Source organism: Type-A symbiont of Plautia stali (assembly GCF_059731155.1).
Genome location: NZ_AP035891.1, coordinates 1714574 through 1772244, shown reverse-complemented (window position 1 = coordinate 1772244; position 57671 = coordinate 1714574). Strand labels below are relative to the sequence as shown.

At 57.2% G+C, this 57671-nt stretch carries 39 protein-coding genes and 16 pseudogenes (2 of these 55 running past the window's edge); 29 read left to right on the top strand and 26 right to left on the bottom strand.

Going from position 1 to position 57671, the window contains the following annotated elements; genetic code table 11:
• Positions 1-642: the 3' portion of an IS110 family RNA-guided transposase gene (locus AC6I8M_RS09505; protein WP_498013404.1), read on the top strand. The gene continues 243 nt to the left of window position 1, outside the view; 642 of the gene's 885 nt are visible here — the last part of the coding sequence; its start codon lies off the left edge, out of view; its stop codon occupies positions 640-642.
• A 132-nt stretch (positions 643-774) separates the two neighbouring features.
• Here the strand turns inward: AC6I8M_RS09505 and AC6I8M_RS09500 are convergent.
• Positions 775-2433: pseudogene (locus AC6I8M_RS09500) on the bottom strand (methyl-accepting chemotaxis protein).
• 116 nt (positions 2434-2549) lie between these two features.
• Here AC6I8M_RS09500 and AC6I8M_RS09495 point away from each other — a divergent pair.
• Positions 2550-2999, top strand: coding sequence for a DUF4385 domain-containing protein (locus AC6I8M_RS09495; RefSeq protein WP_010615617.1), 450 nt, complete (start codon positions 2550-2552; stop codon positions 2997-2999).
• On the opposite strand, the pseudogene rimO reads toward AC6I8M_RS09495, so the two are convergent.
• Positions 2996-4321: pseudogene (rimO, locus tag AC6I8M_RS09490) on the bottom strand (30S ribosomal protein S12 methylthiotransferase RimO). The gene AC6I8M_RS09495 and the pseudogene rimO overlap by 4 nt on opposite strands.
• Positions 4322-4628: 307 nt before the next feature.
• On the opposite strand from rimO, the gene AC6I8M_RS09485 reads away from it, so the two are divergent.
• Positions 4629-5264 (top strand): carbonic anhydrase, encoded by a 636-nt coding sequence (locus AC6I8M_RS09485; RefSeq protein ID WP_058948804.1) that lies wholly within the window; start codon positions 4629-4631, stop codon positions 5262-5264.
• Positions 5265-5377: 113 nt separating this feature from the next.
• Entirely contained in the window at positions 5378-6511 is a 1134-nt protein-coding gene (locus AC6I8M_RS09480) for a PQQ-dependent sugar dehydrogenase (RefSeq protein ID WP_010615621.1), read from the top strand.
• Here AC6I8M_RS09480 and AC6I8M_RS09475 read toward each other — a convergent pair whose 3' ends face one another.
• Positions 6512-7168: an HAD family hydrolase gene (locus AC6I8M_RS09475; protein WP_010615622.1), complete on the bottom strand. Its 657-nt coding sequence runs from the start codon at positions 7166-7168 to the stop codon at positions 6512-6514.
• A gap of 285 nt (positions 7169-7453) precedes the next feature.
• On the opposite strand from AC6I8M_RS09475, the pseudogene AC6I8M_RS09470 reads away from it, so the two are divergent.
• A pseudogene (locus tag AC6I8M_RS09470) lies at positions 7454-8638 on the top strand (serine hydrolase).
• Between the two features lie 48 nt (positions 8639-8686).
• Here AC6I8M_RS09470 and ybjG read toward each other — a convergent pair.
• The 3 genes from ybjG to AC6I8M_RS09455 form a co-directional block, all read right to left on the bottom strand.
• A complete protein-coding gene (gene ybjG / locus AC6I8M_RS09465; RefSeq protein WP_498013771.1) occupies positions 8687-9292 on the bottom strand; it encodes an undecaprenyl-diphosphate phosphatase in 606 nt (201 codons plus the stop codon).
• 24 nt (positions 9293-9316) lie between these two features.
• A complete protein-coding gene (locus tag AC6I8M_RS09460) occupies positions 9317-9916 on the bottom strand; it encodes a phosphatase PAP2 family protein (protein WP_153005927.1) in 600 nt (199 codons plus the stop codon).
• A gap of 303 nt (positions 9917-10219) precedes the next feature.
• A complete protein-coding gene (locus AC6I8M_RS09455) occupies positions 10220-11908 on the bottom strand; it encodes an aspartate:alanine antiporter (protein ID WP_010618316.1) in 1689 nt (562 codons plus the stop codon).
• Between the two features lie 258 nt (positions 11909-12166).
• Between AC6I8M_RS09455 and AC6I8M_RS09450 the strand changes: the two genes are divergently transcribed.
• Positions 12167-12538, top strand: a complete 372-nt coding sequence (locus AC6I8M_RS09450) for an inner membrane protein YbjM (protein ID WP_010618315.1) — start codon at positions 12167-12169, stop codon at positions 12536-12538.
• Between the two features lie 33 nt (positions 12539-12571).
• Here AC6I8M_RS09450 and AC6I8M_RS09445 read toward each other — a convergent pair whose 3' ends face one another.
• Positions 12572-12835 carry a GrxA family glutaredoxin gene (locus tag AC6I8M_RS09445; protein ID WP_010618314.1) on the bottom strand — a complete coding sequence of 88 codons (264 nt, stop codon included), beginning with the start codon at positions 12833-12835 and terminating at the stop codon, positions 12572-12574.
• A 208-nt stretch (positions 12836-13043) separates the two neighbouring features.
• Here AC6I8M_RS09445 and AC6I8M_RS09440 point away from each other — a divergent pair, with 208 nt between their 5' ends.
• From AC6I8M_RS09440 to rlmC, 10 genes and pseudogenes are all read left to right on the top strand, one after another.
• Positions 13044-13295: a DUF1418 family protein gene (locus AC6I8M_RS09440; RefSeq protein WP_010618313.1), complete on the top strand. Its 252-nt coding sequence runs from the start codon at positions 13044-13046 to the stop codon at positions 13293-13295.
• Between the two features lie 12 nt (positions 13296-13307).
• Complete coding sequence (nfsA, locus tag AC6I8M_RS09435) at positions 13308-14030, top strand: oxygen-insensitive NADPH nitroreductase (protein WP_010618312.1); 723 nt, start codon at positions 13308-13310, stop codon at positions 14028-14030.
• Positions 14031-14047: 17 nt separating this feature from the next.
• Positions 14048-14950: a 30S ribosomal protein S6--L-glutamate ligase gene (gene rimK, locus AC6I8M_RS09430; RefSeq protein WP_498013770.1), complete on the top strand. Its 903-nt coding sequence runs from the start codon at positions 14048-14050 to the stop codon at positions 14948-14950.
• A gap of 87 nt (positions 14951-15037) precedes the next feature.
• Positions 15038-15517: a type III secretion system chaperone family protein gene (locus tag AC6I8M_RS09425; RefSeq protein ID WP_021508382.1), complete on the top strand. Its 480-nt coding sequence runs from the start codon at positions 15038-15040 to the stop codon at positions 15515-15517.
• A gap of 372 nt (positions 15518-15889) precedes the next feature.
• Positions 15890-16999, top strand: coding sequence for a spermidine/putrescine ABC transporter substrate-binding protein PotF (gene potF / locus AC6I8M_RS09420; protein ID WP_010618309.1), 1110 nt, complete (start codon positions 15890-15892; stop codon positions 16997-16999).
• A 120-nt stretch (positions 17000-17119) separates the two neighbouring features.
• Positions 17120-18253, top strand: a complete 1134-nt coding sequence (gene potG, locus AC6I8M_RS09415; RefSeq protein ID WP_010618308.1) for a putrescine ABC transporter ATP-binding subunit PotG — start codon at positions 17120-17122, stop codon at positions 18251-18253.
• 9 nt (positions 18254-18262) lie between these two features.
• Positions 18263-19219, top strand: coding sequence for a putrescine ABC transporter permease PotH (gene potH, locus AC6I8M_RS09410; RefSeq protein ID WP_010618307.1), 957 nt, complete (start codon positions 18263-18265; stop codon positions 19217-19219).
• Positions 19216-20061 (top strand): putrescine ABC transporter permease PotI, encoded by an 846-nt coding sequence (potI, locus tag AC6I8M_RS09405; protein ID WP_010618306.1) that lies wholly within the window; start codon positions 19216-19218, stop codon positions 20059-20061. Before potH ends, potI begins: the two co-directional genes overlap by 4 nt.
• Positions 20062-20126: 65 nt before the next feature.
• Entirely contained in the window at positions 20127-20591 is a 465-nt protein-coding gene (locus tag AC6I8M_RS09400) for a YbjO family protein (RefSeq protein WP_010618305.1), read from the top strand.
• A gap of 48 nt (positions 20592-20639) precedes the next feature.
• Positions 20640-21755: pseudogene (rlmC, locus tag AC6I8M_RS09395) on the top strand (23S rRNA (uracil(747)-C(5))-methyltransferase RlmC).
• Positions 21756-21818: 63 nt separating this feature from the next.
• Here the strand turns inward: rlmC and artJ (AC6I8M_RS09390) are convergent.
• The 6 genes and pseudogenes from artJ (AC6I8M_RS09390) to AC6I8M_RS09365 form a co-directional block, all read right to left on the bottom strand.
• The gene (artJ, locus tag AC6I8M_RS09390) at positions 21819-22550 is read right to left on the bottom strand and encodes an arginine ABC transporter substrate-binding protein (RefSeq protein WP_010618303.1); all 732 of its coding nucleotides are present in this window, start codon (positions 22548-22550) and stop codon (positions 21819-21821) included.
• 154 nt (positions 22551-22704) lie between these two features.
• Positions 22705-23360, bottom strand: a pseudogene (gene artM, locus AC6I8M_RS09385) (arginine ABC transporter permease ArtM).
• A gap of 3 nt (positions 23361-23363) precedes the next feature.
• Positions 23364-23743, bottom strand: a pseudogene (locus tag AC6I8M_RS09380) (ABC transporter permease subunit); the annotation flags it as partial.
• Between the two features lie 54 nt (positions 23744-23797).
• A complete protein-coding gene (gene artJ / locus AC6I8M_RS09375; protein ID WP_010618300.1) occupies positions 23798-24529 on the bottom strand; it encodes an arginine ABC transporter substrate-binding protein in 732 nt (243 codons plus the stop codon).
• Positions 24530-24544: 15 nt separating this feature from the next.
• Positions 24545-25265, bottom strand: a pseudogene (gene artP / locus AC6I8M_RS09370) (arginine ABC transporter ATP-binding protein ArtP).
• A 239-nt stretch (positions 25266-25504) separates the two neighbouring features.
• Positions 25505-26044 (bottom strand): lipoprotein, encoded by a 540-nt coding sequence (locus AC6I8M_RS09365; protein ID WP_010618299.1) that lies wholly within the window; start codon positions 26042-26044, stop codon positions 25505-25507.
• Positions 26045-26152: 108 nt separating this feature from the next.
• Between AC6I8M_RS09365 and AC6I8M_RS09360 the strand changes: the two genes are divergently transcribed.
• Positions 26153-26473: a heavy metal-binding domain-containing protein gene (locus AC6I8M_RS09360; protein WP_010618298.1), complete on the top strand. Its 321-nt coding sequence runs from the start codon at positions 26153-26155 to the stop codon at positions 26471-26473.
• Positions 26473-27299, top strand: a pseudogene (locus tag AC6I8M_RS09355) (N-acetylmuramoyl-L-alanine amidase). Before AC6I8M_RS09360 ends, AC6I8M_RS09355 begins: the two are co-directional and overlap by 1 nt.
• A gap of 15 nt (positions 27300-27314) precedes the next feature.
• Here AC6I8M_RS09355 and ltaE read toward each other — a convergent pair.
• Both ltaE and poxB read right to left on the bottom strand, forming a co-directional pair.
• Positions 27315-28316: pseudogene (gene ltaE, locus AC6I8M_RS09350) on the bottom strand (low-specificity L-threonine aldolase).
• 69 nt (positions 28317-28385) lie between these two features.
• A pseudogene (poxB, locus tag AC6I8M_RS09345) lies at positions 28386-30039 on the bottom strand (ubiquinone-dependent pyruvate dehydrogenase).
• Between poxB and AC6I8M_RS09340 the strand changes: the two are divergent.
• Positions 30001-30618, top strand: a pseudogene (locus AC6I8M_RS09340) (ATP-dependent nuclease); the annotation flags it as partial. The pseudogenes poxB and AC6I8M_RS09340 sit on opposite strands and share 39 nt — an antisense overlap.
• 89 nt (positions 30619-30707) lie before the next feature.
• Here AC6I8M_RS09340 and cspD read toward each other — a convergent pair.
• Positions 30708-30929: a cold shock-like protein CspD gene (cspD, locus tag AC6I8M_RS09335; protein ID WP_010618293.1), complete on the bottom strand. Its 222-nt coding sequence runs from the start codon at positions 30927-30929 to the stop codon at positions 30708-30710.
• A gap of 323 nt (positions 30930-31252) precedes the next feature.
• On the opposite strand from cspD, the gene clpS reads away from it, so the two are divergent.
• On the top strand, positions 31253-31573 hold the full coding sequence (gene clpS, locus AC6I8M_RS09330) for an ATP-dependent Clp protease adapter ClpS (RefSeq protein ID WP_010618292.1): 321 nt from the start codon (positions 31253-31255) through the stop codon (positions 31571-31573).
• A 55-nt stretch (positions 31574-31628) separates the two neighbouring features.
• The gene (clpA, locus tag AC6I8M_RS09325) at positions 31629-33908 is read left to right on the top strand and encodes an ATP-dependent Clp protease ATP-binding subunit ClpA (RefSeq protein WP_498013769.1); all 2280 of its coding nucleotides are present in this window, start codon (positions 31629-31631) and stop codon (positions 33906-33908) included.
• 93 nt (positions 33909-34001) lie between these two features.
• On the opposite strand, the gene infA is transcribed toward clpA, so the two are convergent.
• The 6 genes and pseudogenes from infA to trxB all read right to left on the bottom strand — a co-directional run bounded on the left by infA (position 34002) and on the right by trxB (position 39878).
• Positions 34002-34220 (bottom strand): translation initiation factor IF-1, encoded by a 219-nt coding sequence (infA, locus tag AC6I8M_RS09320; RefSeq protein ID WP_002211347.1) that lies wholly within the window; start codon positions 34218-34220, stop codon positions 34002-34004.
• Positions 34221-34566: 346 nt separating this feature from the next.
• Positions 34567-35259 carry a leucyl/phenylalanyl-tRNA--protein transferase gene (aat, locus tag AC6I8M_RS09315; protein WP_022547546.1) on the bottom strand — a complete coding sequence of 231 codons (693 nt, stop codon included), beginning with the start codon at positions 35257-35259 and terminating at the stop codon, positions 34567-34569.
• Positions 35260-35291: 32 nt separating this feature from the next.
• Positions 35292-36995: pseudogene (gene cydC, locus AC6I8M_RS09310) on the bottom strand (heme ABC transporter ATP-binding protein/permease CydC).
• Positions 36995-38635 (bottom strand): annotated as a pseudogene (gene cydD, locus AC6I8M_RS09305) (heme ABC transporter permease/ATP-binding protein CydD). The pseudogenes cydC and cydD overlap by 1 nt, the downstream one beginning before the upstream one ends.
• Positions 38636-38638: 3 nt before the next feature.
• On the bottom strand, positions 38639-38767 hold the full coding sequence (locus tag AC6I8M_RS09300) for a hypothetical protein (protein ID WP_010618289.1): 129 nt from the start codon (positions 38765-38767) through the stop codon (positions 38639-38641).
• A gap of 145 nt (positions 38768-38912) precedes the next feature.
• The gene (gene trxB, locus AC6I8M_RS09295) at positions 38913-39878 is read right to left on the bottom strand and encodes a thioredoxin-disulfide reductase (RefSeq protein WP_010618288.1); all 966 of its coding nucleotides are present in this window, start codon (positions 39876-39878) and stop codon (positions 38913-38915) included.
• Between the two features lie 519 nt (positions 39879-40397).
• Between trxB and lrp the strand changes: the two genes are divergently transcribed.
• The 6 genes from lrp to AC6I8M_RS09265 all read left to right on the top strand — a co-directional run bounded on the left by lrp (position 40398) and on the right by AC6I8M_RS09265 (position 49443).
• On the top strand, positions 40398-40892 hold the full coding sequence (gene lrp / locus AC6I8M_RS09290; protein ID WP_006118610.1) for a leucine-responsive transcriptional regulator Lrp: 495 nt from the start codon (positions 40398-40400) through the stop codon (positions 40890-40892).
• Positions 40893-41011: 119 nt separating this feature from the next.
• A complete protein-coding gene (locus tag AC6I8M_RS09285; RefSeq protein ID WP_010618287.1) occupies positions 41012-44443 on the top strand; it encodes a DNA translocase FtsK 4TM domain-containing protein in 3432 nt (1143 codons plus the stop codon).
• A 173-nt stretch (positions 44444-44616) separates the two neighbouring features.
• On the top strand, positions 44617-45228 hold the full coding sequence (lolA, locus tag AC6I8M_RS09280; protein WP_010618286.1) for an outer membrane lipoprotein periplasmic chaperone LolA: 612 nt from the start codon (positions 44617-44619) through the stop codon (positions 45226-45228).
• Between the two features lie 7 nt (positions 45229-45235).
• Positions 45236-46582, top strand: coding sequence for a replication-associated recombination protein A (locus AC6I8M_RS09275; protein ID WP_010618285.1), 1347 nt, complete (start codon positions 45236-45238; stop codon positions 46580-46582).
• A 103-nt stretch (positions 46583-46685) separates the two neighbouring features.
• Positions 46686-47978 (top strand): serine--tRNA ligase, encoded by a 1293-nt coding sequence (gene serS / locus AC6I8M_RS09270; protein WP_498013768.1) that lies wholly within the window; start codon positions 46686-46688, stop codon positions 47976-47978.
• Between the two features lie 313 nt (positions 47979-48291).
• On the top strand, positions 48292-49443 hold the full coding sequence (locus AC6I8M_RS09265; RefSeq protein WP_498013767.1) for an MFS transporter: 1152 nt from the start codon (positions 48292-48294) through the stop codon (positions 49441-49443).
• Positions 49444-49542: 99 nt separating this feature from the next.
• Here AC6I8M_RS09265 and pflA read toward each other — a convergent pair.
• From pflA to ycaO, 4 genes and pseudogenes are all read right to left on the bottom strand, one after another.
• Positions 49543-50282: pseudogene (gene pflA / locus AC6I8M_RS09260) on the bottom strand (pyruvate formate lyase 1-activating protein).
• A 173-nt stretch (positions 50283-50455) separates the two neighbouring features.
• Positions 50456-52705, bottom strand: a pseudogene (pflB, locus tag AC6I8M_RS09255) (formate C-acetyltransferase).
• Between the two features lie 38 nt (positions 52706-52743).
• A pseudogene (gene focA / locus AC6I8M_RS09250) lies at positions 52744-53591 on the bottom strand (formate transporter FocA).
• Positions 53592-53905: 314 nt separating this feature from the next.
• A complete protein-coding gene (ycaO, locus tag AC6I8M_RS09245) occupies positions 53906-55702 on the bottom strand; it encodes a 30S ribosomal protein S12 methylthiotransferase accessory factor YcaO (RefSeq protein WP_058948800.1) in 1797 nt (598 codons plus the stop codon).
• A 316-nt stretch (positions 55703-56018) separates the two neighbouring features.
• Between ycaO and serC the strand changes: the two genes are divergently transcribed.
• Together serC and aroA are read left to right on the top strand one after the other, a co-directional pair.
• Entirely contained in the window at positions 56019-57104 is a 1086-nt protein-coding gene (gene serC / locus AC6I8M_RS09240; protein ID WP_010618279.1) for a 3-phosphoserine/phosphohydroxythreonine transaminase, read from the top strand.
• An 85-nt stretch (positions 57105-57189) separates the two neighbouring features.
• Positions 57190-57671, top strand: partial view of a 3-phosphoshikimate 1-carboxyvinyltransferase gene (aroA, locus tag AC6I8M_RS09235; protein WP_010618278.1) — the 5' end (the start) only. Its footprint extends 805 nt past the window's final position; 482 of the gene's 1287 nt are visible here — the first part of the coding sequence; its start codon is at positions 57190-57192; its stop codon lies off the right edge, out of view.

The following is a 57671-nucleotide window of genomic DNA, read 5'->3' as shown; positions in this document are numbered from 1 at the left end:
AGGCGCTTCGGGCAGGCCGAGCTGAGCCGGAATAAGACGGATAAAGACGATGCGCGCATGATAGCGCGCTACTGTAAACTGCACGGCCCATCGCTGTGGCAGCCGGCGCCGCTGAATGAACGCAGGCTGAAAGCGCTGGTGAAGCGCCTGACGAATCTTCAGGAAATGCGGCAGATGGAAGAGAACCGGCTGGAGGTATCGGATGCGGTGGTGCAGCCCTCAATCCGCGTGGTCATTGCGGCGCTGGATGCGCAGATAGACGAAACGAAGCGGGCAATAAACGACCATATTGACAATGACCCGGGCCTTAAAAAGAACAGGGAACTGCTGGAGTCCATCCCGGGCGTGCTGGGCAGCACGATGCTGGCGTATATGGGGGACATGTCGAGGTTCAGCAGCAGCAAGGCTCTTGTGGCGTGGGTGGGGCTGAATCCGATGCGGCAGGAGTCCGGTGAGTGGAAGGGCAAAAGCAGGATATCGAAGATGGGCAACAGCGCGATGCGCAAGGCCCTGTACATGCCAGCGATAGTGGCGATGAAGTGGAATCCGGCGGTAAGTTTGCTGAAGAAGCTGCTGCAGCTGGCTTATGGTGTGCTGAAGTCGGGTCGTCCGTTCGATGCCGAAATATGTCTTGCCAGGTAACCGGCAAGACGGTATCTACAGTGCATCTGCGGTTTTTACAGGGTGTGCATTAATACGCATCAGGCAATTGACGGGGCGAACACCGTAGGGTGCGCATTCATGCGCACCGGTATCCTTTTACGCCTCAGCCCATCAAAACGTTTCCCAGTTATCGTTACCGTGGCTCACCGCCGCGGGCAGGGCGCGGGTCGGTGCGGGCAGCACCGGTTTCACCACCCGCTCTGTCATCGCTGCGGGCGGGCGCCGGTGTTGAAACGCGCCACCGCCGATGACAGCCGGCTGGCCTGCTGCTCCAGCGACGCCGAGGCGCTGGCCGATTCCTGCACCAGCGTGGCGTTCTGCTGCGTCACGCGATCCATCTCATTCACCGCCTGGCCAATCTGGTCGATACCGCGGCTCTGCTCATCGGAGGCCGAGGCAATCTCGCCCATGATATCGGTGACGCGCGTCACAGCGCTGACAATCTCCTGCATGGTATCGCCAGCGCTGCTGACCTGCTGCGAACCGAGGTCTACGCGCTGCACGGAGTTTTCAATCAGCAATTTGATCTCTTTCGCCGCCTGCGCGCTGCGCTGGGCCAGGTTGCGTACTTCGCCCGCCACCACCGCAAAGCCGCGCCCCTGCTCCCCGGCACGCGCCGCTTCTACCGCTGCGTTAAGTGCCAGAATGTTGGTCTGGAAAGCGATACCGTCGATGACGCTGGTAATGTCGGCGATTTTCTTCGAGCTGTCGGCAATGTCGCGCATGGTTTTCACCACGCCTTCTACCATGTTACCGCCTTTATCGGCGGTGTCCGACGCGGTTTTCGCCAGCTGCGTGGCCTGACGCGCGTTGTCAGCGTTCTGCTTCACGGTCGCGGTAAGCATGTTCCATGCTGGCCGCGGTCTCCTCCAGCGAAGCGGCCTGCTGTTCGGTACGCGCCGAGAGATCGTTATTACCGTTGGCGATGGCGCTGCCAAAAATGGCATCCGCACTGTCACGCACGTTATTAATGGTGCCAAGCAGCGCCTGCTGCATATGATTCAGGCTGGCGGCAATGGCCGCCATTTCACTGCGGCCTGCCACCTGCAGACTGGCTGATAAATCGCCTTCCGCAAAGCGCTGGATCTGCTGCTGCACCGACTGCATCGGTGCCAGCAGCACGCGGCGCACCAGCGTCCATACCGCCGCCACCATCAGCACCACCACCAGCGCGATGACGGCAATCATGATCAGCACCTGCTGATAGTTGCTGTCATTTTGCAGGCTGCGCTGATTGATCAGCTGCATGTTTTCATCACGCCACTGCTGATAAGCCTGTTCCAGTTCATCCTGCGCCTGCTGCGCATCGAGGTTGCCGTAGGCCGCATAGTTATTGGCTTTCAGAAACACGGCGGACTGCTGCAGCAGCGCGGCAAACGCTTTGAATTTATTGTCGATCAGATCGGCGGTCGACGCACTCTGGCCGTCGATGCGCGGATAGCTTCTATACTGATTGAAGTGCTGCTGCGCCGCTTCCAGCGAGGCACCGGCTGCCAGCAGCAGCTTGTTGATCGCCGCCAGCGACTGCTCGTCGGTCTGATTTTTCAGAATACGGATCGCCACGCGGTTGATGGTGACGCGGGTTTTCACCAGCGTTTGCCAGCCGTCGCCCAGCTCGCGCTGCTGATGAGACAACTGATTGCTGGCGGTGAAATTATATTGTCTCGCGCGCAGCGAGGAGAAAAAGAGCGAGCCGGATATGGCCTGCATGGCTGTGAATACCACCAGAATAACCACAATGGCGGTCACAATTTTCATCTTATTGAACATGTGAGCATCTCTTAGCAAATGAGCCGGTAGTTATGTTATCGGTGGAAAAAAGCATCACTAAAGTGCGGCAGCGAAATAATTCACCGCAGTAATGGTTACGGACAAGAGGCCAGGGGATGAAGCCCTTCAATTACCAGCAAGATTTTAAACAGCTCGACTTCCGTCAGCATCCGGAGCTGTATCAGGTCGGGCGCGGCGAGCAGGGTGTGCTGATGGTGGAACCTTATAAAAGCGAAATTCTGCCGCACTGGCGCTTTCGCACCGTCGAGCTGGCGCAGCAGTCATCAGAAAAAATCATGCAGCTGTTCGAGGCGTATCGCGCGCAGGACGATTTTGTCGGTATGGATATGGCGCGAAAATTTATTCAGATGGGGTACACGCGCGCGCGCCGCTACAGCAATCATCAGGGCGGACGGAAATACGGTGCCGACGGCAAAGAGCTGCCGCGTACGATAGAGAAAGAAAAGGCCGCTGCGGCGGCCGTGTTCAAAGCGTGCTGGGATCGACTGCGTGCCGATAACGATTATCTGGCGCGCAAAAAAGCGCACCAGCAAAAGTACGGTTAAACGCGCGTGCCCCACAGGTCGTATTCATCGGCGTGCTCGACTTTGACACGCACCACCTCGCCGACCTTCACTTGGCGATCGCCATTCAGGTACACCGCAACGTCGATTTCCGGGGCGTCGGCCATGCTGCGGCCGACCGCGCCTTCTTCATCCACTTCATCGATGATCACCAGAATCTCGCGACCGATTTTCTCCTGCAGACGCTCTGCGGAGATCTGCTGCTGCAGTTGCATGAAGCGGTCAAAACGCGCCTGCTTGACGTCGTCCGGTACCTGATCCGGCAGCTAGTTAGCCGTGGCGCCTTCAACCGGGCTGTACTGGAAGCAGCCAACGAGATCGAGGCGCGCTTCACGCAGGAAGTCGAGCAGCATCTGGAAATCTTCTTCGGTTTCGCCCGGGAAACCCACGATGAAGGTGGAACGCAGCGTCAATTCCGGACAGATTTCACGCCAGCGTTTGATGCGCTCCAGCGTGCGCTCAACCGTGCCCGGGCGCTTCATCAGCTTCAGGATGCGCGGGCTGGCGTGCTGCAGTGGAATGTCGAAGTAAGGCAGGATTTTGCCTTCGGCCATCAGCGGGATCACGTCATCCACGTGCGGATACGGATAAACGTAGTGCAGACGCACCCAGACGCCGAGTTTCGCCAACTGCTCACACAGGCTGACCATGCTGGTTTTCACCGGCGAACCGTTCCAGAAACCGGTACGGTGTTTAACATCGACGCCATACGCGGAGGTGTCCAGTGAGATCACCAGCAGCTCTTTTACGCCCGCTTCCACCAGACGTTTAGCTTCATCGAGTACTGCGTCAATCGGACGGCTGTCCAGATCGCCACGCATTGACGGGATGATGCAGAAAGTGCAGCGGTGGTTACAGCCTTCGGAAATTTTCAGGTAAGCGTAGTGGCGCGGCGTCAGTTTCACGCCCTGTTCCGGCACCAGGCTGAGGAACGGGTTGTGCTCGGGTTTTGGCACGTAGGTGTGCACGTGCGACAGCACCTGCTCGTAGCTGTGCGGTCCGGTGATCTCCAGCACTTTCGGATGCACTTCGCGGATCTGATCCACTTTGGCGCCGAGGCAGCCGGTGACGATCACTTTGCCGTTCTCGTTCAGCGCTTCACCAATCGCTTCCAGTGATTCCTGTACGGCACTGTCAATAAATCCACAGGTGTTAATGATGACGATCTCCGCATCATCGTAGCGTGGCACCACGTCGTAGCCTTCTGTCCGCAGCTCCGTCAGGATGCGTTCAGAGTCGACGAGGTTTTTTGGGCAGCCGAGGGAGACGAAGCCTACACGCGGCGGATTTTTGACATGGCTCATAAGGATAAAAATTCATCATAATGAAGGTGGACAGGAGCGCGATTGTACAGAGGTTGACGGGGAAAATGTATAGGCTGCGTGAGAATCTGATTGGCGGCAAAAATTGATGTTAACGCTATGCTTGCTGAGGGTAACCCACGCTCATTAGTCTCAGGGTGGCGGACATCCGGGGTGTGCAAGCGGGTCGATTTTGCTTAAATATTGGGTTGGTAATTGTAAGTTATTATTGACATTACAGAATTTTAAAGCGCGCCAGCGGTGAGTTTCTCTCTGCCGGGGCTGAAGTGGATAATGTGAGAGCAGACAAATGCAAGAGATCGTCAAAGGTTTTCTGAATTTTCAACAGAATGTGTTTCCTGAAAGGAAGGATCTTTTCAAGAGTCTGGCGTCCAACCAGAATCCTAAAGCTTTATTCATCTCCTGTTCGGATAGCCGTCTGGTGCCAGAGCTGGTGACACAGTCGGAGCCGGGCCAGCTGTTCGTGATCCGTCACGCCGGTAATATCGTACCGCCGTTTGGTCCGGAGCCGGGTGGCGTGTCAGCAACCATCGAGTATGCGGTGGTCGCGCTGGGCGTAACCGAGATTATTATTTGTGGTCACTCCAACTGCGGTGCGATGAACGCGATTGCGTCCAACGCCGATCTCGAGAGCATGCCGGCGGTTGATCACTGGCTGCACTACGCCAATGCGGCGAAAGCGGTGGTGGAAGAGCGCAACTACGAATCGGTTGAGAAACGCCTCAACGAAATGGTGAAAGAGAACGTGATTGCCCAGCTCAACAATATCAAAACGCATCCTTCCGTTTCGGTCGCGCTGCGCAAAGGCAAGCTGCGCCTGCACGGCTGGGTTTATGATATTGAAAGCGGCGGCATTATTGCGCTAACCAAAGGCGGTAAATCCTTCATTTCACTGTCGGAAAACCCGGAAACCTGCTTCGAATAACCCTGCCTGCTATCCGCCCGGCCACTGCGCCGGGCTTAATGTTTTGTAAATCCTGCACATCCTTTCTAACTGTCTGACTGCCCTTAATGGCAGACTGTGAAAAGGATAATCCCATGCGTTTATGGCGTGTTGCGCTGCTGGCTGGCGCGCTCAGCGGTTCCTTCACCGCGCTGGCGGCCGATGTCCAAGTGCAGGTGTTACAGGACAAGCTCGATCATCCGTGGTCAGTGGCGTTTCTGCCCGACCAGCGAACCCTGCTGATTACCGAACGTTCCGGACAGCTGCGCAGCTGGCAGCCGGGCCGGGGGCTATCGCAGCCGATAAGCGGCGTACCCAACGTGTGGGCCAACCGTCAGGGCGGTCTGCTGGATGTGGTGCTGGCGCCGGACTTCGCGCAAAGCCGTCGGGTGTGGCTCAGTTATACCACCGCCGATGACACCGGCCGCGCGGGCGGCGTGGTGGGTTACGGCACGCTCAGCGCAGATCACCGTCAGCTGCAGGATTTTAAGGTGGTGCTGGAGCAAACGCCGAAGCTGTCCGGCGGTGCCAACATCGGCACGCGGCTGGCGTTTGATCGCCAAGGCTATCTGTACATCGCGTTCGGCGATAACTTTGCCAGCCGCAGCGCGCAACAGCTGGACAAACTGTCGGGCAAAATTGTCCGCCTGACGCAGGACGGCAAGGTACCGGCTGATAACCCGTTTAGCCATCGTCAGGGCGCACGCGCGGAGATCTGGTCTTACGGCGTGCGCAACCCGCAGGGGCTAGCGCTTAATCCGTGGACGCAGCAGATGTGGGAGAGTGAACACGGCCCGCGCGGCGGCGATGAGGTGAATCTGGCGGCGAAAGGCAAAAATTACGGCTGGCCGCTGGCGACGTACGGCATTGATTACAGCGGGCAGAAAGTGCCGGAAGCGCAGGGCAGCGCCGTTGCCGGCACCGAGCAGCCGCTGTTTTACTGGCAGCAATCGCCGGCCATCAGCGGCATGGCGTTTTACAATAGCGCTCGCTTTCCCCAGTGGAAAAACTCGCTGTTTATCGGTGCGCTGAAAGATAAAAGTCTGATCCGTCTGCGCGTTAACGGCGAGAAGGTCGAAGAGGCGCAGCGGCTGCTGGGCGACCGTGTCGAACGCATCCGCGATGTCCGTCAGGGGCCGGATGGTTATCTGTATGTGCTGATCGATGAGGCCAATGGCAAGCTGCTGAAAGTCGGGCTGGCGGACGCCGCCAGCGCCGCGCGCGGTTAATTAGCGCACCCAGTTACACACCTGCCAGCCGCGCTGCTGCGCTTCCTGCTGCAGCAGCGCGTCCGGGTTGATCACCCATGCATGATCGGCATGCGACAGCAGCGGCAGATCGTTCATCGAATCGCTGTACGCCCAGGTGCGCTCAAAACGCCGATCCTGCTGCAGCGCTCGCCAGTCGCTGAGTCGTGAAACTTTGCCTTCACGGTAAGTGGCGGTGCCGTAAATCTCACCGCTGTAGCGTTCATCGACCACTTCAATGTTAATCGCCAGCGCGCCGTGTACGCCCAGCCGTTCCGCAATCGGCACGGCGAGGTGATCGCCGCTGGCGGTAATAATCATCACCGTATCGCCACGCTGCTGATGCCACTGGATGCGTTCGCGCGCGGCGGGAAAGACGCGCGGCAGGATATCGCGATGAATAAAGCGCCGCACCCAGCCTGCGACGGTGAGGGTCGCCATGCCGGTGAGCGGCGAGAGCGTGGTGCGCATGTACTCTTCAATCGACAGGCTGCCGGCGTGGTATTGCGCCATCAGCGCCTGCTCCTGACGAATGATCTCTTCCGGTGCAAACCCCTGCGAAACCAGCCAGCGCAGCCAGAGGCTGGTGCTGTCTTCACAAATCAGGGTTTCATCCAGATCGAAAACGGCTAAGTCCATCATGATTCTTTTCGGGCTGACTGGCATCAGGTTAGCGGAATTTTGTGACTGGCTTAACTGTTCTGCGAAAATTCGGAATTTCTCGCAATTTTTCCTCTGCCCTGACGCCCGCGCACTGGCAGCGCAGCGGCCTTAATGCTAGGGTTACTCTAACAAACTCTAAAAAACTTTACGGTTTGGCGGTTTTTTTCACCGGCGTGAACCGTTAGCGTTTGGTAAGACATGTCTTACCTGCACAAATCCGTGATTTTAAAAGGACAATTGGGTCACGCTCATGAGAAAAACATCCCAGACTTTAGTCTGGCGGCCACTTCATTATTGTTGCTTTTCGTCCCTGTCACCACTCAGGCCGAGCAGGCACCGGCGGCACCGCAGATTGAGGCAAAAGCCTGGATTCTGATGGACTATAGCAGCGGCAAAGTACTGGCAGAGTCCAATGCCGACCAGCGTCTTGATCCCGCCAGTCTGACCAAAATGATGACCAGCTACGTGGTCGGCCAGGCGCTAAAATCCGGCAAAATCACCAGTAACGACATGGTGACCATCGGCCAAGATGCGTGGGCCACCGGCAATCCGAAACTGCGCGGGTCGTCGCTGATGTTCCTCAAGCCGGGCGATCGCATCCCGGTCTCGGAACTGAATAAGGGCGTGGTGATCCAGTCGGGGAATGATGCCTGTATAGCGCTGGCGGACTATGTCGCCGGCAGTCAGGATGCCTTTATTGGCCTGATGAACAATTACGCCAAAAGCCTTTGGCCTGCAAAACACCCACTTCATGACGGTGCACGGTCTGGACGCCGAAGGCCAGTACAGCACCGCACGCGACATGGCGATCATCGGCCAGCGCCTGATTGGTGATGTGTCGGAAGAGTATGCGCTGAACAGCGAAAAAGAATTTACCTTCAATAATATCAAACAGATGAACCGCAACCGCCTGCTGTGGAGCAGCAACCTCAAGGTTGACGGTATTAAAACCGGTCATACCTCGGGGGCGGGCAACAATCTGGTTGCTTCAGCGGTGGACGGCGATATGCGCCTGATTTCGGTGGTACTGGGTCGCAGACCGATGCAATTCGCTTCCGCGAGAGTGAGAAGCTGCTGACGTGGGGCTTCCGTTTCTATGAAACCGTTACGCCGATTAAAGCGGATAAACCGTTTGCCCAGCAGCGCGTATGGTTTGGCGAAAACAGCCAGGTCAACCTCGGCGTGGCGAAGGATGCGGCGATCACTATCCCGAAAGGGCAGATGAAAAATCTCAAGGCCAGCTTTACCCTCAACGCACCGCAGCTGGAAGCGCCGCTGAAAAAGAATCAGGTGGTGGGCACTATCGATTTCCAGCTGGATGGCAAAACCATTGAGCAGCGTCCGCTGGTGGCGATGGAGGATGTACCGGAAGCCGGCTTTATTGGCCGCATCTGGGATTTCATTATGATGAAATTCAACGGCTGGTTCGGTAAGTGGTTCAGTTAATCTCAGGGCGGCGGGTCAGCCCGTGGCTAACCCGCCTGCCGGCTGAGTTTATCCGCGAACCCAGCTTTTTTTAATCGGCATCGCGAACAGGGCGCGGTAGAGTTGATGCGTCAGCGCCAGCATGCGCTGACCGTACAGCTGCCACGCCAGATGCGAAGCCAGACAGCCAAGCAACCCCACCAGAAAACCGCCCAGCATATCCAGCGGCCAGTGCACGCCGAGATACACGCGTGACCATGCAATAGCGCTGCCAATCGCCAGTAAAACCACCCCGGACCACAGACGGTGCCAGAAAATAAACGCTAGCGCGAAGGTAAAAATCGTGGTGCCGTGATCGCTGGGATAGGAGTCATCAGCAGTGTGTGACAGGAACTGCTGACCAAAGCCAATGGCGAATGGGCGCGGGTGTGGTAGCAGCTGGCCCACGCACCAGGAGATGCTCAGCGCATAAATCAGCGCCATGCCGGTTTTCAGCACCAGCGCGCGCTGCGACTGTAGCTGATCGCGCGGTCCCCACAGCCACAGGGCGACAATCAGCAACGGTACAATAGCAATCACATCTTTGGCGATAAAGGTCGCTAGGCTGAGCAGCCACGCGGGTGAATCCGGCGTGGCGTTAATCCATAAAAAGAGGGTGTGGTTAAGAGCTTCCATCACGTTTCCTCGTCCTCGTCTTGTTTACCCAAAAATCAGCAGCTGGCTGAGCCACACCCACCAGCCCGCCCACAAATTGTGGGAGAAAAAGTGCGCACCACGCATCACCTGGCCATAGCCCATCAACAGGCCACAGGCGATACCCACTGCCAGCGCCAGCAGCGCGCGGCGTGGACGCTCCGGCCACCACAAAAAAAACAGCGCCATCAGCGCAAAGCCGCTGGAAGCATGGCCGCCCGGAAAGCACTGGCCCGGGCCACTGTTGGCCGGCACCGCCGCCAGCAGCGGAAAGTTCGTGGCGTTGCCGCCGAACAGCGCCAGATCCCACGGACAGGAGTGCGCGTTGTGCGCCTTCAGCATGCCCACCACCAGCGGCCCCATGCCAAACAGCAGGGCCACCAGCACGCGCCGGGCGTCGCGCTGCTGCAGGCCGCGCAGTAACAGCAGTACCGCGCCAGCGATAATCACATCCTTCATCAGCCGATGGTTAATCAGATCCAGCCAGCGATTGTGCTGCCACGGAAAACGCCGGGTGAGCGGATCAAACCAGCGCTGGCTGATGGCGATGTCGAGGCTTTCGTGGCGCGACCACCACAGAAACGCCAGCGCCAGAATTGCCAGCAAAATAAGGTTGATAGCGTAGAAGCGCGCGGACAGAGAATAAATAGCCGCGCTCCGAATCTCACTGGGGGTTGTTGGAGTGTTTAACTTTGATGAAAGTTGCATGAATATTTGCAAATAGCGAAACCAGAGTCACAGGGTGGCAAATCACGCTTAGGGAAACCTTAAGGGGGCGCGTGGCAGGCATAAAAAAACCCGCTAGCAGAAGGCTAACGGGCTCCTCAATTTGGGGATTTCAAAGAAAAGCAGTGGCACTTATTCAGACTGCATCGCGTCCGATTAGTTCTGACGCGCGTAAAAATATTTTTAAACAGGCAAAAGCGGCCAGATGATGACGATTAGCGTCCCCGCCAGCGTCAGCAAGACGTTGGCAATGGCGTAGGTGCCGGCATAGCCGAGCGCCGGAATGCTGCTGCGGGCGGTATCGCTGATGATCTCCATGGCCGGTGCGCAGGTGCGCGCGCCCATGATGGCACCAAACAGCAGCGCGCGGTTCATGCGCAGCACATAAGCGCCGAACAGATAGCGAATCACCACCGGTAACAGACTCACCAGCAGGTCGCTCAGCAGCATCAGCGCGCCCGCACTGCCGAGACCGTGCTGCAGCCCGCTGTCGGCGCTCAGGCCGACCCCGGCCATAAACACCATCAGGCCAAACTCTTTCACCATGGTCAGTGCGCCCTGCGGGATGTAGCCGAACGTCGGGTGGTTGGCGCGCAGAAAGCCGAGCATGATGCCGGCAAACAGCAGCCCGGCGGCGTTGCCCAGGCCAAAGCTGAAGTTGCTGAACTGGAAGGTGATCATGCCGATCATCAGGCCGATGATAAAGAAGGCGCAGAACGCCAGCAGATCGGTCATCTGGCTGTGAATAGCAATGAAGCCAATGCGATCGGCTAGGCTTTTCACCCGGCGCGCTTCGCCGCTCACCTGCAGCACATCACCTTTGTTGAGCATAATGCTGTCGTCGATGGGCATCTCAATCTGGCTGCGAATCACCCGGTTAAGGAAGCAGCCGTGATCGGTCAGTTTTAAATGGCTCAGGCGTTTATTTACCGCGTTGTGGTTTTTCACCACGATCTCTTCGGTGACGATGCGCATGTCGAGCAGATCGCGATCGAACACCTCTTTACCATTACGGAAACTGGCGTCGAGACGCGCATGGGCATCCGGATAGCCCACCAGGGAAATTTCATCGCCGAGCTGCAGTACTGCATCACCGTCCGGGCTGGCGAGAATGCCGTTACGCCGCAGGCGCTCAATGTAGCAGCCGGTCTGACGGTGAATCCCCAGCTCGCGCAGGTTTTTGCCGCCGCTCCACTCAACCAGCTCCGGACCGACACGGTAGGCGCGAATCACAGGCAGGAACACTTTGCGCTGGCTGTCCGCATCCAGGCCGCGCTCGCGCGCGATTTGCTGGGCGCAGGTCGGCAAATCCTGATGCTGCAGGCGCGGCAGGTAGCGTGCGCCGAAAATCAGGCTGACCAGCCTTATCAGATAGGTGAGGGCGTAACCCAGGCTAAGGTTATCCTGCATGCGCCCCAGCAGCTGCGTGTCGCTGATGCTTTGCCGCAGCGTATCACCTGCGCCCACCAGCACCGGCGTTGAGGTCATCGAGCCGGCCAGCATGCCGGCGGTGAGGCCGATATCCCAGCCAAACAGTTTGCCGAGCGTCAGCGCAATCAGCAGGGCGCTGACCACCATGACGATCGCCAGAAAGAAATAGTTCTTACCGTCGCGGAAAAAGATGGAGAAAAAGTTGGGACCGGCTTCCACCCCGACACAAAAAATAAACAGCATAAAGCCTAGACTTAAGGCGTCAGTATTAATCGCGAAGTGTTGCTGACCTAAAATCAGCGAAACCACCAGCACACCAATAGAATTACCGAGTTGTACGGAGCCAAGGAGTAATTTACCCAGACACAGGCGGAGGGCTAATACGACAAATAATAACAGAACGTCATTTCCGCTTAACAATTCTGCGACGTTGATGTTCACGGTTTAACTTCTTATTTACCTGTAACGGGTTGATGGGAGGGGTTTTTCGCTATCTTGTGACGGCAGCGCACGGCCCGGTCACCGAATGTTCTTAATCTGTGATCCACATAAAGCGGCGCCATTCTAATCATAATTAACACCCTCAGCTATCAGCAGTTTTCATTCCTTCTGCCTTCAGCTGTTTCTTTTTATTTCCACGTAAGCGCATCAGGGCAGTTAAAAGTTTCAATATTGTTAACGTCAAAGTTGAGGAGAGGTATGTTGCAGCGCAATAATCGCTGGCCAGCATCGGTTCTGGGCGTGATGCTTTATACGCTGGTGTTTATTTTTGCACATCATTTTTGCTCCGCCGCCGCGACGCAGGCGGTGCGTGGGCAGCCGGAACTGCTGCTGTTTCTGCTGCCGGGCATCGTGATGGCACTGCTGCAGCCGGACAGTCCGCTGATCGGCACCCTGTGGATCGCGCTGGGCGGGACGCTGCTGGGCATGACGTGGGTGTGGCTGGTGATGCCGATGACGCACAGCTTGCTGCTGGTGACGGCGTGGAGCTTGAGTGCACTATTCTGGGCGGGGTGCGGTGCGCTGCTGGTGCGCCTGCTGCGCATTATGCTGGCGATGCGGACCAGCTGAGTGAAGCGAAGACGGGCCCGCAGGCCCGTCAGGTCAGGCTTCGATGCCGAGGTTTTCTTTGGTCCACGCAGCAAATTCGGTGTAACCACCGATGTGCTGGTCGTCGAGGAAGATCTGCGGCACGGTAGAAACCGGTTTGCCGGCACGCGCTTCTAGGTCGGCTTTGGTGATGCCGGTCGCCTGGATATCGACGTACTGATAATTAAAATCGTCGCGCTCGCTGGTTAACTTCGTGGCTAACTCTTTTGCTCGTACGCAGTAAGGGCAGCTGGAACGGCCAAAAATCACTGCAATCATTGCTTCTCTCCTTCAGCTGCTGTTTTGTGACTTGTCTCACATCACAGCGTGAATAATGCGTCACATTATGCCCGCCCATCATGCTTAAGAAAAGCAGAAATTGCCTGTTACTCTAATGCGTGCTGTCTATACCCGGTCACAATGCCGTACTACAGTATTCGGGTATCATCTGCAGCAGAAACAGATGAACACTGAGGAGCCCTGAACCATGCGTAATCTGGCTACGTTGCCCAAACTCGTGCTACTGCTGGAAGCGCTGGGCGTGCTAGCAGTGATTGGCGCGCTGCTGCTGGTCAACGACTGGCTGGCGGCACCGGCATTCATGGCGAAAAAACCGCTGGCAACGCTGCTGTTCTTCCTCGGCATCGCGCTGATGCTGCCGGCAGCGTGGCTGATGATGTGGCGCACCGCAAAGGCGATGGCACCGCAGTTGTTCAATCACACCCACAAAAAGAAGTAACCGGAGAGGATTATGACGCCGACTATTGATTTGCTTTGCAGCCACCGTTCCATTCGCGCCTTTACTGAGCAGGGGATTGATGACGCCCAGCGCAGCGCGATTATCGCTGCGGCGCAGGCGGCCTCGACCTCCAGTTTTTTACAGTGTTCCTCCATTGTACGTATCACCGACCGCGCCCTGCGCGAGCAGCTGGTGCAGCTCACCGGCGGCCAGCCGTGGGTCAGCGCCGCAGCGGAGTTTTGGGTGTTCTGCGCCGACTTCAACCGCCAACAGCAAATCTGCCCTGAGGCCCAACTGGGCCGTGCCGAACAGCTGCTGCTGGGCTGTGTCGATACCGCGCTGATGGCGCAGAACGCCATGGTCGCCGCAGAATCACTCGGTTTAGGCGGCGTGTTTATTGGCGGCATTCGCAACAGCATCGCTCAGGTGACGGAGCTGCTGGGGCTGCCGAAGTTTGTGCTGCCGCTGTTTGGTTTCTGCATCGGCCATCCCGACGCGTCACCGGACGTCAAGCCGCGCATGCCGCAGGCGATGCTGGTGCACGAAAACCGCTACCAGCCGCTAGATAAAGCAGTGCTGGCGCAATATGACCAGCAAATCACCGCTTACTATCAGCAGCGCGACAGCAATCAGCGCTCGGAAACCTGGAGTGAACTGATTCAGCGTTTAATCATTAAAGAAACGCGACCGTTCATGCTGGAGTACCTGCATCAGCAGGGCTGGGCAACGCGCTAAGCACAGGGACCGCTGCAATGAAGATGGCCATTCTCACCCGTGACGGCGTGCTCTACTCCTGTAAACGCCTGCGTGAAGCCGCGGAAGCGCGTGGCCATCAGGTGCAGATGATCGATCCGCTCTCCTGCTACATGAACATCAACTCCGACTCGCCGGCGGTGCACTATCGCGGTGAGGCGCTCGGCCATTTCGACGCGGTGATCCCGCGCATCGGCACCGCCACCACCTTTTACGGTACGGCGGTGCTGCGTCAGTTCGAGATGCTCGGCAGCTACCCGCTCAACGAGTCAGTGGCCATTACCCGCGCACGCGACAAGCTGCGCTCGCTGCAGCTGCTGGCGCGCGAGGGCATCGATATGCCGGTCACCGGCTTTGCCTCGTCGCCGGATGACACGCAGGATGTGATCGCCATGGTCGGCGGCGCGCCGCTGGTGGTGAAACTGGTGGAGGGGACGCAGGGGATCGGCGTGGTGATGGCGGAAACCCGCCAGGCGGCAGAGAGCGTGATCGATGCGTTTCGCGGTCTCAATGCGCATATTCTGGTGCAGGAGTTCATCAAAGAGGCGCGCGGGCGCGACATCCGCTGCCTGGTAATTGGCGACGAGGTGGTGGCGGCGATTGAGCGGGAAGCGAAAGAGGGCGATTTCCGCTCTAATCTGCACCGTGGCGGCAGCGCCCGCGCCGTCACCATTACCGATCAGGAGCGCGAGATCGCGGTCAAAGCTGCCACGACGCTGGGATTAGCCGTGGCGGGCGTGGATATTCTGCGCGCCAACCGGGGTCCGCTGGTGATGGAGGTCAATGCCTCACCGGGGCTGGAGGGCATCGAAGGCAGCACCGGTTTAGACATTGCCGCCATGATGATCCGCTGGATTGAGCAGCACGCCTGTCCCGGTTATCGTCCGAAAACCGGGGGCTGAACCGCGTTTTTGCGCGGTTTTCATGGCATCTGCGACTATTTTTCCGTAAGCTAAGGCGCTTATTTATTCACCCCACAGGACACAACGATAGATTCACTGGTCGTTCCTGACATCGACATGCTGCGTCGCTGGCTGGATCAACAAAATATCACCTGGTTCGAATGCGACGCCTGCCAGGCTTTGCATCTGCCGCATATGCAGAATTTTGACGGGGTGTTTGACGCGAAAATCGACTTGGTGGATAACGTTATCCTCTTCTCGGCGCTGGCAGAAGTAAAGCCCACCGCGCTGATCCCGCTGGTAGGAGAACTGTCGCAAATCAATGCGAGTTCGCTCACGGTGAAAGCCTTTATCGATATACAGGATGACAACCTGCCGAAACTGATCGTCTGCCAGTCAATCAGCGTGAGCGCCGGCATCACCTTTGGTCAGTTCACCCACTTTATGAAGCAGAGCGAAGAGGGGATTTCGATGGTGATCATGGAAGCGTTCGCCAATCATCTGCTGATGATGGGCGAAGACGAGGAGCGTCCGCCGAGCGTCAGCAGCCATAGCATGCTGCACTGATTTTTCCCCTCCTGCTAACTGCCGCTTTTTGCGGCAGTTTTCATTTCGGGCCCACCACTTTTTATTCTGCATTTTGCCCTTTATTGCCAGATATTAGTCGTGCTTTATGCCGCTAGTGCCAGAGTGCATAGCAGAAACATGCATAACTTATCGCAAAAAGGCGTTTTTTAAGCTGGGATCTGGCATGCAGGAATCAGGGGGGCTATTCTTGCGGGGCTGTCTGATACGTGCAACTACGGCGCAGCTATAGGTTTTTGCTATTAAACTCCCGCTGAATATTGATTCATTGTGTGGCTGTAATTTAAAAGACAACGCAACGACCGGATCGCGTGTATGCAGCGTTGTGATGACCCGCTCAGGAGGAAGAAAAACATGATCAACCAGTCAAAAAAATGGTTGCCAGGTGTGGTTGCAGGTGTGCTGATGGCTGCAGCCGTGGGCGCTCAGGCAGAGGATAAAACGCTGCACGTTTATAACTGGTCCGATTATATTTCGGCCGACACCGTGCCCAATTTCGAAAAGCAGACCGGCATCAAAGTGGTCTACGACGTGTTTGACTCCAACGAAGTGCTGGAAGGCAAACTGATGGCCGGCAGCACGGGCTATGACGTGGTGGTACCGTCGTCGAGCTTCCTCGCGCGTCAGCTGCAGTCTGGTGTGTTCCAGGAGCTGGATAAGAGCAAGCTGCCTAACTATAAAAAACTCGATCCCGATCTGATGGCGAAAGTGGCCCAGCACGATCCGGGTAACAAATACGCTATTCCTTACCTGTGGGGCACCACCGGTATTGGCTATAACATCGATAAAGTCAAAGCGGCACTGGGCGCCGATGCGCCGGTGAACAGCTGGGATTTGGTGCTGAAGCCAGAAAACCTGGAAAAACTGAAGAGCTGCGGTGTTTCGTTCCTCGATGCGCCAGAAGAGATTTTTGCCACCGTGCTGAACTACCTCGGCAAAGATCCGAACAGCTCTGACGCGAAAGATTACACCGGCGCGGCAACCGATCTGCTGCTGAAGCTGCGGCCGAATATCCGCTACTTCCACTCTTCGCAGTACATCAATGACCTCGCCAACGGCAACATATGTGTCGCCATCGGCTGGTCTGGCGATATTCTGCAGTCGAAAGATCGCGCGGTGAAAGCGAACAACGGTGTACACCTCGGTTACAGCGTACCGAAAGAGGGCGCGCTGGCGTTCTTCGACATGATGGCGATTCCAAAAGACGCGAAAAACCTTGATGCGGCTTATCAGTGGCTGAACTACATCATGGATCCGAAAGTGATTGCCGACGTCTCCAACAAAATGAATTACGCCAACGGTAACAAAGCGTCGCTGCCGCTGATCAATGCGGATGTGCGCAACAATCCGGGTATCTTCCCGACGCCGGAAGCGATGGCCAAACTGTTTGTGCTCAAGGTCCAGGATCCGAAACTGGATCGTGCGCGTACCCGTGCATGGACTAAAGTAAAAAGTGGTAAGTAAGTTCGTTCTGAACGGATTCCCTTATCGGTAAACGACAACAGAGGCGCGGTGCTGGCCTCTGTTGTGTCATTTAGCGGCTGGCTGTGCCGCGCTATCCCGCTTAGCGCCGGAGACATGTGAGTGAACGACGCGATTCCCCGCCCCCAAAATAAAACGGCTAAGGCGTTAACGCCGCTGCTGGAAATCCGCAACCTGACGAAATCGTTTGACGGCCAGCACGCCGTGGATGATGTCAGCCTGACCATTTACAAAGGCGAAATTTTCGCATTGCTGGGGGCTTCCGGCTGTGGCAAGTCCACGCTGCTGCGGATGCTGGCCGGCTTTGAAATTCCCAGCAGTGGCCAGATTGTGCTGGATGGTCAGGATCTGTCCCTCGTGCCGCCGTATCAGCGGCCTATCAATATGATGTTCCAGTCGTACGCGCTGTTTCCGCACATGACGGTGGAACAGAACATCGCTTTTGGCCTGAAGCAGGACAAACTGCCCAAAGGCGAAATCAGCAGCCGCGTGGCAGAGATGCTGGCGCTGGTGCATATGGAAGAGTACGCCAAACGTAAGCCGCACCAGCTTTCTGGCGGCCAGCGTCAGCGCGTGGCGCTGGCGCGAAGCCTGGCGAAACGTCCCAAGCTGCTGCTGCTCGACGAACCGATGGGCGCGCTGGATAAAAAACTGCGCGACCGCATGCAGCACGAAGTGGTGGATATTCTGGAGCGCGTTGGCGCTACCTGCGTCATGGTTACCCACGATCAGGAAGAAGCCATGACCATGGCGGGCCGCATCGCCATCATGAACCGCGGTAAATTTGTGCAGATCGGCGAGCCGGAAGAGATTTACGAGCACCCGACCAGCCGCTACAGCGCCGAGTTTATCGGCTCGGTGAATGTGTTTGATGGCCTGCTGCGCGAACGCCGTGAAGAGGGCGTGGTGATTGACAGTCCGGGACTGATGCATCCGCTCAAGGTGCAGACCGATGTCTCAATTGTGGACAACGTGCCGGTGCACGTGGCGCTGCGGCCGGAAAAAGTAATGCTGTGCGACGAGGTGCCGGCCGACGGCTGCAACTTTGCCGTGGGCGAAGTGGTGCACATCGCCTATCTCGGCGATCTGTCGATTTACCACGTACGGCTGCGCAGCGGCCAGATGATCAGCGCCCAGCTGCAGAATGCGCATCGCTACCGTAAAGGCGCGCCCACCTGGGGCGATGAAGTGCGCCTGTGCTGGGATGCCGACAGCTGTGTGGTCCTGACGGTTTAAGGAGGCGCTATGAGCCAGATTTCTCAACGCAGCGAGCCGGAGGTGGCGGGCACACCGCTGCAGCGCTGGGGCACGCGCATGAAAATGCAGCACGGTCGCAAGCTGGTGATCGCGCTGCCTTATCTGTGGCTAATCCTGCTGTTTATGCTGCCGTTCCTCATTGTGCTGAAGATCAGTTTCGCCGATATTGCGCGCGCCATTCCGCCGTACACCGATTTGGTGACCTGGGCGGACGACCAGCTCAACCTGGTGCTCAATCTGGGCAACTACCTCACGCTGACGGACGACCCGCTGTACGCAGAAGCTTATCTCACCTCGCTGAAGGTGGCGGCGATCTCAACGGTGATCTGTCTGCTAATCGGTTATCCGCTGGCGTGGGCGGTGGCGCACAGCAAGCCCTCCATGCGCACCATCCTGCTGCTGCTAGTGATCCTGCCGTCGTGGACCTCGTTCCTGGTGCGCGTCTATGCGTGGATGGGTCTGCTGAACAACAACGGGATCCTCAACCGCTTCCTGATGTGGCTTGGCGTGATCGATCATCCCCTGATCATCCTGTACACCAACACGGCGGTGTATATCGGTATCGTTTACTGCTGCCTGCCGTTTATGGTATTGCCGATCTACACCGCGCTAACGCGCATTGATTATTCGCTGGTGGAAGCGTCGCTCGACCTCGGCGCGCGCCCGCTGAAAACCTTCTTCAGCGTCATCGTGCCGCTGACCAAAGGCGGCATCATTGCTGGCTCAATGCTGGTATTTATCCCGGCAGTGGGCGAGTACGTGATCCCGGAACTGCTGGGCGGACCGGACAGCATCATGATTGGGCGCATTTTGTGGCAGGAGTTCTTCAACAACCGCGACTGGCCGGTGGCCTCGGCGCTGGCGGTAATCATCCTGCTGATTCTGATTCTGCCTATCGTCTGGTTCCACAAACATCAAAACCGTGAAATGGGGGAGAAGGGATGAATCAGCTACCGGTAATCCGCTCTCCGTGGCGCACCGCGATTCTGGCGCTGTGCTTCCTGTTCCTGTACGCGCCGATGCTGCTGCTGGTTGTTTACTCCTTCAACAGCTCGCAGCTGGTGACGGTAAGGGAGAGCTTCTCGTTCCACTGGTATCGCGTGCTGTTCCAGGATGATGCGATGCTGGATGCGGTTGGCCTGAGCCTGAACATCGCGGCGCTGTCGGCCACCATGGCGGTAGTGCTCGGCACCATGGCGGCGGTGATTATCGTGCGCTTCGGGCGTTTTCGCGGCCACAGCGGCTTTGCTTTCATGCTCACCGCGCCGCTGGTCATGCCCGACGTGATCACCGGTCTGTCGCTGCTGCTGCTGTTCGTGGCGATGGGCAACACCTTTGGCTGGCCGGGCGATCGCGGCATGCTGACCATCTGGCTGGCGCACGTCACGTTCTGTACCGCCTACGTGGCGGTGGTGATCAACTCGCGGCTGCGCGAGCTGGATCGCTCAATTGAAGAAGCGGCGATGGACCTCGGCGCTACGCCGCTGAAGGTGTTCTTCGTGATTACCGTGCTGATGATTGCCCCGGCGATCATTACCGGCTGGCTGCTGGCGTTTACTCTGTCGCTGGACGACCTGGTGATCGCCAGCTTCGTCACCGGGCCGGGCGCTACCACGCTGCCGATGGCTATCTTTGCCACGGTGCGCCGCGGCGTCAATCCGGAGATCAACGCGCTGGCCTCGCTGATTCTTTTTGTGGTCGGGCTGGTCGGCTTTATCGCCTGGCGCTTTATGGCGCACGAAGAAAAACAGCGATTGCGCGATATTCAGAAAGCAAAACGTGGCTGAGTGACGCAACATTTGCCAATATAAGCAAGGCTGACAGAGTCAGCCTTGCTTATGGAGCGCGCGCAATGTCGGAAACGTTGAAAAACTTGGTGTTAACCTCCACGCCCGTGCCGGTGACCATTGCCGGCAGCGCCATTATCGCCACGCGCTGTATCAGCGTGCTGATGCTGGCCAATGAGCTGGGCTATGACGAAATCGCCAATTTCGTGCACCGCAGCGCGCAGGCGTGGGACTCCACGCTGATCTTTATCGCCAGCCAGCTGATTTTCCTGTTTGAACTGCGCTGTGCCTTTACCCTGATGCGCGGCAGTAATGCCGGGCGCTGGGGCTACGTTGCCACGCAGATCGTGGTGCTGCTGTACATGCTGATGGCGTCGGTGGGCTGGATCTATCCGGAGATTTTCAGCATTCCCGGCAAGAATAACGCGCAGATTATTCACCACACGCTGCTACAGAAACTGCCGGATGTGCTGGTGCTGGTGCTGCTGTTTGTGCCGGCCAGCAGTCGCGCATTTTTCCGCAGCCGGTGATACAATCGGCCCCCGTTTTTGCTCCCGATTCTCAATACAGGCCTTCCCATGCATTGCGCGCTTTATCAGGCCGGTCGCTGTCGCTCGTGTCAGTGGCTGGAAAAACCCTATCCGCAACAGCTGAGCGACAAGCCGACACAGCTGACGCAGCTGCTGAACGGCATGCCGGTCGCCTTGGCGCAGCAGGGGTTTCGCAATAAAGCCAAGATGGTGGTGAGCGGCAGCGTGGAAAAACCGCTGTTCGGCATGGTGGCGCGTGACGGCGAGCCGGTGGATCTCTGCGCCTGTCCGCTCTATCCCGCCAGCTTCGCGGCAGTATTCGATGCGCTGAAACCCTTTATCGCCCGTGCCGGTCTGACGCCGTAAAACGTGGCGCGCAAACGCGGCGAGCTGAAGTTTTTGCTGCTGACGGAGAGCACCTAGGGCGGCATGATGCTGCGTTTTGTTCTGCGCTCGCACAGCAAACTGGCGCAGCTGCGCGCCGCGCTGCCGTGGCTGCAACAGCAGCTGCCGCAGTTGCAGGTGATCTCCGCCAATATTCAGCCGGTGCACATGGCGATACTGGAGGGCGAGGAGGAGATTGCGCTGACGTCTGAGCAGACGCTGCCGGAACGCTTCAACGACGTGCCGCTGTATATCCGTCCGCAAAGTTTCTTCCAGACTAACCCGCAGGTGGCGGCTGCGCTGTACGCAACGGCACGCGACTGGGTGGCGGAGCTGCCGGTGCACAGCATGTGGGATCTGTTCTGTGGCGTTGGCGGCTTTGGCCTGCACTGCGCCACGCCGCAGATGCAGCTGACCGGCATTGAAATCAGTGCGGAAGCCATCGCCTGTGCGCAGCAGTCGGCGCAGCCGCTGGGGTTAGAGAAGGTGAGTTTTGCCGCGCTGGATTCCACGCAGTTTGCCACCAGGCATACGAGCGTGCCGCAGCTGGTGCTGGTCAATCCGCCACATCGCGGTATTGGCGCAGAACTGTGCGCCTGGCTGAGCCGCATGGCGCCGGACTACATTCTGTATTCCAGCTGCTATCCCGCCAGCATGGCGCAGGACATTGCCCGCTTGGCCGACTATGACATCAGCCGCGTTCAGCTGTTCGATATGTTCCCGCACACCGCACATTTCGAGGTGCTGACGTTACTGCGTCGTAAGGGTGGAATCGCGTAGCGCCCGGCTGCGCTGAGGACGTGCAGAACCTGGCAGGCCCGGCGCCACGCAACTCCATAATGCTTATTCCGGGAACCACTTCTGATTGATCTGCTGCCAGCTACCGTTGGCTTTCAGCGCCGCCAGCGCGCTATTCAGCTGTTGCAGCAGTGCGCTGTTGCCCTTGCGCACCGCAATGCCGAGCCCGGTGCCGAAGTAGTCGCTGTCGGTAATGTGCTCGCCGACCGCGCTCAAATCCGCATTGGCCTTCAGCCACTGATTAACAACTGCGCTGTCACCGAATACGCCGTTAAGCCGGCCATTTTTCAGGTCAAGGATCGCGTTCTGATAGCTGTCGTAGGCCACCGCAATCACTTCCGGATGCTTCTCCAGCAGGTATTTCTGATGGGTGGTGCCGTTTTCCACGCCAATGCGTTTACCTTTCAGCTGGCTAAAGTCGCTATATTCACCTTTGTGGGCGATGACGATCGCCGAATTGGCGTAGTAGGGCTGGGTGAAATCGACCTGCTTACTGCGCTCGGCGGTGATATCCATGCCGGAAATTACCGCGTCATAGCGACGGAACTTCAGCGAAGGAATCGGGCTATCAAAGGCATTGTTGGTGAAGGTGCACTCTGCCTGCATCTGCTGACACAGCGCTTTGGCGAGGTCGATATCAAAACCGACAATCTGGTTATTCTGATCGAGTGATTCGAACGGGGGATAGGTGGCTGACGCAGCAAAGCGAATTTTCTCTGCCGCATAAGCATTCATTGCCAGCGTTGCCATCACTGCCGCAACAATCCATTTTTTCATTATAAGGCTCCTGTAAACCATGCCAGAGACGAAACGATTTACACGATGCCGGTTAATGCATTTATATGCAACAAATATGATTAAAAATTTATTTCGATGCGATCAAATACAGCGAAGAAGGGCGCGGCGCTTTCCTTCGCGCCGCGTCAGACGATCAGTTGCGGCGCTCAAACGCTAGCGCGGGCTTCTCTACCAGGCGCATCAGCAGCGTCAGCAGGCCGTTAACCACCAGATAAATCAGACCGGCGGCAGCATACACGGTGACGTCGTAGGTCCGGCCATACAGCAGCTGACCGTGGCCCATTACTTCCATCAGCGTAATGGTATAGGCCAGCGAAGTACTCTTGAAGACCAGCACCACTTCGTTGGAGTAAGAGGAGAGGGCGCGCTTAAACGCGTACGGCAGCAGAATACGCAGCGTATCGCGGCGGCGATGCCCAGCGCGGCGCAGGACTGCCACTGCCCGGCCGGAATGGCGCGCACCGCGCCATAGAACAGCTGTGTGGTGTAGGCTGCGCTATTGAGCGACAGCGCCAGCATGGCACACAGCCACGGCTGCGATAGTAAATGCCAGAGCCACGGCACGTTCTGAATGCTGGGAAACTGGCCGGGACCGTAATAGATCAGGAAAATCTGCACCAGCAGCGGCGTGCCGGTAAACAGGGTGATATAGCCTTTGACCAGCTAGTTGAGCAGCGGCATCTTCAGCGCCAGCACAATCGTGCACAGTAGCGCCAGCAGCAGCGCGGCGGCCGTCAGCGTCAGGCTGGTATGCAGGCCTTTCAGTAGCTCAGGTAAATACGCCAGCATGCGTCAGGCCCCCCGCTCGAAACGCGTGGTACGTGATTCAATACGGCGCAGCACCGTCTGACTGAATAGCAATAGATCGCGGCAGCCACCAGATACCAGGTAAACGGCTCCTGGTTGCGCGTAGCAATGCTTTTGGTCTGCAGCATGAGATCGTTGACGCTAGTCAGCGACACCAGCGCCGTATCCTTGAGCAGCACCAGCCACTGATTGCCGAGGCCGGGCAGCGCATGGCGCCACATCTGCGGCATAATCAGGCGGAAAAAAATCGCTGACTTTTTCATGCCCAGCGCCTGACCTGATTCCAATTGGCCGGACGGCACCGCTTTCAGCGCACCGCGCAGCGTCTGAGAGGCGTAAGCCGAATAGAGCATTGCCAACGCAAGGCCGACGGTCATGCCGGCGGCGCTTGCGAGTGGAATCATTTCATTCATCAGAAATTACTGCTGAAACCATTTGTTGTAGATGGTTTTGTAAGTGCCGTCGGCTTTGATCTTCTCCAGCGCGCCGTTGAACTTCTGCTGCAGTTCGGTGTTGCCCTGACGCACGGCGATGCCGAGGCCGGTGCCGAAGTAGGCTTTGTCGGTCACTTTCTCACCCAGCGCGGCGAGGTTGGCGTTCTGCTTCAGCCACTCGTTAACCACGGCGGTATCCCCGAACACCGCATCAATACGGCCATTCTTCAGGTCGAGCACCGCATTCTGGTAGCTGTCGTAAGGCACGATGGTGATGTCGCTGTGCTTGTCAGATAGGTATTTCTGGTGCGTGGTGCCGTTCTGCACGCCCACACGCTTGCCTTTCAGCGCCGCAACGTCCGCCAGCTTGCCTTTCTGCGCGATGAAGGTCGCAGAGTTGTCGTAGTAAGGTTTGGTGAACAGGACGTGCTTTTCACGCTCTGGCGTGATATCCATGCCGGCCATCACCGCGTCAAAACGGCGGAATTTCAGGCTGGGGATCAGGCTGTCGAAGGCTTGGTTGGTAAAGGTGCAGGTCGCATCGATCTCTTTGCACAGCGCATTGGCCAGATCGACGTCAAAGCCCTGGATTTTGTTGTCGGAGTCGACAAATTCAAACGGCGGATAAGACGCCTCGGTAGCGAAACGCAGGGTCTGCGCGGCAGAAGCGCTCAGGCTCAGGCTGGCAAGCAGTGCAGCAAGTACAACTTTTTTCATTAGAAGCATCCTGACTTAGTGCGAAAGATAATGAGCAAACGCGTCGGTTTGCGGCTGTGTAAAGTGGCTGGCATCGCCCTGTTCAATGATGCGACCGTTCTCCATGTACACCACCTGGCTGGCGGTTTTCCGCGCCACCTCGACTTCGTGGGTCACAATCACCTGCGTGATGTGCGTCTGCGCCAGCTCACGAATGATGCTGACGATCTGCGCCGTGATTTCCGGGTCGAGCGCGGCGGTCGGTTCATCAAACAGCAACACCTGCGGCTCCATCATCAGTGCGCGCGCAATCGCCACGCGCTGCTGCTGGCCACCGGAAAGGTGCAGGGGAAAGCGATCGGCGTACGGCGTCAGGCGTTCCAGCAGTTTATCGGCGCGCGCGTGCCGCATCTTTGCTGAGCCCGAGCACACGACAGGGTGCTTCGATCAGGTTCTGCATCACGCTGAGGTGCGGCCACAGGTTGTACTGCTGGAACACCATGCCGACATTCTGGCGCAGTTCGCGAATCGCGTTGTCGGACGGCGTCTGGCTGAAATCGAAATGGTTGCCGGCAATCTGCAGACTACCGGAACGCGGCAGCTCCAGCAGGTTGAGCACGCGCAGGAGTGAACTTTTACCCGCGCCACTCGGGCCGAGCAACACCAGCGTTTCGCCCTGCGGGCAGGCTAGGTTGATATCGAACAGCGCCTGATGGGCACCGTAAAAACAGTTGATGGCGTTTAGTTGAATACTCATGCGCAAAAAATGAATAGCAATTAGTTTCGCAAATCTTAACGTCACCAGAATAGTTATGCAATTGAGGTGGGTTAAAATTTATTAAAGAGCAATTAAACAGCAAAAGCGTAGCACAAAATCGGGCAGGGCAGCGGGGAAAGGGGCTGACGGGTATGCGTCAGCTGTTGCGCGGAAGCTTAGCGGCGCCGCAATGGTGCGGCGCGCTAATGGTTGCGGCTGAGTGCGGAAAAAATGCGCGACTATTTTTTCTCTTCCAGCAGCTGGCTGAGCGAGCCGCCACCGGCGTGCGGCCAGTCGCCGACGTAGCGCACATCATCCACCACCCAGCAGGTGCCTTCGTGGATCATCAGCACTTCATCGCGCCAGCTTTTATCGCCGCGGCTGAGCGTCATGCGCAGCGGGATGTTACGCGCGTCGCGGTTAGGAATGCTGGAGGCGCTGGCCACGTCAGCGGCGGTGGGTCCCTGTGCCAGGCTGGAGAACAGATCGCCCCGGCGCCACGCTGCCGGTGGGTTGCTCTGGCTGCTGGCATGCAGCAGTTTCTGATACAGGTTGTCGCTCAGGTACGGGCGATATTTTGCCAGCGTGGTGCTGTCCGGCAATCCCTGGGTTGGCTGGCTGACACGTAAATCGTAGAACTGCTGCGCCACGCTGTCCGGACCGCAGTCAACGCAGGGTGCGGTACGCGGCCCGTTGTCCTTGATCACCGGCTCAACGGTGGTACAGGCACTCAGCAGCAATGCAGCGGGAACAAGCAGCGCAAAGGCTTTGTTTCTCATCTCGATTTCCTTATTGTTCACTGGCAAAGCGCCATTTTTAGCATAGAGTATAGCCGTGCTTTTACGCCGTACGAGCTATCGCCTCATGAATCACCACAGGTGAGAACGATGAAATTTTCGACTACGCCAACCTTGGAAGGGCACAGCATCACTGAATATTGCGGCGCTGTGACCGGCGAAGCGATTCTCGGTGCCAACATTTTCCGCGACTTCTTTGCCGGCATCCGCGATATCGTCGGCGGCCGCTCCGGTGCCTATGAGAAAGAGCTGCGCAAAGCGCGGCAGATCGCCTTCGAAGAGCTGGAAGAACAGGCGAAAGCGCTGGGCGCCAATGCGGTGGTTGGCATTGATATTGACTACGAAACCGTGGGCAAAGACAGCAGCATGCTGATGGTGAGCGTTACCGGTACTGCGGTGATCGTGCGCTAATGCGCGCGGTGTTACTGCTGGCGATGGTGCTGCTGCTCAGCGCCTGCCAGTCGACCCTGGAAGCGCGCAACGGCTATTGGGTGGACAGCGCGCATCCGGCGCAGGGGGCCAGACCGCGCATCAAAGTGGTGGTAATCCACTACACGGCGGAGGACTTTCCCTCGTCGCTGGCGACCCTGACGGACCGCAACGTCAGCGCGCACTATCTGATTCTGCAGCAGCCGCCGCAGAAAAACGGCGCCGGGGTGATCTGGCAGCTGGTGGCCGAAAACCAGCTGGCGTGGCATGCCGGACCAGAGCTTCTGGCGCGGCGCAACGCGCATTAATGACACCTCAATTGGCATCGAAATCGTCAATGACGGCTATCGCCGCACGCTGACCGGCCAGCGGTGGCAGCCGTTCACCGCCGCGCAAATCACTGCCCTGACCGCGCTGGTGCGCGATATCAGCCAGCGTTACGGCATCAGCCCGGAAAATATTGTGGGGCATAGTGATATCGCGCCGCAGCGCAAGTAGGATCCCGGTCCGCTGTTTCCGTGGCAACAGCTGGCCCGGCAGGGCCTGGGGGGCGTGACCGGATGCCGCCACGGTGCAGCGCTATCTGGCTAACCAGCCGCCGGATGCCCCGGTGGAGTGCGCAGCGCTGCTGACTGCGCTGCAGCGCTATGGTTATGACGTTGCCGCTGCGCAAACGCCGCAGATGCAGCGCAAACTGATTGCGGCGTTTCAGATGCATTTCCGCCCGCGCGATTACCGTGGCGAAGCCGATGCCGAGACGCTGGCCATCGCCCGTGCGCTGCTGGCGAAATACGGCGCGGCACAGTAGCCGCGCGTTGCGGCGTTACGGCTGCAGAAAGGCCTGCCAGCGCGCCACCAGCTGCTGTAATTGCTGGCGGCTGACGTCCAGATGGGTCACGATGCGGGTCTGCGGACCTACGCTGAGCAGCACGTCGCCCGCCTGCATCCAGCGCTGTAGCGGTGCTACCTGCTCCGCCGGCACTTTCACGAACAGCATGTTAGTGTGCTGGCTCACCACCTCGACACCAATAGCGTTGAGCTGCGCGCCGAGCCACGCGGCGTTGTCATGATCCTCCTGCAGACGCGCCACGTTGTGCTGCAGCGCGTAGAGACCGGCTGCCGCCAGAATACCGGCCTGGCGCATGCCGCCGCTGGTCATTTTGCGCCAGCGCCGCGCCTGCTCAATATAAGCTTCATCACCACACAGCAGGGAGCCGACCGGCGTGCCCAGTCCTTTCGACAGGCAGATGGTCAGGCTATCGCAGTAGCGGGCGATATCGATCAGCTGCACACCCTGCGCCACCACGGCGTTAAAGATGCGCGCGCCGTCAATGTGCAGCGCCAGCTGGTGCTCGCGGGTAAATTGCCACGCCTGTTCGAGGTAGCTCAGCGGCAGCACTTTGCCGTGATGGGTATTTTCCAGGCTCAGCAGGCGGGTGCGGGCAAAATGGATGTCGTCCGGCTTGATGGCAGCCGCCACGTCGTGCAGCTGTAGCGTGCCGTCGGCAGCCGCGAGGATCGGCTGCGGCTGGATGATGCCGAGCACAGCGGCACCGCCGGCCTCATACTTGTAGTTGTGCGCCTACTGACCGACGATGTACTCATCGCCGCGCTGGCAGTGACACAGCAGCGCCACCAGGTTGGCTTGGGTGCCGGTAGGGAAGAACAGCGCAGCCGCTTTACCGCTCAGGCGCGCCGCTTCAGCCTCCAGTGCATTGACGGTGGGATCATCGCGATAGACATCATCGCCGGTTTCGGCCGCCATCATCGCATCCAGCATCGCGGCACTCGGGCGGGTCACGGTATCACTGCGTAAATCGATCACGTTGCTCTCCTGACATAAAAAAGCGGGCTAAGCGCCCGCATGATGATTAATCCGGCAAGTCTCTCCGTTTTACCGCAGCCAGTTGGTTTTCGCCAGCTCGACGATTTCATCACCGCGGCCATTCAGGATCGCGCGCAGCATATACAGGCTGAAACCTTTAGCCTGCTCGGCTTTGATTTGCGGTGGCATCGACAGCTCTTCCTTGGCGGTGATCACGTCCACCAGCACCGGACCGTCGTGGGCAAACGCCTGTTGCAGCGCGCCATCCAGCTCCGAGGCTTTCTCCACGCGGATCCCTTTGATGCCGCAGGCGGTGGCGATGGCGGCGAAGTCCGGGTTCTCCAGATCGGTGCCGTCGGTGAGATAGCCGCCGGCTTTCATCTCCATCGCCACAAAACCCAGCACACTGTTATTAAAGATCACCAGCTTCACCGGCAGCTTGAGCTGCGCCAGCGAGATGAAATCGCCCATCAGCATGCTGAAGCCGCCATCGCCGCACAGCGCGACCACCTGACGCTGTTTATCGATGGCCTGTGCGCCCAGCGCCTGCGGCATGGCGTTGGCCATCGAACCGTGGTTAAACGAGCCGAGTAGACGGCGCTTGCCGTTCATTTTCAGATAGCGCGCCGCCCACACCGTTGGCGTGCCGACATCACAGGTAAAGATAGCGTCATCGGCCGCGTAGTGGCTGATCTGCTGGGCCAGATACTGCGGGTCAATCGCCTGCTTATCGTTGGCCGTCGCCAGATCGTCCAGCCCTTTGCGCGCATCCGCGTAGTGTTCCAGTGCGCGATCGAGGTGATGACGGTCGCTGTGACTGGTGAGCTGCGGCTGCAGCGCCTGCAGCGTGGCTTTGATGTCACCCACCAGCGCCATATCGACGTGACTGTGCGCGCCGAGGCTGGCCGGATTGATATCAATCTGAATAATGCGCGCGTCTGCCGGGTAGAACGGGCGATAAGGGAACTGGGTGCCGAGCAGCACCAGCGTGTCGGCGTTCATCATGGCGTGATAGCCGGATGAGAAGCCGATCAGCCCGGTCATGCCGACATCGTACGGGTTATCGTACTCCAGGTGCTCTTTGCCGCGCATGGCGTGCACCACCGGTGCTTTCAGCGTTTCGGCCAGCTTTACCACTTCCGCATGGGCACCGGCGCAGCCGCTGCCGCACATCAGGGTGATATTTTTCGCTTCATTGAGCGTTTCTGCGAGGCGCGTCAGTTCACTGAACGACGGCACCACCTGCGGCAGCTGCGGCGTATACCATTCGCTGCGCGCGTTCTCCGGCGCCGCTTGCAGAGCCACGTCACCCGGCAGCACAATCACCGACACGCCGCGATTGAGGATGGCTTTCGCGGAATAACTCCTGCGGATGGGTTTCCTGAAAATAGCCGCTGCCGATTTCACTCGAAGGAATGTGCGCGGCAATCGCCAGCACCGGAACATGGTTACGGTGGCAGTCAAACAGGCCGTTGATCCGATGCAGGTTACCTGGACCGCAGGAGCCGGCGCACACCGCCAGCTCACCGCTGATTTGTGCTTCCGCCCCGGCGGCAAAAGCGGCCACTTCTTCATGGCGCGTTGGCATCCATTCAATGATGCCCATGCGGTTGAGGCTGTCGTTCAGCCCGTTGAGGGAGTCACCGGTCACGCCCCAAATGCGTTTTACTCCGGCGCTCTCTAGCGACTGGTGCGCGAGCCCGATCGCGTGGCTGCGTGGCATATCGGGCCGGAAGGATTAAGTGCCGAAGAGGCGCGCCGTATCGGCTTTCACATCCGCGTCAACCGTCCGTCGGCCCTGTTTGCCCGCTGCTGGTTGCTGGTAGAGGGTGAAACCGAAGTGTGGATCATCAATGAGCTGGCGCGGCTGCGCGGTTACCATTTTGCCGCGGAGGGCGTGAAGGTGATTGAGTTTGCGCAGTCCGGGCTTAAGCCGCTTGCCTGGCACGTGCTGACTGACGGCGATGAGGCTGGGAAAAAATATGCCGCCACCGCGCGCAGCCAGCTACAGCCGCATGAGCAGGAGAGCGACCATCTCACGCAGTTCCCGGCACCCGACATCGAACACTTCCTTTATAAGCATGGCTTTAGTGATGTCTATCATCAGATGGCGCACCTGCCGTTAAACGTGCCGATGAACGCACGGCGTATTATTACCAAAGCCATTCATCACAGCTCGAAGCCGGAACTGGCGATTGCGGTGGCGATGGCAGCGGCCGAACGCGGGCCACAGGCGATTCCGCCGTTGCTCGATCAGCTGTTTGGCCGCGTCATGTGGCTGGCGCGCGGTCGGGCAGATTAAAACTGACGAGGACGCCAAAGAAAAATGCCAGCGTCTGCGGCTGGCATTTTTTTTCGGGAGTGGTCAGAATGAGAGCAGACGCGCGCCCGTCAGGAGAGTGACGATGCTTCACAGGGCACAATCAGACTGGCATGGTTGCCTTTCGGCCCTTCATGGACATCGAACTGAACGTGCTGGCCCGCTTTCAGCGTTCTGTATCCCTCCATCTGAATCGTGGAGTAGTGTGCGAAGATATCGTTGTCGCCGCCAATCGGACAGATAAAGCCGAAGCCTTTGGTGTTGTTGAACCATTTAACAGTACCCGTCTCCATGCTTTTACTTCCCTCGCAAGACATTTTGATAAGTAGGTGAGGTCATTCAAGCTGTGAGTCGAGTTTGTTTAAAACTCAATCAGCTTGTGTAAGTAGAATGTAGATAAACGGACCTTATCGTCAAGCAAACGGCCTTGGCGCACGGGGATAAATTCATCAAAATTTGAGGCAGTTAACGCTATTGCAAATTTTGTGATACAGGTCGCGCATGCGCTTTCAGGACCGATTTTTGCCACAGGAAAAGCGGCTTGACAGGCGTGTTAAACTTGAGGTGAGAGCACAGAAATGTGCGCTACCGTAACGCAGAATTTCAACGGAACATTATGGCAAACACAAACGATTGGCTTAACTTTGAACGTCTGGCCGAAGACAAAGTACGCGAAGGGTTAAAGCCGCCTTCAATGTATAAAGTCATTTTGAATAATGACGATTATACACCTATGGAATTTGTTATTGACGTTCTGCAAAAGTTCTTTTCTTATGATGTTGAACGTGCAACGCAACTGATGCTGAAAGTTCACTACCATGGAAAGGCAATCTGTGGTGTATTCACTGCAGAAGTGGCGGAGACCAAAGTCGCCCAGGTGAACAATTACGCGCGGGAAAATCAACATCCGTTGCTGTGTACGCTGGAAAAAGCCTGAAGCTGTTTCCATATAGGATTCAGTCCGTCAGAGCGATAATTGGGGGAGGTGCCAAATGCTCAATCAAGAACTGGAACTCAGTTTAAACATGGCTTTCGCCAGAGCGCGCGAGCACCGTCACGAGTTTATGACCGTCGAACATCTGTTGCTGGCGCTGCTCATCAACCCGTCGGCCAGAGAGGCACTGGAAGCCTGTACGGTGGATATTGCGGCTCTGCGTCAGGAACTCGAAGCCTTCATCGAACAAACCACGCCGGTACCGCCTGCCAGCGAAGAGAAGCGCGACACTCAGCCGACGCTCAGCTTCCAGCGAGTGCTGCAGCGTGCGGTCTTCCATGTCCAGTCATCCGGTCGCAGCGAAGTATCCGGTGCGAACGTGCTGGTCGCCATTTTCAGCGAGCAGGAGTCGCAAGCGGCTTACCTGCTGCGCAAACACGAAGTGAGCCGCCTTGATGTGGTGAACTTCATCTCCCATGGTACGCGTAAAGACGAACCGGGCCAGCCGCAGAACAGCGCGGAAAATCCGGTTAACGAAGAGCAAGCAGGCGGGGAGGAACGTATGGAAAACTTCACCACCAATCTTAATCAGCTTGCTCGCGTCGGCGGAATTGACCCGCTGATCGGCCGCGATAAAGAGCTGGAACGGGCCATTCAGGTGCTGTGCCGTCGTCGCAAGAATAACCCGCTGCTGGTGGGCGAATCGGGCGTCGGTAAAACCGCGATTGCGGAAGGGCTCGCCTGGCGCATTGTGCAGGGCGACGTGCCGGAAGTGATGAAAGAGTGCACCATCTACTCGCTGGATATCGGTTCGCTGCTGGCCGGTACCAAATACCGCGGTGATTTTGAAAAACGTTTTAAAGCGCTGCTGAAACAGCTGGAACAGGATAACAACAGCATTCTGTTCATCGACGAGATCCACACCATTATCGGTGCCGGTGCGGCATCGGGCGGCCAGGTGGATGCGGCGAATCTGATCAAGCCGCTGCTTTCCAGCGGTAAAATCCGCGTGATGGGTTCCACGACCTATCAGGAGTTCAGCAATATCTTTGAGAAGGATCGTGCGTTGGCGCGCCGTTTCCAGAAAATTGATATCACTGAGCCATCGGTTGAAGAGACGGTGCAGATTCTCAACGGGCTGAAGCCGAAGTACGAAGCGCATCACGATGTGCGCTACACCGCCAAAGCGGTACGCGCGGCGGTTGAGCTGGCGGTGAAGTACATCAATGACCGTCATCTGCCGGACAAGGCGATTGATGTGATCGATGAAGCCGGCGCGCGTGCGCGTCTGGTGCCGGTCAGCAAGCGCAAGAAAACCGTCAACGTGTCGGACATCGAATCCGTGGTGGCGCGCATCGCGCGTATTCCGGAGCAGAGCGTTTCGGCAACCGATCGCGATACGCTGAAAAATCTCGGCGACCGTCTGAAAATGCTGGTGTTTGGTCAGGACAACGCGATTGAAGCGCTGACTGAAGCCATCAAGACGAGCCGCGCGGGACTGGGGCAGGAGCGTAAGCCAGTCGGGTCGTTCCTGTTTGCGGGGCCGACCGGGGTCGGTAAAACCGAGGTCACCGTGCAGCTGGCGAAGGCGCTGGGCATTGAACTGCTGCGCTTTGATATGTCCGAGTATATGGAGCATCACACCGTCAGTCGTTTGATTGGTGCGCCTCCGGGCTACGTCGGCTTTGATCAGGGCGGTCTGCTGACTGACGCCGTCATCAAGCATCCGCACGCGGTGGTGCTGCTGGATGAGATCGAGAAAGCCCATCCGGATGTCTTCAACCTGCTGCTGCAGGTGATGGACAACGGAATGCTGACCGATAATAACGGCCGTAAAGCGGACTTCCGCAACGTGGTGCTGGTTATGACCACCAACGCCGGGGTGCGCGAGACCGAGCGTAAATCCATCGGCCTGATTCAGCAGGACAACAGCACCGACGCGATGGAAGAGATCAAAAAGATCTTTACGCCGGAGTTCCGTAACCGTCTCGACAACATTATCTGGTTCCGTTACCTCGATACTCAGGTGATCCATCAGGTGGTGGACAAGTTTATTGTTGAGCTGCAGGCACAGCTGGATGCGAAAGGTGTGTCGCTGGAAGTCAGCGATGATGCGCGCGACTGGCTGGCCGAAAAAGGTTACGACAAAGCGATGGGGGCCCGTCCGACGGCGCGTACCGTGCAGGAAAGCCTGAAGAAACCGCTGGCTAACGAGCTGCTGTTTGGCTCGCTGGTGGATGGCGGATCGGTGTCGGTTGGACTGGATAAAGAGAAAAACCAGCTCACCTACCACTTCATGAGTGCGGAAAAACGTAAAACCGAGGGCACCGTGCATTAAGCGGGTGCGCAGATAAGAAAAAGGCCGGATTTTAATCCGGCCTTTTTTTTCGCGCTTAGTTTACATCAGCAAACGCGAGGCGAGTGCAACAACTTAGCGACTACGGAAGACAATGCGGCCTTTGCTCAGGTCGTACGGGGTCAACTCGACAGTCACTTTGTCGCCCGTCAGGATGCGGATGTAGTTTTTACGCATTTTACCGGAGATATGAGCGGTAACCACGTGCCCGTTTTCAAGCTCTACGCGGAACATGGTGTTAGGTAACGTATCCAGTACGGTACCTTGCATTTCAATATTGTCTTCTTTGGCCATCGAATCCTCTGCGTGAACTACCAAACTGTTGAACTGGCAAGATAATGCCGAATTCCATGATTTATGTAAAGAAACGTTGGCTGTTTTTGCCAACGCTTTGCAGTGCGTCGCGCCGCTGCGCGTGCATTACGGATAAATTCGGGTGTTTTTGACGTCTGCGAGGGATTAGCGGGCTAAGAATCTGCAGCCATCGGCATCGGGTGCGCAACTGAAACAGCTTCGGGAACAGGGTGAGATTCCCAGCCTAGCAATTCCGGCTCGCCACAGCGAAGCGCGGACGACATACCAAACTCGCTTACTGTATCACTTTTGTCGGGAATTGTGTGCAAAACATCTGCGGGGACAGTCAAAAAAGGGGTTGTGTTTGCCAGCAGCCGGCCTGCACCGGTTGCCACGCCAGCGTTTGCACGTATTGCAGATAATCGACGCGCGGAATTTCAACTGCGCCCAGCGAGGCGGTATGCGGATTCAGCACCTGACAATCAATCAGCCGTCCCTGATGCGCAATAAAATGCTGTGAGAAAACCCACAGCGCGGTTTTGGAGGCGTTTTCCGCCCTGCTGAACATCGACTCGCCGCAAAAAATCTGTCCGAGCGCCAGGCCATACATGCCGCCAACCAGGCGTTGATCCTGCCAGACTTCAATTGAGTGCGCATGGTCCAGTTCATATAGGCGCAGCCAGGCGCGTTTCACTTCAAAGGTGATCCACGTGCCTTCCTGACGCCCGCTGGCGCAACCTTCCACCACTTGTGCAAAAGCGTGATTCATGGTGACACGATAGGGTGAACGGCGATGGAAGCGCGCCATGCTGCGGCTGAGATTAAACGACTCCGGCAGCAGGACCGCGCGTGGATCTGGCGACCACCATAAAATCGGATCGCCGGGCGAAAACCACGGAAAAATACCGCGCTGATAGGCATTCATCAGGCGGGCAGGGGAGAGATCGCCGCCCATGGCCAGCAGGCCGTTTGGCTCACGCAGCGCCATCTCGGGCGGCGGGAAATTGAGCGAATCCCGGGAAAGTTGTACCAGTCTCATGGCGTCAGTCACCCTCAGGCTAAACGCATAGACTATAGCGCAAAGCGCTGCTGGAAACGCCAGTAGCGTCCCGCTTTTGAGATTAATTCGTCATGGCTGCCGGATTCGATAATCTGCCCACCGTCAAGCACACAGATGCGATCCATTTTTTCCAGCCCGCTCAGGCGATGCGTCACCATGATCAGCGTTTTTCCTTGGCTAACCTGCTGTAGCAACGTGAGAATCTGCTGCTCGGTCGCGGCATCCAGACCTTCGGTCGGCTCATCCAGCAGCCACAGATCGCCATTGTGCAGCAGCGCACGGGCAATCGCCAGCCGGCGCAGTTCACCACCAGCGGCCGGCCACCTTCACCCATCCACGCATTCAGCCCTTCACTGTGCTGCGTCAGATGCGCAAGCCCAACCCGCTGCAATATGTCAATCAGCTGTGCATCGCTGGCCTGTGGTGCTGCCAGTAGCAGATTAGCGAGCAGCGTCTGGCTGAACAGATGGACGCGCTGCGTGACAACGCTGATGCGCTGACGCAGGCTGGCTTCGTCCCACGCCGCCAGATCAATCCCGTTCAGGCGAATAGTGCCGCGCTGAGCTTCCCAGCCGCGTGTGATCAGCGCCAGCAGGCTGGATTTTCCGCAGCCAGTCGGGCCCAGCAGCGCCAGATGTTCACCGGCTGCTAACGTCAGGGAGAAATTGTGCAGCACCGCTTCTGGCCGCTGCGGATAGCTGAAATCGATCTGTTCCAGCGTCAGGCTGATGCCGCGCTGCGTCGCGACCGGTTGTGTCGGGAAGTGAATCGCTGGCGGTTAATCGATGATCTCCAGCACGCGCTGCGCCGCGTGCGTCACCTGCGCCAGTGGCAGAAATGCGCCGGCCACCGGTGCCAGCGCTTCAAACGCGGCGAGCGCGCAAAACACAAACAGGGCAATCAGTGCACCCGGTGTGCTATTGGTGCCGACGCTGCTGGCGGCCAGCCACAGCAGCAGCGTAACGGTACTGCCGGCGATCAACATGAGCAGGCTCTGCGCCAGCGCCTGCAGCCGGTGTTGACGCTGCTGCGCCTGCTGCCACGCACGTTCTTCCTGATCCAGCCGCTGTCGCCACAGCGCCGCCGCGCCGTAAATCTGTAGCTCGGCCAGTCCGCTGAGCCAGTGCGTCAGTTGCAGACGCCAGCGAGCCTGGTAACGGGCAATGTGCGCGCCGGTGCGCGCGCCGAGCCGCCAGAACAGCAACATGATCGCTCCTAGCAGCAGCGCCAGTCGCATATCGAGTAGCGCCAGTCCACAGGTCACCACCACAATCACCACCGCCGCACCCAGCAGCGGAGAAATAACGCGTAAATAGAGATGGTCGAGGGTATCGACATCGCTGACAAAGCGGTTCAGCAGTTCGCCGTGACGAAAGCGCGCCAGCTGCGCCGGCGCCAGCGCCATCAGCCGGCTGAAGGTAAAGACGCGCAGATGCTGCAGCACGCGGAAAGTGGCGTCGTGGCTGACCAGCCGTTCAAAATAGCGCGCGGCGGTGCGGGTGATTGCAGCGCCACGCACGCCAGCTGCGGGCAGCATGTAATTGAAGCTGTACAGGCCGGCGACGCCAGCCAGCGAGGAGGCAGCAAGAAACCAGCCTGACAGCGTCAGCAAGTCGATGCTGGCGAGCAGCGTGACAATGGCCAAGCACCACGCCAAGACCTAAACGCCACGGATGGCGGCGATACAGGCGCAGGAAAGGCAGTAACGTGCGCATCAGGCAATCTCCTTCTGACGATGCTGTGCCAGCTCGCGCAGCGGGCCCGCTTCAGCGATCAGCTGTTGCCAGCGGCCCTGCTGCACCAGTTGTCCGGCCTGCATCACCCACACTTCATCCCACTGGTCGAGGGCGTGCAGCTGATGGGTAATCATTAACGTAGTTTGCTGCTGTGCGGCCTGCTGTAGCGCGCCCATCACGTGCTGCTCGCTCTGGCTGTCGAGCCCGGATCCCGGTTCGTCCAGCAGCAGCAGGCGGGCCGGTTTCAGCAGCGCCCGCGCGACGGCGATGCGCTGTGCCTGCCCAACGGACAGGCCGATGCCGCCATCGCCAACTGGCGTATCCAGCCCCTGCGGCAGACGCGACAAAAATTCGCTGACGCCAGCGCGCTGCAGCACGGCGGTCAGCGTGGCCTCGTCAACCGGCGTGTCAGTGAGCTGGAGATTGTCACGCAGCGTCGCCGCCGGCAGCTGCGGATTTTGTCCTACCTAGGCCAGCTGCTGCTGCCAGCTGCTGCGGCTGATGTCGCGCAGTTCCTGGCCGTTAATGCACAGTGAACCCTGGTAGGGCAGAAAACCGAGCAGGACATTCATCAGCGCACTTTTTCCGGCCCCGCTTTGTCCGACCAGCGCCACGCGCTGACCGGGAGTAAGGCTGAAATTCCGCGGCTGTGACAGCGCCTCGCCGGTGGCGGTCATGATCACCAGATCCTGCGCCCGGAGGGAAAGTGGCGCGTCAGGATCCAGCGTTTGCGTGGCCGCCTCCGGCGCGCGGTGGGGCGTTTCGCGCAGGAAGGTATCCAGCGCGTCTGCGCCGCCCACCGCCTGCGCTTTGGCATGGTAAAAGGTGCCGAGATCGCGCAGCGGCTGGAAAAATTCGGGGGCAAGAATCAGCGCGAGGAAACCGGCAAACAGCGTCACGCCGGTGCCGTAATGGCCAAAATTGAGTTCACCCAAGTACGAGAAGCCGAAATAGACCGCGACCACGGCAATCGCCAGCGAGGCGAAAAACTCCAGTACCGCAGAGGAGAGAAAGGCGAGGCGCAGCACTTCCATGGTGCGCTGACGAAAATCCTGCGTACTGGCGGCAATCGCCTGCTGCTCAGCGTCCGCACGGTGAAACAGGCGCAGCGTTTCGCGTCCGCGCAGCCGGTCATAGAAATCGCCGCTCAGACGCGCCAGCGCAAGAAAATTACGCCGATTGGCATCGGCCGCACCCATGCCGACCAGCGCCATAAACAGCGGAATCAGCGGCGCGGTTGCCAGCAGAATCAGTCCGGCAGCCCAGTTAATCGGGAATATGGCGATCAGGATGGTGCAGGGCACAAAAACTGCCAGCGACATCTGCGGCAGATAGCGCACGTAATACTCCTGCATCTCTTCAATCTGTTCCAGCAGCAGCGTCGCCCAGCTCCCGGCCGGTTTGCCCTGAATCCATGCCGGACCGAGCGCGTTTAGCCGGTCCAGCACCTGTTGCCGCAGTACACGGCGAATCGCCACGCCGGACCTGAAACCGGCCATCTCACGACCGTAGTGCAGCGCGGCGCGCAGTGCAAAGCACAGCAGTAATAACAGGAAATCACTCACCAGTTCAGCGCGGGGTTGCTGTTCCACCAGCAGTTTTTGCAGCAGGGAGGCCAGTAGCTAGGCTTGGGCAATGAGAATTAACGCCGCAGCAAAACCTGCCAGCGAAGCCAGTCGCAGGCTGCGTGCGCCATGATGACGCTGCTGGCGTAACCAGCGCAGCAGTTCGTGTTGACGTGATTTGTTCATGCGAAGCCGTTTGATCACCGTGACGAGAGGCAAAATCCGACGCTAAATGCCGGACAGACGGGTGGCAGAACTGTAGCACGCAGGCCATAAAAAAGGCGACCAAAAGTGGCCGCCTCAGTGCAATTATGATCAGATAATTAACAACTTACTTATCGTTTTTAACCAGACCATCCAGATAACGTTCCGCATCCAGCGCGGCCATACAGCCGGTACCGGCAGAGGTAATGGCCTGACGATAGATGTGGTCCATCACGTCACCGGCTGCGAACACGCCCGGCACGCTGGTCTGCGTCGCGTTGCCCTGCAGGCCGGACTGTACTTTGATATAGCCGTTTTCGAGATCCAGCTGGCCATCGAAAATCGCCGTATTTGGACTATGACCGATGGCGACAAACAGGCCCGCCACTTCCAGCGAGACCGGGGCTTCACCTTTGGTTGACGAGAGTTTCAGCCCGGTGACGCCCATCTGATCGCCTACTACCTCGTCCAGCGCGCGGTGAGTGTGCAGCACGATGTTGCCGTTACGCACTTTCTCCATCAGGCGGTCAATCAGGATTTTCTCAGCGCGGAAGCTGTCACGACGGTGAATCAGGTGCACTTCGGAAGCGATGTGCGCCAGATAGAGCGCCTCTTCAACGGCCGTGTTACCGCCGCCGATAACCGCGACTTTTTGGTTGCGATAGAAGAAACCATCACAGGTGGCGCAGGCCGAAACCCCTTTGCCTTTGAACGCCTCTTCTGACGGCAGGCCAAGGTAGCGCGCTGAAGCACCGGTCGCGATGATCAGCGCATCCGCCGTGTATTCGCCGCTGTCGCCGGTCAGGCGGAACGGACGGTTCTGCAAATCAACCGTGTAAATATGATCAAAGATGATTTCGGTGTTGAACTTCTCAGCATGCTCCTGCATGCGTTCCATCAGCGCAGGGCCGGTCAGATCGTGCGGGTCGCCCGGCCAGTTTTCGACTTCAGTCGTGGTGGTGAGCTGGCCGCCTTTTTCCAGTCCGGTAATCAAAACCGGGTTCAGATTAGCGCGGGCGGCATAAACCGCTGCGGTGTAACCGGCAGGGCCGGAGCCCAGAATGAGCAGCTTACTGTGTTTGGCCGTACTCATGCGTTCCTCAGTGTGTGTCTGACAACATAGTTTTCGATTGTAGGGAAATTACTGTCGCAAAAAAAGGTTTCAGCAATTTTGTTAACAATCACTGTAAGTGGCGTAGACGATGAATGGCATTTCTGCACGTGCGCTGCGTCAAAAGGGGGCATTGCTCGGCAATTTGTGGTGCAGCTGTATAAAAATTCTCATTAAAAAACAGAACCCAGTACGCTGTCTGGCATCTTGTACTGAATTTGGATGTTTTACTTTGACAATCGCCTGCGCTTTTGCGAAAACATTGTCGAAGCAGAGAAAATTTAGCGGTTCGAAACAGAATTTCAGCTCTGTTTTGCGCAATTTCGCTAAATAAACTCAGCCTGACATTGGTAATGACGCATGATGTGGACAGACAGCATGCGTCATACGGATGGTCGCGTTACTGCACAGGCTTAAAGACTTCACTTCAGTAAGGCCCTGAACATTGAATGTTTTCAGGGTTTGGCAGGTAAAGGGAAGGAATTAAGAGAGACCATAATAATGGTAGACAACAAGAAACGCCCCGGAAAAGATCTGGATCGGATCGACAGAAATATTCTGAATGAACTGCAGAAAGACGGTCGTATTTCCAACGTTGAGCTTTCAAAACGTGTCGGCCTCTCGCCAACACCTTGTCTTGAACGCGTACGTCGCCTGGAACGTCAGGGTTTCATTCTGGGCTACACCGCGCAGCTGAACCCACACTATCTCGATGCTTCACTGCTGGTATTCGTTGAGATTACTCTGAATCGTGGCGCGCCGGATGTGTTTGAACAATTTAACGCCGCCGTACAAAAACTTGAGGAAACTCAAGAATGTCACCTCGTTTCCGGTGACTTTGACTACCTGTTAAAAACCCGTGTGCCGGATATGTCCGCCTACCGTAAACTGCTGGGTGAGACCTTGCTGCGCCTGCCGGGCGTCAACGACACCCGTACCTACGTGGTGATGGAAGAGGTCAAACAGAGCAATCGTCTGGTGATTAAGACCCGGTAACGCAGGGCAGGTGCAAAGCTTGCAGGATTTCGGTACACTCCTGTGAATTCATACAGGACCAGCGTCAGGCAAGCCTGACGCTGTTGCCTTCTTAATTTACAGGCACCTAGAGAGTTCTCTTGAGCCAGGAATATACAGAAGACAAAGACGTTTCATTACAACCACTGGGCAGCGGACGTCGGCTGCTGGAAGCGTTGCTCATCCTGGTGGCCTTGTTTGCCATCTATCTGATGGTGTCGCTGGTTAGCTTTAATCCCTCCGATCCCAGCTGGTCACAAACCGCCTGGCACGAGCCGATCCACAATCTGGGCGGCAGCGTGGGCGCATGGCTGGCCGATACCCTGCTGTTTATTTTTGGTGTGATGGCCTACGCCATTCCACCAGTGATTATTGGTCTGTGCTGGATCACTTTCCGTCAGCGCGATCGCCAGGATTACATCGACTATTTTGCGGTGGGCCTGCGGCTGATTGGCGTGCTGGCGCTGGTGGTAACCACCTGCGGACTGGCTGCGCTGAACGTGGACGATATCTGGTATTTTGCCTCTGGCGGCGTAATTGGCAGCCTGGTGAGCAATGCGATGGCGCCGTGGTTCAGCGGTGCCGGTGGCACGCTGACGCTGCTGTGCGTCTGGGCGGCGGGTATCACGCTTTATACCGGCTGGTCCTGGCTGGCAATTGCCGAGAAGATCGGCAGCGTGGTGATGGGCGTGCTGACCTTTGCCAGCAACCGCTCGCGCCATGATGAACCCTGGCAGGAAGAAGACGACTACGACGAGGCGCACCCCGACGAAGCGGTTCCGCCACTGCGCGCCGCGCCGGCTCAGGACGACGAAGATGACGTACTGCTGGCTAAGCCCCGACAGGTAGCGGAACCTGTGGCTGAAGTCGCCAGCGACGATCCCCTGCTGGCGAAAGCCAGTGCGGCTACCGCGGCTGCGCTGGCTGCCACCAGTGACGCCGCACGTCAGGCGCCGTCCGTCGCTGCACCTGAGCCATCCGCACCGGCGGTAAACGTAACACCACAACCTGCGCCGTCACCGCTGGCTGCGGCTGCCCCGGCATCAGCATCCGTTGCCAGTGCGCCTGCGGCGCCAGCCATTCCGGCAGCAGAACCCGCGCCAGCGGCTCCCCCGTTATACCGCTTCGAAGTGCCTGCGTCACCGGCCGCCGACGCCTTCTCGCTCGCTGAAGAAGATGATGGCCCGCGCATGGGTAACTGGCAGAGTGCCGATCAGGCCGCCACACCGCTGAATACGGCAGCCGCTGCCGCACTCGGTTCAGCGACGGCCGCCGCCGCTGCCCGCTCTGCCGCTTACACGCCAGCCTTTGATGTGGTGCCGGAGCGCGATTACAACCCGCAGGTGAAACAGGGCATCGGCCCGGAACTGCCGCGTCCTAACAAGGTTAAGCTGCCAACCCGGCGTGAGCTGGCCTCATACGGTATCAAACTGCCATCGCAACGCATGGCAGAAGAGAAGGCACGTGAAGAGGCCGACCAGCAGCAGCCGGAAATCTGCGCCAGCTGGCAAGTGCCACAGCCGCACGATGATGATAACTCTGCGCTGCAGGAAGCCCAGCTGCGCGAAGCGTTCCATTCGCAGCAGCAGCAGCAGCAGCAGCAGCGTTACGGTGACAGCTGGCAGCAGCAGCCGGCAGAGGAAGAAGATGAAGAGGCGCTGCAGCAGGCCCAGCTGGCGCAGCAATTTGCTCAGCAGCAGCAACAGCGTTACAACCAGCCTGAGCAGGAGAGCGCGCCGGTATTTAATCTGGATACGTCAGCAGCGTTTGATTTCTCTCCGATGAAAGATCTGGTTGATGACACGCCGAGCGAACCGCTGTTTACCATTGCCGCCACGCCAGAGCCGGACGCTCCGGCCCAGTGGCAGCAGCCAGCGGCACCTGAGCCGGCGGTACCCGCATCGCTGACTGAGGAAACCAGCCCGTGGTCAACGCCAGACGACGAGGTTTACGCCGCGCCGGCTGAAACGCCGAAGCCTGTCGCCCCTGCGCAGGACAGCCTGTTCCACCCCTTCTTGGTGCGTCACGAACAGCCGCTGGAGAAACCTTCCACGCCGCTGCCGACGCTGGATCTGCTGACGTCGCCACCGGCGGAAGAGGAGCCGGTGGATATGTTCGCACTGGAACAGACCGCGCGTCTGGTCGAAGCGCGTCTGGCGGATTACCGCGTGAAAGCCGAAGTGGTGGGCATCTCTCCAGGGCCGGTAATCACCCGCTTTGAGCTGGATCTGGCGCCGGGCGTCAAGGCCGCACGTATTTCTAACCTGTCGCGTGACCTGGCTCGTTCGCTCTCAGCCGTTGCGGTGCGTGTGGTTGAAGTGATTCCGGGCAAGCCTTATGTCGGGCTCGAGCTTCCCAATAAACATCGTCAGACCGTCTACCTGCGTGAGGTGCTGGACTGCGATAAGTTCCGCGACAACCCTTCGCCGCTGTCGGTGGTGCTGGGTAAAAATATTTCTGGTCAGCCCGTGGTGGCCGATCTGGCGAAGATGCCGCACCTGCTGGTGGCCGGTACCACCGGTTCCGGTAAGTCGGTTGGCGTCAACACCATGATCATCAGCATGCTGTATAAAGCCACGCCGGAAGAAGTGCGCTTTATCATGATCGACCCGAAAATGCTCGAGCTGTCAGTGTATGAGGGCATTCCCCATCTGCTGACAGAAGTGGTCACCGACATGAAAGACGCGGCCAATGCGCTGCGCTGGAGTGTGGTCGAGATGGAGCGCCGCTATAAGCTGATGTCTGCGCTGGGCGTGCGTAATCTAGCCGGCTATAACGAGAAGAGCGAACAGGCTGCCGCAATGGGCCGGCCAATTCCGGATCCGTTCTGGAAACCGGGCGACAGCATGGACACCACGCCGCCGGTGCTGGAAAAACTGCCGTACATTGTGGTGCTGGTTGATGAGTTCGCTGACCTGATGATGGCGGTGGGCAAGAAAGTCGAAGAACTGATCGCGCGCTTGGCACAGAAAGCCCGTGCGGCAGGTATTCATCTGGTGCTGGCTACCCAGCGTCCGTCGGTGGATGTGATTACCGGCCTGATTAAGGCCAACATTCCGACGCGCATCGCCTTTACTGTGTCCAGTAAAATTGACTCGCGTACCATTCTCGATCAGGGCGGTGCGGAATCCCTGCTGGGTATGGGTGACATGCTCTACATGCCACCTAACTCCTCAATGCCGGTACGTGTTCACGGCGCCTTTGTGCGTGACCAGGAAGTGCATGCGGTCGTGCAGGACTGGAAAGCGCGTGGGCGACCGCAGTACATCGACAGCATTACCGCCGGTGAAGAGAGTGAAAGCGGTGCTGGCGGACTGGACGGCGACGAAGAGCTGGATCCGCTGTTTGACCAGGCGGTGGCGTTCGTGGTGGATAAACGCCGCGCGTCGATCTCCGGCGTGCAGCGCCAGTTCCGTATCGGCTACAACCGCGCGGCGCGGATTATCGAACAGATGGAGGCGCAGGGCATTGTCTCGGAGCCGGGCCACAACGGTAACCGTGAAGTGCTGTCACCGCCACCTCACGAAATGTAAGACTTTTCTCCGCAGTGTTATACCGGGCCAGTGTAAACTGGCCCGTTGTTTATCTGTGGTCCGATCCCCATATCATTGGGAGCTTTCGGCTTTTTCTCCTGTCGAACTGATGGAGCGGCGACTACGGTTAATGCAGTAAGTGTCAGGAAACCATGAATAAGGAATCGTATCAGATGAAATTTCGCGTTATTGCCTGTGGCCTGCTGGCCGGTTTTGTTGCTTCTTCTGCCCTGGCGGATGCTTCCAGCGATCTGCAGCAGCGCCTTAATAAAGTGAACAGCTTCCATGCCAGCTTCAGCCAGAAGGTGACTGACGGCAGCGGCGCAAACGTGCAGGACGGCGAAGGCGAGCTGTGGGTGAAACGCCCCAGCTTGTTTAACTGGCACATGACTGCACCGGACGAAAGCGTGATTATCTCCGACGGTAAAAATCTGTGGTTCTATAATCCTTTTGTGGAACAGGCCAGCGTTAGCCTGCTGCAGAATGCCACCAGTAACACGCCGTTTATGCTGATTGCGCGTAACCAGCCCTCTGACTGGCAGCAGTACAACATCAAGCAGCAGGGTGATAATTTTGAGCTGACGCCTAAAAGCAGCGATGGCAACCTGAAACAGTTCACCATCAATGTAACTTCGGCAGGCACCATCAATCAGTTCAGCGCGATTGAGCAGGATGGACAGCGCAGCAGCTATCAGCTGAAGAGCCAGAAAAACGGCGCTATCAGCCCGGATAAATTCACCTTTACGCCGCCAAAAGGGGTAACGGTGGACGATCAACGTCAGTGAAGTGAGGGTGAGTAACCTGTCGCTGGATTTTGCACCGTCAAACGAGTTCAGACCGCTGGCTGCGCGTATACGGCCAGCGACGCTGCAGCAATATATTGGTCAGCAACATCTGCTCGCGGCCGGTAAGCCGTTGCCGCGCGCTATTGAGGCGGGTCAGCTGCACTCCATGATCTTATGGGGGCCGCCGGGTACCGGTAAAACCACGCTGGCGGAGATTATCGCGCATTACGGCAAAGCCGACGTCGAACGCATTTCAGCGGTGACTTCCGGCGTTAAAGAGATTCGCGAGGCCATTGAGCGCGCGCGGCAGAATCGCCAGGTTGGGCGTCGCACTATTCTGTTTGTTGATGAGGTGCATCGCTTCAACAAGAGCCAGCAGGATGCGTTTCTGCCACACATTGAAGACGGCACCATCACCTTCATTGGCGCAACCACGGAAAATCCCTCCTTTGAGCTGAACTCGGCACTGCTGTCGCGCGCCCGCGTTTATCTGCTTAAATCGCTGACCAGCGCGGATATTGAACAGGTGCTGGATCAGGCGATGCAGGATAAAACGCGCGGTTACGGCGACAGCGATATTCTGTTACCGGACAATACCCGGCGCATGATCGCTGAACTGGTCAATGGTGATGCACGACGCGCACTGAATACGCTGGAAATGATGGCTGATATGGCTGAGCTCAATGCGCAGGGACAGCGGGAGCTAACGCCACAGCTGCTGAATGAAGTGTCGGGTGAACGCGCGGCGCGTTTCGATAACAAAGGCGACCGCTTTTACGATCTCATCTCGGCACTGCACAAATCGGTTCGCGGTTCAGCCCCGGATGCGGCGCTTTACTGGTATGCGCGCATCATCACTGCCGGTGGTGATCAGCTGTACGTGGCGCGGCGGCTGCTGGCGATTGCTTCGGAAGATGTCGGCAATGCCGATCCGCGCGCGATGCAGGTAGCGATTGCCGCGTGGGATTGTTTTACCCGCGTCGGGTCTGCGGAAGGGGAACGTGCAATTGCCCAGGCAATTGTTTATCTGGCCTGTGCGCCAAAAAGCAATGCTGTCTATACCGCCTTCAAAGCGGCGATGCGTGATGCGCGTGAGTTCCCGGATTACGATGTGCCGGAACATCTGCGAAATGCACCGACGAAGCTGATGAAAGAGATGGGCCTCGGCAAAGAGTATCGTTATGCGCATGACGAACCCAATGCCTATGCGGCCGGCGAGGTGTTTTTCCCGCCGGAAATGGCGCAGACCCGCTACTATCAACCAACCAATCGTGGCCTTGAAAGCAAGATCGGTGAAAAACTCGCCTGGCTTGCTGAACAGGATCAAAATAGCCCGATAAAACGCTACCGCTGATGCTGATAAACGCGTTACGGTAAGGTGAGCAAGGATTTCAATGCATTCCGGTGGAATGCATTCCTCCATTCGTTCAATCAACCTTTTATTACACAGGATAAGCATGCTCGATCCCAATCTGCTGCGTAATGAGCCAGACGCAGTCGCAGAAAAACTGGCACGCCGGGGATTTAAACTGGATGTGGATACGCTGTGCTCCCTCGAAGAGCGTCGTAAGGTTTTGCAGGTAGAGACTGAAAACCTGCAAGCTGAGCGTAACTCCCGCTCCAAATTCATCGGTCAGGCCAAAGCACGTGGGGAAGATATCGAGCCGCTGCGTCAGGAAGTGAACGCGCTGGGCGAACGCCTGGATGCGGCGAAAGCAGAGCTGGATACCCTGCAGAACGAAATTCGTGACTTTGCGCTTGCGCTGCCTAACCTGCCGGCCGACGAAGTGCCGCTGGGTAAAGATGACAGCGAAAACCAGGAAGTGAGCCGCTGGGGCCAGCCGCGCCAGTTTGATTTCCCGGTGAAAGACCATGTAGAGCTGGGTGAAGCGGTCAAAGGGCTGGATTTCGCCTCGGCGGTGAAACTGACCGGTTCGCGCTTTATCGTGATGCAGGGCCAGATTGCCCGTCTGCATCGCGCGCTGAGCCAGTTCATGATCGATCTGCACAGCCAGCAGCACGGTTATCTGGAAACCTACGTGCCGTATCTGGTGAACCACGAGACGCTGTACGGTACCGGTCAGTTACCTAAATTTGGTGAGGATCTGTTCCATACCAAACCGCTGGGCGAAGAAGCAGGCAGCAGTAACTATGCGCTGATCCCTACCGCCGAAGTGCCGCTGACTAACCTGGTGCGCGATGAGATCGTTGAAGAGGAATCTCTGCCGATCAAACTCACTGCCCACACGCCTTGCTTCCGTTCCGAAGCCGGTTCTTACGGACGCGACACGCGCGGTTTGATCCGTATGCACCAGTTCGACAAAGTGGAGATGGTGCAGATCGTCGCACCGGAAACCTCCATGGACGCGCTGGAAGAGCTGGTCGGCCATGCGGAGAAAGTCCTGCAGCTGCTGAACCTGCCGTACCGTAAGGTGCTGCTGTGCACCGGTGATATGGGCTTCGGCTCAGCCAAAACCTATGATCTGGAAGTCTGGCTGCCGGCACAGGACACTTACCGTGAAATCTCCTCCTGCTCGAATATGTGGGATTTCCAGGCGCGCCGCATGCAGGCTCGCTGCCGCAGCAAAACGGACAAAAAACCGCGTCTGGTGCACACGCTGAATGGTTCAGGCCTGGCGGTGGGGCGTACGCTGGTGGCCGTGCTGGAAAAATATCAGCAGGCAGATGGTCGCATTGCGGTGCCGGACGTGCTGCGCCCGTACATGGGCGGGCTGGAATATATCGGCTAACTGGCATTCATGCACTAACCCGGCTCAGGCCGGGTTTTTTATTTCTTAAGCGCGTCAGCCATTATTTTTTAACCGGAATTAATCACAAATAAACGTTATCGTCATGGCTGCGCGTCAAACTATCAAAAATGTATAAATTCATCTAGATAGATTCAGATATAAGACCTTTCTGTAGTCCTGTAACCCGCTGAAGATAAAAATAATAAATTGTTCAGCAGCAAAATGTGCTGCGCTGTTTTTTTGCACATTGACTTTGCCATCGCCAATGGCAAACTGCGCGCAAATCTGTTCATTTCTTTTGGTTTTATTCCCTATGTCAACCTGGTCGCGCCCCGTCCTGCTGCTGCTTTGCGGCTTAATGCTGATGACGGTGTCTATTGCTGTGCTTAATACGCTGGTGCCGCTGTGGCTCACCCTCGATCAATTGCCTACATGGCAGGTGGGCATGGCGAGCTCTGCTTATTACACCGGCAACTTACTGGGCACCTTGCTGGCGGGCTGGTTGATTAATCGCTATGGCTTTAACCGCTGCTTTTACCTTGCCAGCGTACTGTTTGCGCTGGCAACCATGGGCATGGTGCTGCTGGACGGCTTTTACAGCTGGACGCTGCTGCGCTTCACCGCGGGCGTAGGCTGTGCACTGATTTGGGTAGTGGTTGAGAGCGCATTACTGTGCAGCGGTACCGTGCGCAATCGCGGTCAGCTGCTGGCCGCTTATATGATCATCTACTATCTTGGCACCGTTGCCGGTCAGCTGCTGGTGAGCCGTGTCTCGACAGAGCTGCTGCACGTCATTCCCTGGGTGAGCGCGCTGATCGTCTGTGCCGTACTGCCCGTGGTGTTTGTGCAGGTCAACGCCGGTGCGGCTACTGAAGAAGCCTCAACCGGGCGTATCTGGAGCATGCTGCGCCGCCGCAGCTCGCGTTTGGGTATCAACGGCTGCATTATCTCCGGTATCGTGCTCGGTTCGCTCTACGGCCTGATGCCGCTTTATCTTTCGCATCAGGGCATGAGTGATGCCACCGTAGGTTACTGGATGGCGCTGCTGGTCAGTGCGGGGATTGTCGGTCAGTGGCCGGTAGGCCGTCTTGCCGACCGCTTTGGTCGCCTGATGGTGCTGCGCGTGCAGGTGTTCGTAGTGATTCTGGGTGCGATTGCTATGCTAAGCGGAACGGCAATGGCACCGGCACTGTTTGTGCTGGGGCTGGCTGGCTTTACGCTTTATCCGGTGGCGATGTCCTGGGCGTGTGAAACGGTGGCGCATCATGAACTGATGGTGATGAATCAGGCGCTGCTGTTCAGTTATACTGTTGGCAGTCTGGTCGGGCCGGGGATGACCGCGATGCTGATGCAGAACTATTCCGATCGCCTGCTGTTTGTGATTATTGCGGTGGTGGCGCTGGTATATCTGGTGATGCTGCTGCGTAAAGCCGATCAGCACGCAACACCGGTGGCGCATGCCTGATGGCAGTTCTTAAACGGGACATTCGCAACCTGTCGCGCATGTCCCGGCGGTAACGCCTCTGTTTCTTGCCGGTAAGGCTTCAGCTAGAAGCCAACCGTCTCAATACATGACGTTATGGCCGTAACCGGCAAGAATATTTTTCACCCGCTCCATGGTCTCTTTCGTTGGCGGCTTCACGCTTTCCAGCTTGTACTCTTCACCCATCGCAATCCATTTATGCTTGCCGAGTTCATGATAAGGCAGCAGCTCGATTTTCTCAATGTTACTCATGTCTTTAGTAAATTCACCGAGGCGATGCACCGAATCGTCATCGTCCGAATAACCCGGCACCACCACATAGCGAATCCAGGTCCTTTTACCTCGCTTTTGCAGATAGCGGGCGAAATCCAGCGTGCGGTGGTTCGACACGCCGACCAGAATCTCATGGATATCGTCATTGATCTGCTTGAGGTCGAGCATCACCAGATCGGTCGCATCAAGCCGTTCATCGATCACCGGATCGTAACGGCGCACAAAGCCGTTGGTGTCGAGGCAGGTATGGATGCCCTCGCCTGGCAGGCGCGGAACCAGTCGCGCACAAATTCAGCCTGCAGAATGGCTTCACCGCCGAATGCCGTCACGCCGCCACCAGACGCATTCATAAAGTGGCGATACGACAGCACATCCCTCATCAGCTCATCGACGGTGATCTCCTTACCGCCGTGAGTGTCCCAGGTATCGCGGTTTTGGCAGTACAGGCAGCGCATCAGGCAGCCCTGGAAGAAGGTGATAAAACGGATGCCGGGACCGTCAACGGTGCCGCAGGATTCAAACGAGTGGATACGACAGATGGTTGACATTGCGATGTATTCTCCGGTTCAGCCTGGCGAGCAGGCGGCACAATCTGTGTTGTGCTGTGTTGTGCTCTGAGGATGTAAGTCGGTTTTGCCAGACTGCCTGCAAAAGCAGACTGGCAAAACTGGCTTGTGGAGAAAAGGCTCCCGCAGGAGCCTTTCGATTACAGTGAGAAGGATTACAGCGACTGAGTAAACGTACGGGTAATCACATCCTGCTGTTGCTCTTTAGTTAGCGAGTTGAAACGTACGGCATAACCGGAAACGCGGATGGTCAGCTGAGGATATTTCTCAGGGTGCTCCATGGCATCCAGCAGCATTTCACGGTTCATGACGTTGACGTTCAGGTGCTGGCCGCCTTCGATACTGGCTTCGTGGTGGAAGTAACCATCCATCAGGCCAGCAAGGTTGGTTTTACGCACGTTATCATCTTTACCCAGCGCATTCGGTACGATAGAGAAGGTGTAAGATATACCGTCTTTGGCCTAGGCAAATGGCAGTTTGGCCACGGAAGTCAGTGAAGCGACAGCTCCTTTCTGGTCACGGCCATGCATTGGGTTGGCACCTGGTCCAAATGGCGCACCGGAGCGGCGACCATCCAGCTTGTTACCGGTTTTCTTACCGTATACCACGTTGGAGGTGATGGTCAGTACCGACTGCGTTGGCACCGCATTACGGTAGGTCTGCAGTTTCTGAATTTTCTTCATGAAACGTTCAACCAGGTCACAGACCAGGTCATCCACGCGCGGGTCGTTGTTACCGAACTGTGGATATTCACCTTCAATTTCGAAGTCCACTGCCAGACCATCGGCGTCACGGACGGGTTTCACTTTGGCATATTTAATCGCTGAAAGTGAGTCCGCGGCGACAGACAGGCCCGCGATACCACACGCCATGGTACGATAAACGTCACGATCGTGCAGCGCCATCAGCGCGGCTTCATAACTGTACTTATCATGCATGTAGTGGATGATGTTGAGTGACGTGACGTACTGTTTTGCCAGCCAGTCCATGAAGTGGTCCAGACGCGCCATCACGGTGTCATAATCCAGCACATCGTCAGTGATTGGAGCTTCTTTCGGGCCGACCTGCATTTTCAGCTTCTCGTCCACACCGCCGTTGATTGCGTACAGCAGTGTTTTAGCCAGGTTGGCACGTGCGCCGAAGAACTGCATTTGTTTACCGACAATCATCGGGCTCACGCAGCAGGCGATGGCGTAGTCATCATTGTCAAAGTCCGGACGCATCAGGTCATCGTTCTCATACTGCAGCGATGAGGTGTCGATGGAGACTTTTGCCGCATATTTTTTGAAGTTAACCGGCAGCTTCTCAGACCACAGGATGGTCATGTTTGGTTCCGGTGATGGACCCATGGTGTACAGCGTGTTCAGGAAGCGGAAGGTGCTTTTCGTCACCAGCGTACGACCGTCAACGCCCATACCAGCCAGTGATTCAGTGGCCCAGATTGGGTCGCCAGAGAACAGCTCATCGTATTCCGGCGTACGCAGGAAGCGCACCATACGCAGTTTCATCACCAGATGGTCAATCAGTTCCTGCGCCTGCTCTTCGCTCAGTTTACCGGCTTTGATATCGCGCTCGATGTAAACGTCGAGGAAGGTGGACACGCGACCAAACGACATCGCGGCACCGTTTTGTGATTTCACTGCTGCGAGGTAACCGAAGTAGGTCCACTGTACCGCTTCCTGCGCGGTGGTGGCTGGCAGGGAGATATCAAAGCCATATTTGGCTGCCATCTCTTTGATCTGGCCCAGTGCGCGGTGCTGTTCAGAAATCTCTTCACGCAGGCGAATGGTGGCTTCGAGATCAACGCCATTTTCCATGTCACTCTGCAGTGAGTTAAACTGAGCCACTTTGTCTTTCATCAGGAAGTCGATGCCGTACAGCGCGACGCGACGGTAGTCACCAATAATACGACCGCGGCCGTACGTATCTGGCAGACCGGTCAGCACGCCGGATTTACGGCAGCGCAGGATATCCGGGGTGTAAACGTCAAACACGCCCTGGTTGTGGGTTTTGCGGTAATCGGTGAAAACTGTCTTCAGCGCCGGATCCAGCTCGCGGCCGTAAACTTTACAGGAGCCTTCCACCATTTTGATGCCGCCAAACGGGATAATGGCGCGTTTCAGCGGGGCTTCAGTCTGCAGACCAACGATGGTTTCCAGCGATTTGTTAATATAGCCCGCATCGTGTGAGGTGATGGTAGACGCTAAATCAGTGTCGAAATCAACCGGTGCATGGGTACGGTTTTCAATTTTGATGCCTTCCAGCACGCTGTCCCACAGTTTGGTGGTGGCTGGCGTCGCGCCGGCGAGGAATGCTTCGTCACCTTCATACGGCGTGTAGTTTTTTTGGATGAAGTCACGGACGTTGACGCTGTTCTACCATTCACCGGCGCTAAATCCTTCCAACGTATGGCGCGCTGCTCAGCACGCCCGTACTTAATGACTCAGTGCGCGGACTCACCGTCGCGCAGATAGATAACCCAATAGGTCAACCCGACTAACAGATCGCCGCCAATGATGTTGCCGATGGTTACGGGAATCAGGTTATTAACACAATAAAGTCGCCAATGCCCAGTGCAGGAAATTGCGCCGCGCTGGCACCGGTCATCTGCCAGAATTCCGGGCTGGCAAAATCGCGAATCATGATGGCCATCGGGATCAGGAACATATTGGCGATGCTGTGCTCAAAGCCGCTGGCTACAAACATCGCAACCGGTAAAATCATCGCCACCATTTTGTCGAGCAGGCTGCGGCCGGAGTAGCTCATCCACACCGCCAGACACATCATCAGGTTAGCCAGTGTATAGAGGCTTACCGCTTCGATAAACGTATGATGCATTTTGTGGTCGGCGGTCTGTAAGACATTCAATCCCCAGGCACCATTTGCGACCATATGCTCACCGGCCAGCCAAATCAGCGCGCCGCACAGGTTGCCAACGTAGACATTGAGCCAGTGACGGCCCAGTTGCAGCCAGGTAATGCGTCCGCTGGCTTTTGCCACCATAATCAGCACCGTTGAAGTAAACAAATCAGCGCCGCAGACAACCACCAGCATCTCACCCAGTGAGAAGCAAATGCCACCGATCAATTTGGCCATGCCGTACGGCATAGTGCCGCTGCCGGTCGTGGCGGTGATATAAAACACAAAGGCGATGGAAATAAAGACGCCAGCGGTAATAGCCAGAAAGAAGGTGGTTAAGGGATGTTTAGTCGCTTTATAGACACCGGCATCTTCTGCGACTTTTGCCATCGCCGCCGGTAATAATGAATTAAAAGGGTTGTCAGCTTTCACACTAAGGCTCTCCAGAAATTGTCTGTAAAGATACTAACAAAGGAGTATAGGTCAGGAGTTGATGTGGATCATATTTGCCGAAACGGCAGGGTTAAGCAAAGCCGCAAAACGAACCGAAATTCAATTAAGCCATTGAAAATTAATAAATGATTTTTGATTTATGCAAAATGAGTTGAAGGTGAGGCTGGCTTCAGCACTGTTTTGTTAAATGCTGTTTATCAATAATAGTGAATTGTTATTTATTATTTTCTGCGCACGATAAATTTTCAGCGGCATAAAAAAGGGCACTGCATGCTAACAGTGCCCGGTAATTTTCAGGCTAATTCGTCACAGACAAAATGAGCCGATTTTTTCGCAGACCAGTAACGACGTTTTGTCGCCTGTAATTTTTCATACGCGGCCAGCAGTGTCTGATGCGCCGGGAACGCGTGCAGATCGCGGTCAACCACCTGCAGACCGTAGAACGGCGCCTCACCGCTGATGGCAGCAGAAGCGGCGCCGACGGCGGCTTCGCCATACATGCGCACAAAGGCGCGATGATACTGCAGCGGATCGCGATCTTCTTCCATCGCCAGCAGCAGCAGAGTCTGCAGGCAGCGATAGTAATTGGCACGCTCAGGGCTGAAGATCGACTGGTTGAACTCCATGGTCCATTCCGTCCAGATCAGCGCCTGATCCAGATCGCCACCGGCCAGCGCTAGCATCGCTTTCAGCTCGCCAATACGCAGCGTGAACCAGCCGTTGTCTTTGCCGGTCGCCAGCCCCAGCAGTTCACGCACGCGGGTGAAGTCATCATGGCCTTCTTCATCCAGCTGTTCGATCAGAGCCAGATACTCCTCGGGTTGCCACTGGGTTGCCGGCAGTGACAGCAGCGTTTCACGCAGTGATGCACCCATGTTGTTATTCGCCAGCAGCAGATCTTCGGCAGGATAGATATCAGACATGCCCGGCACAATAATGCGGCAGGCGTAAACGCCTAGGTGTTCGTAGTCGGCGATATACACTTCTTTATTTTCCGCACGGAAGATCGCCATCAGCGTATCAAACTCTTCATGGGTGGTGCCGGCAAAGCTCCAGTCGACAAAGGGATAGTCGGCATCGTCTTTGAACATATCCCAAGAGATCAGGCCGCTGGAGTCAATGAAGTGGGTTTCAAGGTTAGCGTGTTCGGCCACTTCTTCATCATCAAAGGTGGGCGGGGTAAACACGTCGAGATCTTTCAGGCCGCGGCCCTGCAGCAACTCGGTGACGGTACGTTCCAGCGCGACACCAAAGTCCGGATGGGCACCAAAAGAGGCAAAGCAGGTGCCGTTAGCCGGGTTGAACAGCACCACACAGATCACCGGATAGTTGCCGCCCAGCGAAGCGTCATAGGAGAAAATCGGGAAACCTTCCGCCTCAAGACGATTGATAGCCTCCACCACGCCAAGATAGCGCTGCATCACCGCTTCAGGAATTTCCGGCAGGCTGATGGATTTCGCGATAATGCGGTTTTTTATATGGCGCTCAAACACTTCGGATAAGCCCTGTACGCGCGCTTCATTGGCGGTGTTGCCAGCCGACATGCCGTTAGACACATACAGGTTGCCGATGATGTTCATCGGAATGTAAACGGTTTGCTGATCGGACTGGCGGGTAAATGGCAGGCCGCAAATACCGCGATCGGCATTACCAGACTGCAGATCCACCAGATCGGACGCGCTCAGGCTCTGTTCCGGATCGTAAAACTTACACAGGCGTGCATCCAGAATGCCTTCCGGCAGGCTGTCATCGTCGGTCAGCGGGAACCATTTCTCGTTCGGGTAGTGCACGAAGTCGCCGTTTGCGATGGTTTCGCCCAGCCAGAAATCGGCAAAGAAGTAGTTGGTTGAGAGGCGTTCAAAATATTCGCCCAGCGCTGAGGCCAGCGCCGCTTTTTTACTGGCGCCTTTACCGTTAGTAAAACAGAGCGGGCAGTCGCGGTCGCGAATGTGCACTGACCAGACGTGCGGCACCGGGTTCAGCCAGGAAGCTTCTTCAATGTTGAAACCCAGATCCTGCAGTTTCTGCTGGAAGCGTGCGATGGAGTCTTCCAGTGCGGCGTCTTTACCTAGAATAAACGTTTGCGTCATGGTGGCGCTCTCTCAAGTCGATGGTTGGGCGTAAAGCGCACAATAAAATAATACGGGTTTTTCGCCTGCTTCGCTATTGCTCCGCCAAATTTCTCAACGCATTGTTACGGCTTTTTCGCGCTCTGGCAGCTGTCTGATTTTACTTCACCGGGCTGCCTCACAAAATTCCGTAGCTTATTACATTTGTGACATAAGCTGCGGTGGAGCGGGCTCTGGAAATGTGATCGCTGCCGGATAAATGATTGCAGCCATCCGGAGGCAATGATAAAACCGATGGGGTATTCATAACCGTTCGATATGACAATGGTGAGGGGAAATGGCGCAAGTTTATAATTTTAGCTCCGGACCGGCAATGCTACCGGTGGAAGTGCTTCGTCGTGCAGAACAAGAACTGACAAACTGGCATGGCTTAGGCACCTCGGTGATGGAAATCAGTCACCGCAGCAAAGAGTTTATTGAAGTCGCGGAAGCGGCGGAGCAGGATTTTCGCGATCTGCTGAAAATCCCGGCCAACGACAAAGTATTATTCTGCCATGGCGGCGCGCGTGCGCAGTTCGCGGCAATCCCGGGCAATCTGCTGGGCGATGTCAGCCGCGCGGATTACATCGACGGCGGCTACTGGGCGCACAGCGCTATTAAAGAAGCAGAAAAATTCTGCTTGCCGAACGCCATTGACATCAAAACCACCCGTGAGGGTAAACGCGCACTGTTACCGATGCGTGAATGGCAGCTCAGCGATGATGCTGCTTATGTGCATTTCTGCCCGAATGAAACCATCGACGGTATTGCCATCGATGAAGAGCCAGACTTCGGCGATAAAGTGGTGGTGGCCGATCTCTCTTCGACCATCCTGTCCCGCCCACTCGACATCAGCCGCTACGGCGTGATTTATGCCGGCGCGCAGAAGAACATCGGTCCCGCTGGCCTGACGCTGGTGGTGGTGCGTGATGACCTGCTGGGCAAAGCGCAGCGCTGGGTACCATCCATTCTCGACTACAAAGTGCTGGCCGAAAACGATTCGATGTTTAACACGCCGCCGACGTTTGCTTGGTATCTCTCCGGCCTGGTGTTCAAATGGCTGAAAGAGAAGGGCGGTGTAGCAGAGATGGACAAGGTTAATCAGGCGAAAGCCGATCTGCTGTACGGCGTGATTGATAGCAGCAGCTTCTACCGTAACGACGTCGCCAGTGAAAACCGTTCCCGTATGAATGTGCCTTTCCAGCTGGCCGATGCTGCGCTGGATAACTTGTTCCTTGAGGAATCACTGAAGGCGGGCCTGCATGCGCTGAAGGGGCACCGTGTGGTTGGCGGTATGCGTGCCTCGATCTACAATGCGATGCCGCTGGAAGGCGTTAAAGCGCTGACCGAATTCATGGTCGACTTCGAACGTCGTCACGGTTAATTATCTACTTTAGTGCCAGCCTGCCCGGCTGGCATCAGACCCTGTCACTGGACAGGGTCTCGTATTTCTGGAGATTTTGTTTCACATGCAGGACTCCCTGACTTTACAGCCGATTGCCCGCGTTGACGGCACGGTAAACTTACCAGGCTCAAAAAGCGTATCAAACCGCGCCCTGTTACTGGCCGCGCTGGCGAACGGCACCACGCGCCTGACCAACCTGCTCGACAGCGATGATGTTAAACACATGCTTAATGCGCTGCAGGCGCTGGGGGTCAGCTATACCCTATCAGCCGATCGCACCGTGTGTGAAGTGGTCGGCAACGGTGGACCGCTGCGTGCTGATCAGCCGCTGGAATTGTTTCTAGGCAATGCCGGAACCGCGATGCGTCCGCTGGCGGCAGCACTGTGCCTCGGCGAGCAGTCGGTGGTGCTGACCGGCGAACCGCGCATGAAAGAGCGTCCTATCGGCCATCTGGTCGATGCGTTACGGCAGGGCGGCGCGCGCATTGATTACCTCGAACAAACCGATTATCCGCCGCTGCGTCTGAATGGCGGATTTACTGGCGG

Coding starts and splice junctions, on each gene's coding strand:
- AC6I8M_RS09495 (WP_010615617.1), top strand. CDS start 2,550: ATGAAGCCCTTCAATTACCAGCAAGATTTTAAACAGCTCGACTTCCGT.
- AC6I8M_RS09485 (WP_058948804.1), top strand. CDS start 4,629: ATGCAAGAGATCGTCAAAGGTTTTCTGAATTTTCAACAGAATGTGTTT.
- AC6I8M_RS09480 (WP_010615621.1), top strand. CDS start 5,378: ATGCGTTTATGGCGTGTTGCGCTGCTGGCTGGCGCGCTCAGCGGTTCC.
- AC6I8M_RS09475 (WP_010615622.1), bottom strand. CDS start 7,168: ATGGACTTAGCCGTTTTCGATCTGGATGAAACCCTGATTTGTGAAGAC.
- ybjG (WP_498013771.1), bottom strand. CDS start 9,292: ATGGAAGCTCTTAACCACACCCTCTTTTTATGGATTAACGCCACGCCG.
- AC6I8M_RS09450 (WP_010618315.1), top strand. CDS start 12,167: ATGTTGCAGCGCAATAATCGCTGGCCAGCATCGGTTCTGGGCGTGATG.
- AC6I8M_RS09445 (WP_010618314.1), bottom strand. CDS start 12,835: ATGATTGCAGTGATTTTTGGCCGTTCCAGCTGCCCTTACTGCGTACGA.
- AC6I8M_RS09440 (WP_010618313.1), top strand. CDS start 13,044: ATGCGTAATCTGGCTACGTTGCCCAAACTCGTGCTACTGCTGGAAGCG.
- nfsA (WP_010618312.1), top strand. CDS start 13,308: ATGACGCCGACTATTGATTTGCTTTGCAGCCACCGTTCCATTCGCGCC.
- rimK (WP_498013770.1), top strand. CDS start 14,048: ATGAAGATGGCCATTCTCACCCGTGACGGCGTGCTCTACTCCTGTAAA.
- potF (WP_010618309.1), top strand. CDS start 15,890: ATGATCAACCAGTCAAAAAAATGGTTGCCAGGTGTGGTTGCAGGTGTG.
- potH (WP_010618307.1), top strand. CDS start 18,263: ATGAGCCAGATTTCTCAACGCAGCGAGCCGGAGGTGGCGGGCACACCG.
- potI (WP_010618306.1), top strand. CDS start 19,216: ATGAATCAGCTACCGGTAATCCGCTCTCCGTGGCGCACCGCGATTCTG.
- AC6I8M_RS09400 (WP_010618305.1), top strand. CDS start 20,127: ATGTCGGAAACGTTGAAAAACTTGGTGTTAACCTCCACGCCCGTGCCG.
- artJ (WP_010618303.1), bottom strand. CDS start 22,550: ATGAAAAAATGGATTGTTGCGGCAGTGATGGCAACGCTGGCAATGAAT.
- artJ (WP_010618300.1), bottom strand. CDS start 24,529: ATGAAAAAAGTTGTACTTGCTGCACTGCTTGCCAGCCTGAGCCTGAGC.
- AC6I8M_RS09365 (WP_010618299.1), bottom strand. CDS start 26,044: ATGAGAAACAAAGCCTTTGCGCTGCTTGTTCCCGCTGCATTGCTGCTG.
- AC6I8M_RS09360 (WP_010618298.1), top strand. CDS start 26,153: ATGAAATTTTCGACTACGCCAACCTTGGAAGGGCACAGCATCACTGAA.
- cspD (WP_010618293.1), bottom strand. CDS start 30,929: ATGGAGACGGGTACTGTTAAATGGTTCAACAACACCAAAGGCTTCGGC.
- clpS (WP_010618292.1), top strand. CDS start 31,253: ATGGCAAACACAAACGATTGGCTTAACTTTGAACGTCTGGCCGAAGAC.
- clpA (WP_498013769.1), top strand. CDS start 31,629: ATGCTCAATCAAGAACTGGAACTCAGTTTAAACATGGCTTTCGCCAGA.
- infA (WP_002211347.1), bottom strand. CDS start 34,220: ATGGCCAAAGAAGACAATATTGAAATGCAAGGTACCGTACTGGATACG.
- aat (WP_022547546.1), bottom strand. CDS start 35,259: ATGAGACTGGTACAACTTTCCCGGGATTCGCTCAATTTCCCGCCGCCC.
- AC6I8M_RS09300 (WP_010618289.1), bottom strand. CDS start 38,767: ATGAACAAATCACGTCAACACGAACTGCTGCGCTGGTTACGCCAGCAG.
- trxB (WP_010618288.1), bottom strand. CDS start 39,878: ATGAGTACGGCCAAACACAGTAAGCTGCTCATTCTGGGCTCCGGCCCT.
- lrp (WP_006118610.1), top strand. CDS start 40,398: ATGGTAGACAACAAGAAACGCCCCGGAAAAGATCTGGATCGGATCGAC.
- lolA (WP_010618286.1), top strand. CDS start 44,617: ATGAAATTTCGCGTTATTGCCTGTGGCCTGCTGGCCGGTTTTGTTGCT.
- serS (WP_498013768.1), top strand. CDS start 46,686: ATGCTCGATCCCAATCTGCTGCGTAATGAGCCAGACGCAGTCGCAGAA.
- AC6I8M_RS09265 (WP_498013767.1), top strand. CDS start 48,292: ATGTCAACCTGGTCGCGCCCCGTCCTGCTGCTGCTTTGCGGCTTAATG.
- ycaO (WP_058948800.1), bottom strand. CDS start 55,702: ATGACGCAAACGTTTATTCTAGGTAAAGACGCCGCACTGGAAGACTCC.
- serC (WP_010618279.1), top strand. CDS start 56,019: ATGGCGCAAGTTTATAATTTTAGCTCCGGACCGGCAATGCTACCGGTG.